The sequence below is a fragment of the Leucobacter chromiireducens genome, assembly GCF_051993095.1.
Lineage (GTDB): Bacteria > Actinomycetota > Actinomycetes > Actinomycetales > Microbacteriaceae > Leucobacter > Leucobacter chromiireducens.
In genome coordinates this window covers 1-55,931 of record NZ_CP197024.1, presented here as the reverse complement: position 1 = coordinate 55,931, position 55,931 = coordinate 1, and the positions used below count along the sequence as shown (strand labels likewise).

Annotated in this window: 54 protein-coding genes, 3 tRNA genes and 1 pseudogene (1 of these 58 running past the window's edge); 26 read left to right on the top strand and 32 right to left on the bottom strand. The window is 65.9% G+C overall.

The window, feature by feature from the left end:
* A protein-coding gene (locus ACR81A_RS00290; RefSeq protein ID WP_202380464.1) for a hypothetical protein crosses the window boundary here: on the bottom strand, positions 1 to 58 show its 5' portion. 356 nt of this gene lie to the left of the window's left edge; only the first 58 of its 414 coding nucleotides appear in the window; the start codon lies at positions 56 to 58; its stop codon lies off the left edge, out of view.
* A gap of 131 nt (positions 59 to 189) precedes the next feature.
* On the bottom strand, positions 190 to 1,143 hold the full coding sequence (locus ACR81A_RS00285) for an alpha/beta hydrolase (RefSeq protein ID WP_440312212.1): 954 nt from the start codon (positions 1,141 to 1,143) through the stop codon (positions 190 to 192).
* A gap of 3 nt (positions 1,144 to 1,146) precedes the next feature.
* Here ACR81A_RS00285 and ACR81A_RS00280 point away from each other — a divergent pair, with 3 nt between their 5' ends.
* The gene (locus ACR81A_RS00280) at positions 1,147 to 1,314 is read left to right on the top strand and encodes a hypothetical protein (protein WP_440312211.1); all 168 of its coding nucleotides are present in this window, start codon (positions 1,147 to 1,149) and stop codon (positions 1,312 to 1,314) included.
* Between the two features lie 644 nt (positions 1,315 to 1,958).
* Here ACR81A_RS00280 and ACR81A_RS00275 read toward each other — a convergent pair.
* Both ACR81A_RS00275 and ACR81A_RS00270 read right to left on the bottom strand, forming a co-directional pair.
* A complete protein-coding gene (locus ACR81A_RS00275) occupies positions 1,959 to 2,234 on the bottom strand; it encodes a hypothetical protein (protein WP_440312210.1) in 276 nt (91 codons plus the stop codon).
* Between the two features lie 72 nt (positions 2,235 to 2,306).
* A complete protein-coding gene (locus tag ACR81A_RS00270; RefSeq protein ID WP_202380467.1) occupies positions 2,307 to 2,603 on the bottom strand; it encodes a WXG100 family type VII secretion target in 297 nt (98 codons plus the stop codon).
* 158 nt (positions 2,604 to 2,761) lie between these two features.
* On the opposite strand from ACR81A_RS00270, the pseudogene ACR81A_RS00265 reads away from it, so the two are divergent.
* Positions 2,762 to 3,508 (top strand): annotated as a pseudogene (locus ACR81A_RS00265) (FHA domain-containing protein); the annotation flags it as partial.
* 711 nt (positions 3,509 to 4,219) lie between these two features.
* Entirely contained in the window at positions 4,220 to 7,495 is a 3,276-nt protein-coding gene (locus ACR81A_RS00260; protein WP_440313161.1) for an FtsK/SpoIIIE domain-containing protein, read from the top strand.
* Here ACR81A_RS00260 and ACR81A_RS00255 read toward each other — a convergent pair.
* Positions 7,438 to 8,427, bottom strand: a complete 990-nt coding sequence (locus tag ACR81A_RS00255) for a cytochrome c oxidase assembly protein (RefSeq protein WP_337248851.1) — start codon at positions 8,425 to 8,427, stop codon at positions 7,438 to 7,440. The two genes, ACR81A_RS00260 and ACR81A_RS00255, sit on opposite strands and share 58 nt — an antisense overlap.
* 188 nt (positions 8,428 to 8,615) lie before the next feature.
* Entirely contained in the window at positions 8,616 to 8,960 is a 345-nt protein-coding gene (locus ACR81A_RS00250) for a winged helix-turn-helix transcriptional regulator (RefSeq protein WP_202380469.1), read from the bottom strand.
* 63 nt (positions 8,961 to 9,023) lie between these two features.
* Between ACR81A_RS00250 and ACR81A_RS00245 the strand changes: the two genes are divergently transcribed.
* A complete protein-coding gene (locus ACR81A_RS00245) occupies positions 9,024 to 9,893 on the top strand; it encodes an SDR family oxidoreductase (protein ID WP_440312209.1) in 870 nt (289 codons plus the stop codon).
* A gap of 103 nt (positions 9,894 to 9,996) precedes the next feature.
* Here the strand turns inward: ACR81A_RS00245 and ACR81A_RS00240 are convergent, their stop codons facing one another.
* Complete coding sequence (locus ACR81A_RS00240) at positions 9,997 to 11,856, bottom strand: phosphoenolpyruvate carboxykinase (GTP) (RefSeq protein ID WP_440312208.1); 1,860 nt, start codon at positions 11,854 to 11,856, stop codon at positions 9,997 to 9,999.
* A 258-nt stretch (positions 11,857 to 12,114) separates the two neighbouring features.
* Between ACR81A_RS00240 and nrdI the strand changes: the two genes are divergently transcribed.
* The 9 genes from nrdI (at position 12,115) to ACR81A_RS00195 (ending at position 19,591) form a co-directional block, all read left to right on the top strand.
* A complete protein-coding gene (gene nrdI, locus ACR81A_RS00235; RefSeq protein ID WP_202380472.1) occupies positions 12,115 to 12,651 on the top strand; it encodes a class Ib ribonucleoside-diphosphate reductase assembly flavoprotein NrdI in 537 nt (178 codons plus the stop codon).
* Positions 12,648 to 13,664, top strand: a complete 1,017-nt coding sequence (gene nrdF / locus ACR81A_RS00230) for a class 1b ribonucleoside-diphosphate reductase subunit beta (RefSeq protein ID WP_237462160.1) — start codon at positions 12,648 to 12,650, stop codon at positions 13,662 to 13,664. The genes nrdI and nrdF overlap by 4 nt, the downstream gene beginning before the upstream one ends.
* 38 nt (positions 13,665 to 13,702) lie before the next feature.
* A complete protein-coding gene (locus tag ACR81A_RS00225; protein ID WP_440312207.1) occupies positions 13,703 to 14,365 on the top strand; it encodes an amino acid deaminase in 663 nt (220 codons plus the stop codon).
* Between the two features lie 83 nt (positions 14,366 to 14,448).
* Complete coding sequence (locus ACR81A_RS00220) at positions 14,449 to 15,150, top strand: HAD family hydrolase (RefSeq protein WP_440312206.1); 702 nt, start codon at positions 14,449 to 14,451, stop codon at positions 15,148 to 15,150.
* A gap of 8 nt (positions 15,151 to 15,158) precedes the next feature.
* Positions 15,159 to 16,175 (top strand): phosphate/phosphite/phosphonate ABC transporter substrate-binding protein, encoded by a 1,017-nt coding sequence (phnD, locus tag ACR81A_RS00215; RefSeq protein WP_440312205.1) that lies wholly within the window; start codon positions 15,159 to 15,161, stop codon positions 16,173 to 16,175.
* A 14-nt stretch (positions 16,176 to 16,189) separates the two neighbouring features.
* Positions 16,190 to 17,026, top strand: a complete 837-nt coding sequence (gene phnC / locus ACR81A_RS00210; RefSeq protein ID WP_440312204.1) for a phosphonate ABC transporter ATP-binding protein — start codon at positions 16,190 to 16,192, stop codon at positions 17,024 to 17,026.
* Positions 17,023 to 17,850, top strand: coding sequence for a phosphonate ABC transporter, permease protein PhnE (phnE, locus tag ACR81A_RS00205; RefSeq protein WP_440312203.1), 828 nt, complete (start codon positions 17,023 to 17,025; stop codon positions 17,848 to 17,850). The genes phnC and phnE (ACR81A_RS00205) overlap by 4 nt, the downstream gene beginning before the upstream one ends.
* Positions 17,847 to 18,716, top strand: a complete 870-nt coding sequence (gene phnE / locus ACR81A_RS00200; protein WP_202380479.1) for a phosphonate ABC transporter, permease protein PhnE — start codon at positions 17,847 to 17,849, stop codon at positions 18,714 to 18,716. The genes phnE (ACR81A_RS00205) and phnE (ACR81A_RS00200) overlap by 4 nt, the downstream gene beginning before the upstream one ends.
* Positions 18,713 to 19,591, top strand: coding sequence for a MurR/RpiR family transcriptional regulator (locus ACR81A_RS00195; RefSeq protein WP_440312202.1), 879 nt, complete (start codon positions 18,713 to 18,715; stop codon positions 19,589 to 19,591). The genes phnE (ACR81A_RS00200) and ACR81A_RS00195 overlap by 4 nt, the downstream gene beginning before the upstream one ends.
* Positions 19,592 to 19,597: 6 nt before the next feature.
* On the opposite strand, the gene ACR81A_RS00190 is transcribed toward ACR81A_RS00195, so the two are convergent.
* The 3 genes from ACR81A_RS00190 to ACR81A_RS00180 form a co-directional block, all read right to left on the bottom strand.
* Positions 19,598 to 21,103 (bottom strand): aminotransferase class I/II-fold pyridoxal phosphate-dependent enzyme, encoded by a 1,506-nt coding sequence (locus ACR81A_RS00190; protein ID WP_440312201.1) that lies wholly within the window; start codon positions 21,101 to 21,103, stop codon positions 19,598 to 19,600.
* Positions 21,104 to 21,184: 81 nt separating this feature from the next.
* A complete protein-coding gene (locus ACR81A_RS00185) occupies positions 21,185 to 22,402 on the bottom strand; it encodes a GNAT family N-acetyltransferase (protein WP_440312200.1) in 1,218 nt (405 codons plus the stop codon).
* Between the two features lie 98 nt (positions 22,403 to 22,500).
* Positions 22,501 to 23,124 carry a TetR/AcrR family transcriptional regulator gene (locus ACR81A_RS00180; protein ID WP_440312199.1) on the bottom strand — a complete coding sequence of 208 codons (624 nt, stop codon included), beginning with the start codon at positions 23,122 to 23,124 and terminating at the stop codon, positions 22,501 to 22,503.
* A 36-nt stretch (positions 23,125 to 23,160) separates the two neighbouring features.
* On the opposite strand from ACR81A_RS00180, the gene ACR81A_RS00175 reads away from it, so the two are divergent.
* From ACR81A_RS00175 to ACR81A_RS00165, 3 genes are read left to right on the top strand one after another with little or no spacing between them, the layout of a single operon-like run.
* Positions 23,161 to 23,757: a GNAT family N-acetyltransferase gene (locus tag ACR81A_RS00175; RefSeq protein ID WP_440312198.1), complete on the top strand. Its 597-nt coding sequence runs from the start codon at positions 23,161 to 23,163 to the stop codon at positions 23,755 to 23,757.
* Entirely contained in the window at positions 23,754 to 24,587 is an 834-nt protein-coding gene (locus tag ACR81A_RS00170) for an SDR family NAD(P)-dependent oxidoreductase (protein WP_202380483.1), read from the top strand. Before ACR81A_RS00175 ends, ACR81A_RS00170 begins: the two co-directional genes overlap by 4 nt.
* 4 nt (positions 24,588 to 24,591) lie before the next feature.
* The gene (locus ACR81A_RS00165; RefSeq protein WP_440312197.1) at positions 24,592 to 25,038 is read left to right on the top strand and encodes an ankyrin repeat domain-containing protein; all 447 of its coding nucleotides are present in this window, start codon (positions 24,592 to 24,594) and stop codon (positions 25,036 to 25,038) included.
* A gap of 36 nt (positions 25,039 to 25,074) precedes the next feature.
* Here ACR81A_RS00165 and ACR81A_RS00160 read toward each other — a convergent pair whose 3' ends face one another.
* Both ACR81A_RS00160 and ACR81A_RS00155 read right to left on the bottom strand, forming a co-directional pair.
* Positions 25,075 to 25,359: a type II toxin-antitoxin system RelE/ParE family toxin gene (locus tag ACR81A_RS00160; RefSeq protein WP_440312196.1), complete on the bottom strand. Its 285-nt coding sequence runs from the start codon at positions 25,357 to 25,359 to the stop codon at positions 25,075 to 25,077.
* 26 nt (positions 25,360 to 25,385) lie between these two features.
* On the bottom strand, positions 25,386 to 25,670 hold the full coding sequence (locus ACR81A_RS00155) for a ribbon-helix-helix domain-containing protein (RefSeq protein ID WP_202380485.1): 285 nt from the start codon (positions 25,668 to 25,670) through the stop codon (positions 25,386 to 25,388).
* Between the two features lie 167 nt (positions 25,671 to 25,837).
* On the opposite strand from ACR81A_RS00155, the gene ACR81A_RS00150 reads away from it, so the two are divergent.
* A complete protein-coding gene (locus ACR81A_RS00150) occupies positions 25,838 to 26,893 on the top strand; it encodes an NAD(P)-dependent alcohol dehydrogenase (RefSeq protein ID WP_440312195.1) in 1,056 nt (351 codons plus the stop codon).
* A 61-nt stretch (positions 26,894 to 26,954) separates the two neighbouring features.
* On the opposite strand, the gene ACR81A_RS00145 is transcribed toward ACR81A_RS00150, so the two are convergent.
* Positions 26,955 to 27,038 (bottom strand) — tRNA-Leu (locus ACR81A_RS00145).
* A gap of 138 nt (positions 27,039 to 27,176) precedes the next feature.
* Here ACR81A_RS00145 and ACR81A_RS00140 point away from each other — a divergent pair.
* From ACR81A_RS00140 to pknB, 7 genes are read left to right on the top strand one after another with little or no spacing between them, the layout of a single operon-like run.
* The gene (locus ACR81A_RS00140; RefSeq protein ID WP_202380487.1) at positions 27,177 to 28,097 is read left to right on the top strand and encodes an FhaA domain-containing protein; all 921 of its coding nucleotides are present in this window, start codon (positions 27,177 to 27,179) and stop codon (positions 28,095 to 28,097) included.
* Positions 28,094 to 28,708, top strand: a complete 615-nt coding sequence (locus ACR81A_RS00135) for an FHA domain-containing protein FhaB/FipA (protein ID WP_440312194.1) — start codon at positions 28,094 to 28,096, stop codon at positions 28,706 to 28,708. Before ACR81A_RS00140 ends, ACR81A_RS00135 begins: the two co-directional genes overlap by 4 nt.
* Positions 28,709 to 28,710: 2 nt before the next feature.
* Entirely contained in the window at positions 28,711 to 29,979 is a 1,269-nt protein-coding gene (locus ACR81A_RS00130) for a Stp1/IreP family PP2C-type Ser/Thr phosphatase (protein ID WP_202380489.1), read from the top strand.
* Positions 29,972 to 31,384, top strand: a complete 1,413-nt coding sequence (locus ACR81A_RS00125) for an FtsW/RodA/SpoVE family cell cycle protein (RefSeq protein WP_202380490.1) — start codon at positions 29,972 to 29,974, stop codon at positions 31,382 to 31,384. Before ACR81A_RS00130 ends, ACR81A_RS00125 begins: the two co-directional genes overlap by 8 nt.
* On the top strand, positions 31,381 to 32,868 hold the full coding sequence (locus tag ACR81A_RS00120) for a peptidoglycan D,D-transpeptidase FtsI family protein (protein WP_440312193.1): 1,488 nt from the start codon (positions 31,381 to 31,383) through the stop codon (positions 32,866 to 32,868). Before ACR81A_RS00125 ends, ACR81A_RS00120 begins: the two co-directional genes overlap by 4 nt.
* The gene (locus tag ACR81A_RS00115; RefSeq protein ID WP_440312192.1) at positions 32,865 to 34,664 is read left to right on the top strand and encodes a protein kinase domain-containing protein; all 1,800 of its coding nucleotides are present in this window, start codon (positions 32,865 to 32,867) and stop codon (positions 34,662 to 34,664) included. Before ACR81A_RS00120 ends, ACR81A_RS00115 begins: the two co-directional genes overlap by 4 nt.
* A gap of 57 nt (positions 34,665 to 34,721) precedes the next feature.
* Positions 34,722 to 36,437, top strand: coding sequence for a Stk1 family PASTA domain-containing Ser/Thr kinase (gene pknB / locus ACR81A_RS00110; protein WP_202380493.1), 1,716 nt, complete (start codon positions 34,722 to 34,724; stop codon positions 36,435 to 36,437).
* A gap of 113 nt (positions 36,438 to 36,550) precedes the next feature.
* Here pknB and ACR81A_RS00105 read toward each other — a convergent pair whose 3' ends face one another.
* Genes ACR81A_RS00105 through ACR81A_RS00095 form a run of 3 tightly spaced genes read right to left on the bottom strand, consistent with a single transcriptional unit; the run spans position 36,551 to position 38,096 of the window.
* Entirely contained in the window at positions 36,551 to 37,183 is a 633-nt protein-coding gene (locus ACR81A_RS00105; RefSeq protein WP_202380494.1) for an anthranilate synthase component II, read from the bottom strand.
* Positions 37,180 to 37,338, bottom strand: coding sequence for a hypothetical protein (locus tag ACR81A_RS00100; RefSeq protein WP_202380495.1), 159 nt, complete (start codon positions 37,336 to 37,338; stop codon positions 37,180 to 37,182). Before ACR81A_RS00100 ends, ACR81A_RS00105 begins: the two co-directional genes overlap by 4 nt.
* Positions 37,338 to 38,096, bottom strand: coding sequence for a class E sortase (locus ACR81A_RS00095; protein ID WP_202380496.1), 759 nt, complete (start codon positions 38,094 to 38,096; stop codon positions 37,338 to 37,340). Before ACR81A_RS00095 ends, ACR81A_RS00100 begins: the two co-directional genes overlap by 1 nt.
* 59 nt (positions 38,097 to 38,155) lie before the next feature.
* On the opposite strand from ACR81A_RS00095, the gene ACR81A_RS00090 reads away from it, so the two are divergent.
* Positions 38,156 to 38,431 (top strand): cell division protein CrgA, encoded by a 276-nt coding sequence (locus tag ACR81A_RS00090; RefSeq protein ID WP_202380497.1) that lies wholly within the window; start codon positions 38,156 to 38,158, stop codon positions 38,429 to 38,431.
* Positions 38,432 to 38,609: 178 nt separating this feature from the next.
* Here the strand turns inward: ACR81A_RS00090 and ACR81A_RS00085 are convergent, their stop codons facing one another.
* On the bottom strand, positions 38,610 to 39,551 hold the full coding sequence (locus tag ACR81A_RS00085; protein ID WP_440312191.1) for a rhomboid family intramembrane serine protease: 942 nt from the start codon (positions 39,549 to 39,551) through the stop codon (positions 38,610 to 38,612).
* A gap of 9 nt (positions 39,552 to 39,560) precedes the next feature.
* On the bottom strand, positions 39,561 to 40,070 hold the full coding sequence (locus tag ACR81A_RS00080; protein WP_202380499.1) for a peptidylprolyl isomerase: 510 nt from the start codon (positions 40,068 to 40,070) through the stop codon (positions 39,561 to 39,563).
* 177 nt (positions 40,071 to 40,247) lie between these two features.
* On the opposite strand from ACR81A_RS00080, the gene ACR81A_RS00075 reads away from it, so the two are divergent.
* Positions 40,248 to 40,760 (top strand): DNA/RNA helicase, encoded by a 513-nt coding sequence (locus ACR81A_RS00075; RefSeq protein WP_202380500.1) that lies wholly within the window; start codon positions 40,248 to 40,250, stop codon positions 40,758 to 40,760.
* Between the two features lie 79 nt (positions 40,761 to 40,839).
* On the opposite strand, the gene ACR81A_RS00070 is transcribed toward ACR81A_RS00075, so the two are convergent.
* The 14 genes from ACR81A_RS00070 to dnaA form a co-directional block, all read right to left on the bottom strand.
* Positions 40,840 to 41,538, bottom strand: a complete 699-nt coding sequence (locus tag ACR81A_RS00070) for an NUDIX hydrolase (RefSeq protein ID WP_440312190.1) — start codon at positions 41,536 to 41,538, stop codon at positions 40,840 to 40,842.
* Positions 41,539 to 41,548: 10 nt separating this feature from the next.
* Positions 41,549 to 42,601 (bottom strand): alpha/beta hydrolase, encoded by a 1,053-nt coding sequence (locus tag ACR81A_RS00065; RefSeq protein ID WP_440312189.1) that lies wholly within the window; start codon positions 42,599 to 42,601, stop codon positions 41,549 to 41,551.
* Positions 42,602 to 42,610: 9 nt separating this feature from the next.
* Complete coding sequence (locus ACR81A_RS00060; protein ID WP_440312188.1) at positions 42,611 to 43,522, bottom strand: hypothetical protein; 912 nt, start codon at positions 43,520 to 43,522, stop codon at positions 42,611 to 42,613.
* Positions 43,519 to 44,217 (bottom strand): response regulator transcription factor, encoded by a 699-nt coding sequence (locus ACR81A_RS00055; RefSeq protein ID WP_202380503.1) that lies wholly within the window; start codon positions 44,215 to 44,217, stop codon positions 43,519 to 43,521. Before ACR81A_RS00055 ends, ACR81A_RS00060 begins: the two co-directional genes overlap by 4 nt.
* Positions 44,205 to 45,530 (bottom strand): histidine kinase, encoded by a 1,326-nt coding sequence (locus ACR81A_RS00050; RefSeq protein WP_440312187.1) that lies wholly within the window; start codon positions 45,528 to 45,530, stop codon positions 44,205 to 44,207. The genes ACR81A_RS00055 and ACR81A_RS00050 overlap by 13 nt, the downstream gene beginning before the upstream one ends.
* Before the next feature lie 146 nt (positions 45,531 to 45,676).
* Positions 45,677 to 45,749: transfer RNA gene (locus ACR81A_RS00045), tRNA-Ala, on the bottom strand.
* A 29-nt stretch (positions 45,750 to 45,778) separates the two neighbouring features.
* A tRNA-Ile gene (locus ACR81A_RS00040) sits at positions 45,779 to 45,852 on the bottom strand.
* A gap of 198 nt (positions 45,853 to 46,050) precedes the next feature.
* The gene (locus ACR81A_RS00035) at positions 46,051 to 46,458 is read right to left on the bottom strand and encodes a DUF3566 domain-containing protein (protein ID WP_202380505.1); all 408 of its coding nucleotides are present in this window, start codon (positions 46,456 to 46,458) and stop codon (positions 46,051 to 46,053) included.
* Positions 46,451 to 49,036: a DNA gyrase subunit A gene (gene gyrA / locus ACR81A_RS00030; protein ID WP_237462161.1), complete on the bottom strand. Its 2,586-nt coding sequence runs from the start codon at positions 49,034 to 49,036 to the stop codon at positions 46,451 to 46,453. Before gyrA ends, ACR81A_RS00035 begins: the two co-directional genes overlap by 8 nt.
* The gene (gene gyrB, locus ACR81A_RS00025; RefSeq protein WP_202380506.1) at positions 49,014 to 51,008 is read right to left on the bottom strand and encodes a DNA topoisomerase (ATP-hydrolyzing) subunit B; all 1,995 of its coding nucleotides are present in this window, start codon (positions 51,006 to 51,008) and stop codon (positions 49,014 to 49,016) included. The genes gyrA and gyrB overlap by 23 nt, the downstream gene beginning before the upstream one ends.
* A 173-nt stretch (positions 51,009 to 51,181) precedes the next feature.
* Complete coding sequence (locus ACR81A_RS00020; RefSeq protein WP_202380507.1) at positions 51,182 to 51,670, bottom strand: DUF721 domain-containing protein; 489 nt, start codon at positions 51,668 to 51,670, stop codon at positions 51,182 to 51,184.
* Positions 51,670 to 52,845 carry a DNA replication/repair protein RecF gene (gene recF / locus ACR81A_RS00015; protein ID WP_202380508.1) on the bottom strand — a complete coding sequence of 392 codons (1,176 nt, stop codon included), beginning with the start codon at positions 52,843 to 52,845 and terminating at the stop codon, positions 51,670 to 51,672. Before recF ends, ACR81A_RS00020 begins: the two co-directional genes overlap by 1 nt.
* 14 nt (positions 52,846 to 52,859) lie before the next feature.
* Complete coding sequence (gene dnaN / locus ACR81A_RS00010) at positions 52,860 to 54,002, bottom strand: DNA polymerase III subunit beta (protein ID WP_440312186.1); 1,143 nt, start codon at positions 54,000 to 54,002, stop codon at positions 52,860 to 52,862.
* A 386-nt stretch (positions 54,003 to 54,388) separates the two neighbouring features.
* Complete coding sequence (dnaA, locus tag ACR81A_RS00005) at positions 54,389 to 55,780, bottom strand: chromosomal replication initiator protein DnaA (RefSeq protein ID WP_237462275.1); 1,392 nt, start codon at positions 55,778 to 55,780, stop codon at positions 54,389 to 54,391.
* Positions 55,781 to 55,931 lie beyond the last annotated feature (151 nt).

The window sequence follows — 55,931 nt, the reverse complement described above, 5'->3', positions numbered from 1 at the left end:
CCCCCGGGACCTGACTCAACAGGTCCTCACCCCACTGTTCGGCTTGCCGGGCAAGCACGCTGAGCTCCTCAGCTTGTTCACGAGCGCGCTCGGCCCGACGGTCTTCTATTCCCGCACAGGCTGGCGCCCCAACGAACGCCCCCACTAATAGCCCGCACAGCATTGCCCGCCGCCAGGCACGGACGAGCGTCACGGTGTTACTCCCCCGCTACGCGATGACACGAGTTCCCCGGACAACACCGGCACTCGGGCCCACCGCTGGCCCCCAGGAGCGCGATCCATCGCCCGTTCCCACCCGGGATCAACTTCCTCGAAGCGGTTCACTTCCCGCCCCTCGACTACCGCGACCAGATTACGCATCGCGGTGCTCCCGGCAGTGAATGGATTCGAGTGCGCGGCCACTGGTCCTTGAGTTTCAAGCAGGCCTGAACTGGGATCACCGTCCACAAGGTAGCCCGTCTCCAACCGAGTGATCCCCGCTGTACGCAAGGGGTGGAGGCGGCCGTGGCCAAGGCCGAGGCCTGCCGCGACTGGGTTCCCCTGGTTCCAGCCGACGATGCCGTCGTTTCGCGTCTGCAGCACGAAGTGTGGCCGCTGTCCCGTCGCGGGGAAGTCACCGAGCCCACGCACGCCCCGGCCGAGACCCGCTGGCGCAACGTAGACCACGCGGTCTGCCCGAAGCCCCCGCTGTTCTGCCCCGCCCAACACCACAGCCCCATAGCTATGAGCGATTGGAGTGAGCTCGGCGCCCGGGGGAAGCGGCAGGGCATTCACAAACGTGGCAAGTCGAGGGCTCCCAACTTCCGCAAAACCCCGCGACGCTGGCTCGACAAGAGATCCATGGGAAGTGAATTCCGGCATCGGCGATCCCCGCCAGACAAAGTATGCCGCTCCTCGGCTCGAACCCTCCGCAAGATCTCGCACACGTCGTAGTTCGTTGGTGTAGTTCCCAAGGGTGGCATTCGTTCCCGGAATCACTACCCCGATCCGGCGCACCGACGACGCGATGTCGCCCGACACCGGATCAAGCGCGCCGTGGTAGGTGACGATGCTGTCCCGCACCGGATCAAATGCCACCAGCGTTATACGTCGATTTCTCGCGGTCTCGGCGCTTGGGACGACCTCGCCGAGAATCACGTTCATGCCGTGAATCTCAGCGATCAATTGCTTCTGTTCACGCTCGCCTACCCCAGCACCTGGCTCACCTCGAGACAGCCACTGGAGCATTTCCAGATGCTGGGCGAGTTCTGCTCGGTGTTCGCGCATGCGCACACGGTTTGCCCGGTCGCGGTCGCGCAGGGGGATTCCTTCTAAGTTGCCGATCAACAACAGCTGTTGTTCGATCAACCGCCCGCGTTGATGGCCTGAGAGCTCGCGCCACCTGCGCGCAATCACCTTGGGGTCTCGGGCAGCCGCGAGTTGCTCGGCCTGAGTCTTGAGCGCGAGTGAACCGGAGGCAGGCCTCGCCGGCCTACTCCACGTCGTGGCGGTCGGGCCGCTGAGTTGTACCCGGGGGAGCTTCCCACCCACAGCCGCATACTGACTGCATGCAGCGTCCGCATCTGCCACCGCTCCTTCGTCCATGGCCGAGCGCTCATGGTTGAGCTGGTCCAGTGCCATTCGCGCCGGAGAGGCCGGGCCCACCGCGGTGAACGGGCGACGCGCCTCGAGCTGCCGTACCGCTGCCTCGCGTATTTCATCGATTCGGCACCCATAAATACGGACCGCTGCGCCCCACTCACCATCAACCTGCTGGACGGCAAGCGCGATACCCGCAGTCGCTTGCACCACCTGCTGCAAACGACGGACAGACACCGCCGCACCGGCTCGCCGTGTCAGCCCGAGAGCTACCCCGCTGAGGCAGCGCGCAACCTCGCCTCCGACTGCCCGCCCCTGCAGTCTCGCGCCTACGCCATGCGTAGCGCCCGGGCGGCCGCTCAAGGCGAGCTCATTGCTCGTCACGGATCGAACCGCTCGGTCGCCCACGCGACCTGCGCATCGAGTAGTTGAAAGCTCTGCACCATCTCCTCGCAGAGCTGAGCCTGGTCCCGAGCCAGCTGTGCGAGGTGAGTGACCACACGAGCACGTTCCGCAGTCGCATCGTGGGCCTCCCTCTCGACCCGCAAGCTCCCCGATTCGAACGCCGGGACCACCCCGCCCTCCGCAACGATGATGCTTGCCGCGGCGCGCAGCCCGCGCGCCAGCCCGTTCAGTGCACCGTAGTCGACCTCCATACGAGTCCTCCGTCTGTTCCTTCACGATTGCGGGATGCAGGACACAGCCCTGTCAGTTCCCGCCGACGAACTTCAATACTGGATACGAGCAGCAATTTGAGCGTCGGCGTCATGAAGAACCTGCGCGGTTGCAGATAGGAAGAACCCCATCTCCTGTAGTTCGTCGTTGATGACGTTCGCCGCCGAAGTGAAGCGCAGATAGGCTTCGTGAAACTTTCCTGACGCCTGGTCCGTCACAAACCCAGCGCTGAGCAGTTGATCAATCCGCGCTTTCATGTGCGCCAGCAGTCGTGCAATTTCCGCATGCCCGGCACGCAATTCAGCTGCGGCCTGGTTCATCTCCTCATAGCTGACCGTGATGTTTGCCATGCGTGTCTCCTCACGTGCGTTGGGCCCCTGAGGCGGGTGCCGAGGGCGAGCCGTGCGGCAACTGTACGCAGCCGCGACGCGACACAGGACCGTCGCATGGTTTCTGTGGATAACTCACGTCCCAGGTGTCCAAGCGCTCCCTTGGACGTTGGCAATAGGTGACGAGTCGCTCACATCGCCCGCGCGACCGTCGGCCCCCACAGTTGCGACGGAGCTCTTGCGCCGTCAGTGCGCTGCGCAGCTATGGTCGAGCATCCGCACGCTCCGACCACAGAGCTACCGAACGAAAGGCGGGCTCCTTGGAACTCCGCGTCCGGCTGCGGGTGCCTCACGCAGGAGAGCGCACAGCCACCCGCGATCTCAGAGTGACCGCTGATCCGGCGACCCCCGTATGCGATCTCGCGTTGGCGCTTGCCCATCACGTCTCCAGCCCGTCACCAACTCGCCAGCTGTCAGGCAGACTCGATGACCGGTCCGTGCTGAGCCCTAGCGCACGTGACGACGCTCGCAGCCCTCGAGACCCGCTGAGTCTTCGCGTCACACTTCCCGGCCGCGCACCCCGGGTCTGCGCACCCGAGTCACGGCTCGACGAGTCAGGTATTCAGTCAGGCGCATGTCTCGAGGTGGTCACCCCACACCCTCGGCGCAACGTTCTGCCTCCACCTGCCGGGCAGCTCATCGTGCTTGCTGGGCCACAGCGGGGTCACGTTTTCTCGCTCCGACTGGGCGAGCATGTCATAGGGCGCGATCCGAGCTGTGACATTCAGCTGACGCATCCCAGCGTGTCCCGCCGACACGGCCTCCTGCGCGTGCGGCGCGGCGAGATGTTCCTTTCTGATCTCCGCGTGACAGACACGAGCACGGCCGACAGCGCCGATGCGCTGCGGCTTCCCTTGCCAGGCGTGGTGCGACTCGGGGCGCTCCCGGTCCGCGTGGTCGCCTCAGCTCCGCCCGAGCAAGCTCCCCGCCTCACAAATACGTATGCGCACCTCCCGCCTGTCCGCGTCGTTCCGCATTTCACCCCGTCCACAATTCGCCTCCCCCGACTCCCGCCTCAGCGAGCCACGACGCGATTCCCCGCGCTCGCCGTCGCTGCGCCCTTGCTCATGGCCACGGTGTGGTTCCTTTCTGCGCGTTCGCCCCTCAGCCTGATGATGCTGGGAGCATCGCCCGCTGTTGCACTCGCGGCATGGCTCGGCGCCGTCCTCGTCGCGCAGCGCGCACACCGGCGCGCACACCGAGAATTCGAAGCCGAGGTTGCAAAAGCGGAGCAGATGGTGGCGGAGGCGCACCAGCGAGAACGACGTGCGCGGGAGGAGCAACACCCGGCGACAGCGCAGTTACTCGACGACGCGATGCGTCGAGGACCACGTCTGTGGGGCGGCAACGCGGAGGCGGCCCATCCTCTGACTTTCAGGATTGGCCGCGGGACCTCTCCCAGCGCGGTCCGCACAACGGCACACCGCAGTGCTGACCAGCCCGATGCGGCTGGGCAGAACGCACTTGTCGCTCTCCAGCACCGCGCGGAGGAGCTCCACAATGCCCCAGTCTCTGCCGAGCTGAAATGCGCCGGCGCATTCGCGATCGTGGGGTCGCTTCCACTCAGGGCTGCAGTATTGAACTCTGCGCTCGCACAGCTCTGCACGCAGTATTCCCCCGCCAATCTGATCGTCGCAGGGTTCTTCTCACCCGAGCGCCAAGACGCTTCTGGCTGGGTCGCGTGGCTCCCTCACGTCGACTCACCGCAGAGTCCACTCACCGTGTCGCATCTCAGCGCCACTGCGGCGAGCGCGGCGGCCCTGATCACCGCGCTTGAAGACCTCACGCAGCTGTGGCACACCGCAGACTCACGCACCACCACCGCAGCCAAGCGCCCTGCAGTCTTGGTCATCGTCGCCCACACGGGTCTGGTGGACCGACGCCGCCTGGTCGCGCTTGCTGATTCGGGCTCGGCTGTCGGTGTGCACGTGGTGTGGTGCGCCGCTGCGCTCACCGAGGTTCCCGCGAACTGCTCAACCGTGCTCGAGCTTGGCGCGGTCAAGAGCTCACTGCACCGCATCTCGGACGAGAACTCCGTCAACCTCGATTCGGTGGAATCACTCGCCGCACACGACGCCGAGCGGTTTGCGCGGTCACTCGCTTCTGTCGTCGACGCTGGCGCCCACCCGATGGGCTCCGAGCACGCTCTTCCGAGCCGGGTGTCTCTCGCGAGTCTCCTCCCCCCGGATCTCTTGGAAAGCGCCCACTCGGTTGCTGCGAACTGGCGTCTCCGCGACAGCGTGAGCCGCACCTGGCAACGTGGGTCGACACGCTCCTCTACCTCACTCACGGTGCCTGTCGGACGCGACGTGGCAGGACCGGTCTCGCTCGACCTGGTCGGGGACGGCCCCCACGCGCTGATCGGCGGCACCACAGGGTCAGGGAAGTCCGAGTTCCTCGTGAGCTGGATCCTGTCTCTTGCAGCACACGTGGCACCGGATCGACTGACGTTCCTCTTTATTGATTACAAAGGCGGAGCATCGTTCCTCGATTGCGCGTCGCTGCCGCACAGCGTTGGCCTTGCCACGGACCTCGACCCACACCTCGCCGAGCGGGTGCTCATTTCACTCCGCGCAGAGATTCGTTCACGAGAACGCGCACTCGCGAACGCCGGAGCGCCCGACCTCGACACGATGGAACGTAACTCCAACCCCAAAGCACCGCCCCGCCTGCTCGTCGTGATCGACGAGTTCGCAGCGCTCCGCCAGGACGCCCCGGAGTTTCTCGCCGGTGTTACAGACCTCGCTCAGCGAGGACGCTCGCTCGGGATCCATCTCATCCTGGCAACCCAACGCCCGGCTGGCGCGATCTCGGACGACCTCCGAGCCAACGCAAACCTCCGCGTCTCACTCCGCACCGCAGACGACGCGGACAGCCGCGACCTCCTGGGTGATAGTTCGGCCGCAACGTTTTCGCCCAGGCTTCCCGGTCGAGCGGCGTGGGTGCTCGGTGCGGGATCGGTCCACCCGTTCCAGTCCGCGACCACCGGCGTTCCACCGGCCGCCGGCACGCGGGGGCGGGTTGTGATCGCGCCGCTGTGGCCCGAGTCGTCGCCCAGCTCGCCGAGCGCAGACGCCCCAGCCCCACCCCAGAGTGGGCCGCGTGACTCCACCCGCCTCATCGCGACGATCACGCGCGCGGCCCACCTTGAACAGTGCGCGGCCCCGCCACGCCCCTGGGTGGAACCACTCGCGCCGAGCTACTCGCTCGATGAAGCAGCGCAGCTCACCGCCAGTCTTGCCTGGCCCCGGCTCGTCGTCGGTGTGCGCGATGAGCCGGACCAGCAGCGTCACGCGGCTTTCTCGATCCGGCTTCCCGAGTCTGGAAACGTGGCCGTGTTTGGTGGGCCCGGGAGCGGGAAGACGACTGCGCTTTTCACAATTGCCGCAGCGACCATACGGGCGCGCCCCGGCACCACTGTCTACGGCATTAATGGCGGGGATGGCACACTCACCGCGATCGCCGGGCTCCCGGGGGTGGGAAGCATTGCCCGGGCAGACGCGCACGAACAAGTCACCAGACTCTGCGAAAAGCTCGCCGCGCTGAGCGACGAACGACGGCATCGAGAGGCCGCCACCTCCAGCCCCGTACTCCTGCTCATCGATGGCTTCGCCCGCCTTCGCGAGGCTGACGATCGCGCCCGCACACCGGGCACCGTGCTGTCACTCCTCATGGACATCGCACGAACGGCACGAAGTTCCAGAGTGCATCTTCTCCTGAGCGCCGAACGCGCTGGCGGCCTGCCCCCAGATCTAGAGGCCAGCTTCCCCGAGCGCCTTGCGCTGCGCCCCGCGCTCCCCGACGACCTGCACCTGATGGGGCTCTCGCGTGGCGCGCTGCACTCCGCGCCACCCGGCAGGGCCATTCGGGTGACGGACGGCACCGAGATCCAGTTTGCGCTCCCTGGGCTGCGCAGCGAAAACGCCGTCGAAGGCTTCACTCGCGCTGCCCGAGTCCGGCCCACAGAAGCCCCGAGTGCGTTCTTGGTGCCGGAGATTCCCCGGACAGTGCAGCGGGCAGCACTCCCGCCCGCCCCTGGCGAGGGTGCTCCCTTCGCACTGAACACCGCAACGTTCCGTGGCATCTCCGCGCCGGACGCGGGGCTTGCCCTCGTGAGTGGCCCGGCCGGGTCCGGCCGCACAACAGCGATCCACGCGTTGCTCGAGGCATTGACGGCGACCAGGTCGGAGGCCAGAAGCGACGGCGTCACGGCGCTGCTCTCCCCGCATCGGAATAGCGGTCTCGCAACAACCCACCCCTGGCACACCGCCGCGCTGACGCCCGCAGCGCAACGCACCCTGCTCGCCCGGCTCACCGCTGCGGTGGATGCCGAGATGGGCGTCCCGGTCTCTCGTGCACCCGCGCTCTCCATTCCGGGGCCCGACGGCCTTCCAGTAGACCGGCATTTGTCCTCCCCAGCGTCGTGGCCGGGCGCTGGGGAGCGAGGAGTACTCGTGATCGAAGACATCGGCGCGTTCGCAGGCTCTGGGTTTGAACGCGAACTCGGTGCACTGCTGCAGCGACTCCGCCACAGCGAACTGCTCACCATTGTTGAGGGCGAGAACGCAACACTGAGTTCGGTGTGGGAACTCGCCACACCACTCCGCGGCCTGCGCTGGGCACTCGCGCTTCGACCGGACGAACACGATACGCCCTCCGTATTTTCAGCCCCGTTTCTCCGGATGACCCGCGCGGACACTCCGCCAGGACGCGGCGTGCTCGTGCGGGGCGCGGACACTCATGGCGTACAGGTGGGATTGCCGGACCTGGCTTCGCCTGCCCGCGCCGCTCCGGCTCACAGCCGCGAAGCAGACGAATCGTCAGTCTCAACGTTTTCCGTCCGAGTACCGTAGCGCGCCGCGAGATAAGCGTTGTACTCGTCGAGCTCCGCGTCTTCCTCCGCCCGCCTGCGGCGAGCGCGTCGCTCATCCGAAGTGCGCCACTTCGACAGCGTCACGATCAACACAATCAAGAGCGGGAGTTCTCCGTACGACCAGATCAGCCCACCCGCGATCGCCTGATCGAGCGCCCGAGTCATGCCCCAACCGGGCGGATCCTCCGCATACCAGGCAAAGAGCGACCGAGTGCTGAGGAGCAAGATCAGCCCAAAAATCGCGTGGATCTGAATCTCCAGGACCACATCAACCAACCGAACCACGTACGACGGCGTACGCGGAAGCGGATCCAGTGCCCACAGGGGCGCACCCGCGATGACACCGGCCAGCAGAAACACGAGGAGCGCGAGGGTGTGCCCCCCAGGAGTAGCCATCACCACGCTCACCCCATCGCTGAAGTAGAAGCCAGGGAACGCAAGCAGCGCGATGACAATCGCCGCAGCCGGGTGGAGGAGCAGCTGCGCCGCACGCGAGCGGTAGCCACCCAATGCGGCGCGTAAAATCCAGCGGCCAGGACCACCGTGCGGAACCGAGCTGAGCAGGAGGCGCCCCGGGCTGCCCATCAGCAGGAAGGGTGGGACCACCACCATGAGCGTGATCTGCTGAAACAGCAGCGCAGACACGAGCACGTTGGCGTGCGCGTTCAGCGAGAGGCCACACACGAGAAACCAGAGCACACATCCGAGGGTGAAGAGCAGCGTTCGTCCCAGACTCCACCCGCGTCCCACCTGCCACAGCCTGATCGCACCAGCCCAATACGCCAGCAGCGTTGGCACCGCCAACCAGGCGAGCGGCGACGCCTCCGCCGGCGAAAACGCGACAAGGTCCGAGATACCAAGCTCGCCGGACTGGGCATGAAGAACAGAAACGAGTGAAAGAGGTGTCAGCACAGCGGCACTCCAGAGCAGTCGAGATGTCACGCAGCGCCGGGTGAGCTGCGCACACGCAGCCCTCCCCCGGGTCTTCGCACACGCGCCGATACTCCGGGCTCCGTTCTCCCTACGCTAACAGCCGTGGGCTGCGCACCACCGGAGAGTCACGGCGTCAGCGCCGCAGGACCTCCGGACTGGAACTGCCGTCAAGCTGGCGTGTCTTCGGCGACAAACGCTCCAACCGGAGCTGCCTGCCCCCACACATTCATCGCATCGAGCACGGGTTGAAGCTGCCACCCCAACGGGGTCAGCTCGTACACCACACGCGGCGGGATCTCCGGGTAGGCCGTGCGCGTCACAATGCCGCGCGCCGCGAACAGGCGAAGTCGGTTGGTCAGCGTGTGCGCGCTGATTCCGGGGAGCGCATCGCGCAGCTCACCGAAACGCTGCGGTCCGCGCATCAGCTCTCGAATGATGAGCGTGGCCCACGGGCCGTCGAACAGCAGCAGAAACCGGGCTACTCCGCACTCCGGGAGATCGTTCTCCTGCATATCTTCACAGCCTTCCATTAGTGCACTTGATGTAACCCGTGCAGTGTGTGCACTAATAGAAGCATGACATACATCGTGCACGGCGCAACCGGCGCCCAAGGATCCCCAGTTCTCGCGTCCCTTCTCGCTGCTGGCCATGCGGCAACCGCCGCCGTTCGCAACCCGGACAGCATTCCCGCAGGGGCCACTCCCGCCGCGGTCGACCTCACCGACGCCGCCGCGCTGACCGCGCTCTACACGGGCGCCGATGGCGTTTTCGTGCACCTGCCCATGGGTGCGCCCGGCGTTGACTCGGCGCAGGCTGACGCTGTCGCCACGGCGATTGCAGCCGCACGCCCCGCACGCGTCGTGATCTCAACGAGCGGACTGATCGTCGACCAGCCCGAGTCGCCGCTCCAGGCCACCGAGAGCGGCCCCCTTCGCACGCTCATCCGGCGCGTTGTCGAGAGCGGGGTGTCGACCGCCGTCGTCTCCCCTCGCCTCTACCTTGAGAACCTCCTGCTGCCCGTTATCGCGGGGCCCGCGCAGGAAGACGGTGTGCTCCGGTACCCGCTGCCCGCTGACTATTCGGTGTCCTGGAGCTCACACTTGGATGTCGCGGAGGTTGTCGTGCGACTGCTCACCGAGGATGCCGGCTCCCGCACCGAAGGTGTGATCTCGATCGGACATCTCCCCGGCCTGACCGGAGATGAGCTCGCTGCAGAGTTCTCCGCGGCACTCGGACACACCGTGCGCTTTGAGGGGATCACTCCCGCAGCGTTCGGTGAACTCATCACTCCGCTGTTCGGCCCGGGTGCCGCAGCCGTAGTGGGACTCTACGAAGCACTGAACGCGCAGACCGGTTACGAAATCTCCCCCGAGAACAGTGCGCAGCAGGAGCTCTCGCTGACACCGCGCCCCGTCGCAGACTGGCTCCGCGGCATTCTCGCCTGAGAAAGGGCCTGCCGGCGCATCGCCCGCGCCCCTGGGGACGGGAGCGGCCCTGCGACTCGACAATGTCGGGTCGCAGGGCCGCTTTGCCGGCGCGGAAGAGCTTCTAGACTTCAGGCGAAGACTCACCTGCGGCTGCGTTCAGAGCGACCTCGACGCGACGATGAGCGATCCAAATCTCCTCGGGCACTCGTTCAAACTGAGCAAGGTGCTCGGCCCGGAAGCTCATTTCCTGCTGCCAGCGCGGCACGTCGACCGCGAGCAGCTGCGCGAGGATCTCGGAGTCGATGTCGAGTCCACTGAGATCCAGCTCTTCGAGTCGTGGCACCGTGCCGACGGGCGTCGGGGTGCCGACCGCAGTCCCATCGTGGTGCTGCAGCAACCAGAGCAGCGCACGCAGGTTCTCTCGGTATCCCGGCCAGAGGTAGGCGCCCGTCTCGGGATCGCGCTGGAACCAGTTCACGTGCGCGAAGGCGGGCGCGTGCGACGCTCCGCCCAAGACGTTGAGCCAGTGCTGCGCATAGTCGCCCTCGCCGTACGACATGAATGGCCGCATCGACATCGGGTCGTAGCGGAGCTGCCCGGCGACGCCCTCCGCGGCAAAAGTTGCCTCAGCGCCCAGGGTGAGCCCGTCGTACACACCCTCCGCCAAATCGTCGATGGCGCGAACGAGCGGCTCGCGGTCGCGCGTTCGCCCGCCGAAAATGACGGCATCAATCACGACCCCCTCAGGCGCGTTGACGTCACCCGCAATGTTGGGGATCCTGTCGAGGGGAATCGTGAAGCGGCTGTTCGGGTGCGCCCACGGCTCATTCACCTGGTCCGGCCTGCGAGCCGCGATGGGCTCGCCGCGCCAGTCGAGCCACCCATCGAGCTCGGTGGGAGGCTCGGGCGTACGCCCCTCCCACCACACTTCCTGCGTGCGCTCGTTGTAGGCCACGTTCGTGAAGATCGTGCCCGAACCCTCTGCAATCGCCGCCATCGCGGTCGGGTTCGTCTCCTCATTCGTGTCTTTCGCGACGCCGAACGCACCGTTCTCAGGGTTGATGCCACGCACGCGCCCTTCGTCGTCGACCCACAGCCACGCAATATCGTCGCCGTAGAACTCAACGCGGTAGCGATCGGTGAGCGCCTCGGGGGGCAGCGTCATCGCCAGGTTGGTCTTGCCTGACGCGCTCGGGAAGCCACCGCAGATGTGCCGCTTGGCGCCGGTCTCCAGGTCCACGATTCCGAGCAGCAGGAACTGTTCCGCGAGGAACTTCCCGGACACCTTGCCATCGTAGGAGGCGAGCCGTAGGCCGTGCGCAATCTTGCCCAACAGCGCATTGCCGCCGTACGCAGAGCCGAAGTGGAGAATGGTGCGCTCGTGGGCGATCGTCGCGAACAGTCGCTGATCCTCCGCGGTACCCTGCCCGAGCGCGTCAAGATCACCGGTCACGTGCACACCGCGAACGAAGAATGCGGGATCGGCGAGGCCGTCAATGTGGGCCATGCCGACCCGCGCCATGCGGATCATCTGCAGCACGACGTTCCGATCGTCGGTGAGCTCGACGCCAGCGGCGAACGCCTCGAGCGGTGTGCCCGGGGGCGCCATCAAGTACGGGACGACGTACATCGTCTTCCCGCGGGAGGCGCCGCGCATGCGCTCGATGAGCACCGGCTTCACCTCGCCGGAGTGACGCCAGTTGTTGTATGCGCCCTTGTCTTCGGGGTCCGACGTGGCCACGACGGTGCGCTCTTCGGAACGAGCGGTGTCCTTCTCGTGCGACCGAGAGAAGTAGCGTCCGCGGCCCGCAGGGAAGAGCGTGCCGGCGGCGAGCGACTCGGCGATGAGCCTCTCGTCGTCCTCCGTGCCCACCACCTCGATCCGTTCCGGCTCAGTGATTGCGGCCCACTCGGCAATGAAGGCGCGGACGTGTTCGTTCTGCACCCCTGCCGGGATGACGGGCAGCTCGGAATCGCTCATGGCAGACGCCTTTCTCGGGATCGACTCGATGACCCCAGTCTCGCAGGGCCGCGGCATTTGCACGAGTGGCTTCCGTGCGCGTCACGGCGTCCGCCCACTACGCCTCGGCCCTGCGTCCACCCTATTGTTCGACGCGTCTAACTTTCAAATTGGGCGTGTCGTAGAAATTCGCCGTGAAGTCGTGTTAGGACTAGATCTAGTGGCAATTGACGCAAGCAAGCACCAGATATAGTCCAAACTCAAGCGAGAGGAAACTCGATGCGCCCTCCGAGCCCACCCCGTTTTGGCGGCACAGCGCCACCGCCGCTGCAGGAATTCGCACCCGCAGAGTCGCCCGATCTCGTGTACTTCTCAAGCGTCTCGGAGAACACTCGTCGCTTCGTGGAACAGCTCGACCGCCCCGCCGCGCGCATCCCACTCCGGCCGCGGATCGAGGGTGGGATCCGAGTGAGCCGGCCATTCACGCTGGTGCTCCCTACCTACGGCGGCGGCGCACTCAATGGCGCAGTGCCCAAGCAAGTCATCGCCTTCCTCAACGACCCCGCAAATCGCGGCATGCTCCGCGGCGTGATCACCGCGGGCAACACGAACTTCGGTGAGCACTACTGCCTTGCAGGTCCGATCATCGCAACGAAGTGCGGAGTGCCCGAGCTGTATCGCTTCGAGTTGCTCGGCACACCGCTCGATGTCGAACGCGTCACCGCGGGCCTCGCCGAGTTCTGGCGACGGGCAGAGCGCGATCCCAATCAAGCCACCACAGCATCCACCCATCCGTCACCTGAAAGGTCCGCATGATGCCCGATTTCCCCCCTCTCCCATCGGTCACGCCGCCCGGGTTCCGCCACGACCCCACTGCCCGCATCCGGCCGATCAATTGGAACCGGGTGAGCGACGAGAAGGATCTCGAAGTGTGGAATCGCCTCACCGCAAACTTCTGGCTTCCCGAGAAGGTGCCCCTCTCAAATGATTTGCCCGCCTGGCAGGGCCAGCTCACCGCGGAGGCGCGCACGCTCACCATGCGCGTGTTCACCGGGCTCACCATGCTCGACACCGTGCAGGCGACAGTCGGCGAGATCGCGCAGATCCAAGATGCGCGCACGGAGCACGAAGAGGCGGTGTACACGAACATCGCGTTCATGCAGGCGGTGCACGCGCGCTCCTACTCCTCGGTGTTCTCCACCCTGACGAGCACGCCCGAGATCGACGACGCGTACCAATGGGCCGTCGCAAACGACCTCCTGCAGGAGCGATGCAAGAAGGTTCTCGTGCACTACTACGGCGACGATCCGCTCAAAAGAAAGGTGTCGTCCACCCTGCTCTCGTCACTCCTGCTCTACGCGGGGTTCTACCTCCCCCTCCACTTCTCTGTGCGCGCGACGCTCACCAACACCGCAGACATGATTCGGCTCATCCTGCGTGACAAGGCCGTGCACGGCTACTACTCCGGCTACAAGTACCAGCGCGGCCTGGAGACGAAGAGCCCCGAGCGGCAGGAAGAGATGCGCAAGTTCACCTTCTCGCTGCTCGAGGAGCTCTACGAGCTTGAGCTCGCGTACTCGGGCGAACTCTATGAACCGCTCGGCCTCATGCCGGATGTGGCGGCATTCGTGCGCTACAACGCCAACAAGTCGCTGATGAACCTGGGATACCCCGCCCGCTTCGCGGCAGCGGAGACCGCGGTGAGCCCGGAAATCCTTGCTGCGCTCGCTCCCGGGGCTGACGAAAACCACGATTTCTTCTCGGGATCGGGGTCGTCGTACGTGATCGGCCGCGCCGAGGAGACAAGCGACGCCGACTGGGACTTTTAGTCCGCGAGCTGTTCACCCCGCCGTGCAATAGTGGCGGGGTGAACAGCTCACCACTCTCGGCCCCACCCGCGCTGCCCGATCTCGAAGCCGTGCTCGCACAGATCCGCACGGACGCGACGGCGGGCCAGTTCTTAGCCTGGGGCGGGTCAACACTCATCGACGAGTTCACCGGGGTCCCATCGATCTCTCGTGAGCTTTTCGACGAGCTTCACGCGGCCGCAGGCCTTCACGCCGACTTCCCGGTGGGCAACGCGGGCCTCCTGCACGTCTACGGCTACTGGTTCTCGCAGGTGCCCACCCCCTTTGGGTACAAGCGCGATCGCTGGGTCACGGGCGAGCTGGCCCGCGCACTCGGACGACCGACAGACGAATTTCTGCTCCGCACGGACGCGACGGCCACCACGCTCGCGCGAGTGACGAGCGCAGCGCTGCCTGTCCTGCTCACCCCGCCGGCCGGCGCGCGGGTGGCCGACGCTGAGTTCTCCTCCCCGGTGGGGCTGCGCCGCGCACGCGTAGTGCTGCACGCGGCTGAATCGGGCGGGCCAACCGCTCTCGTCTACGGCATCAGCGACGCTGGCACGCACGCGGGGTCGCCCCTGCGGCTCATCACTGCGTTTCCCGTTTCGGGCGATCCCGAGCTGCTTCTCGCCGATTTTGAGCGCGATCCGGGATCGCGTTGGAATGCTGTTGCCGACTGGTAACCGAGCGTTCACCGCCCCATAGACATTTCGTCCATTTGCGTCCCTAAGTTTGGATTCATCGTCCAAACCGAAAGGGAGTGCGCATGGCGCCGAGTATCGTCTTCGACTTTGATGGCACGCTAGCCATCGGCCACGGGCCCGTCCGTGCCTACGCGCAGCAGATCGCGCCGGCAGCCGGGCCAGGGTTCGCAGAGCGCGTCGAGGCCGAGCTCGCCCGCTTCGACGCGGGTGAGGCAGCGTTCCGCGATGGCTACGACGTGGTGGGATCGCTCGCCCGCTCAGCGGGCGTCGACGACGAGACCCTGCAGGCCGCCTACATGGCAAGCCGCGCACAGCTCGGCACCGACCTCGCTCCCGTCGACACCATTCCCGAGCTCGACGCGTTCCTCGAGACGCTCGGGCGCTCGGCCCGCCTCGTGCTCGCCACGAACGCCCCTGAGCAGGGCATCGATCGCGTGCTCGCAGCCTGGGGGGTGCGGGATCGCTTCGCCGAGCTCCACTTCGCGATCGGCAAGCCCGCGGGCCTCACCCGCCTCATCACCGCGCTCCGCGCGCGCGGCCCCGTGCTCAGCATCGGCGACATCGCCGAATTTGATCTTGCGCCGGCGCGCGCCCTCGGCGCCGACACGGCGCTCGTGGGTGCCACGGCGGCGCTTTCCCCTGCTTCGGTGACGCTGCGCGGGCCCTCGCTCGCCGCGCTGCGCACCGACATCGAAACCTGGGCCGCGACCGCGGCGTCCAGCACACACGAGCCGCTCGGCTCGGCAACCGGCATTGAAAGGTAACTCCCCTCATGCGCAAGTCACTCATTGCAGCTGGCGCCCTCACGGTCGCAGCACTCGGCCTCGCAGGCTGCAGCACCGGCGGGGCGGGCGATTCCGCGTCGACCGAAGAGGCGCAGGCCTGGCCCGAGTCGATCACGCTCTCCCTCGTCCCCTCGGTTGAAGGCGAAGACCTCGCCGAGGCGCTCGACCCGCTCACCACCTACCTCTCCGAGGGGCTCGGCATCGAGGTGGAAGGGGTCGTGGCAAGCGACTACGCCGCGACCGTCGAAGCGCTCGGCGCAGACCAGGCTCAGGTGATCATCGCCGACGCCGGCTCGCTCTACAACGCGACGAAGCAGTACGACGCTGAACTGGTGCTGCGCGACGTGCGCTTCGGCGCAACGTCGTACGCGGCCGTCGGCTTCACGAACAACCCCGACAAGTACTGCGCCGAGGCGCCGGTGAAGGCGCGCTACGCGGCGAGCGACATCGAGCTGCTCTACTGCAACGGAATCGAGCAGGCGGGCGCCGACGCGACCGGCCAGGGCCCCGCGGGGATCGACGCACTGAAGAAGATCTCAAAGGGCACGAAGGTTGCGCTTCAGGCGGCCACGTCGCCCGCCGGCTACCAGTACCCCGTGGTCGCCATGCGTGATGCGGGCATCGACACCGACGCGGACATCACACAGGTGCCGGTCGAGGGCAACAACAACGCGGTGCTGGCCGTCGCCAACGGCGATGCTGAGGTGAGCTTCGGCTACTGGGACGCGCGCACCACCGTCACCGCGGAGGCACCCGAGGTGGCCGACAAGGTCGTCGCGTTCTCGTACTCTGAGATGATCCCGAACGGCGGCGTTGCGGTCTCCTCGGCCCTCCCCGCTGACTTGGTGACCAAGCTCACGAAGCTCATGGACGACTACGCCGACTCCTCCGAGGACGCGAAGACCGTGATGTTCGACCTCGTGGGGCTCTCCGACTGGACGAACGAGACGGCTGAGGACGAGATCACGCGCTACGGCGAGATCCTCAGCCAGTTCACGAACTAGGTTCTGCTCGCTCCATGTCACACACACCCGATGCGCGCCGCGAGGCGGAGGTCCGGCACACGCCGGACGCCGCCTCGTGGCGCATCGCCCTCGACCACGCCTCCGTCACCTACCCCAACGGCACTCGCGCACTGCGCGATGTCTCCCTCACCATTGAGCCCGGCGAGATGGTATCGATCGTGGGGCTCTCCGGATCAGGCAAGTCCACGCTCATCCGCACGATCAACGGACTCGTGCCCGTCACTTCGGGTGCCGTCACCGTCGGCCCGCACCGGATCTCCGAGCTGCGCGGTCGCCCCCTGCGGGAGGCACGCGGCCACATCGGCATGATCTTCCAGGCCTTCAACCTTGCCGAGCGCGCGAGCGTCTACCGCAATACGCTCGTGGGCCGCTTCGCGCACTCGCCCGCGTACCGCACCCTGCTTGGGATCCCGAGCGCGCAGGACCGCGAGATCGCGCTGCGCGCCCTCGACTCCGTGGGCATCCTCGACAAAGTGTGGACTCGCGCCGGTTCACTCTCGGGCGGACAGAAGCAGCGCGTGGCGATCGCCCGCGCCCTGTCCCAGGAGCCGAGCGTCATGCTCGCCGACGAGCCCGTGGCGAGCCTCGACCCGCCCACCGCGCACTCCGTGATGGCGGATCTCGCTCGCATCAACGCGGAGCGCGGCCTCACTGTGCTGATCAACATCCACCTCATGGACCTCGCACGCCAGTACACCACCCGCATGATCGGGCTGCGCGACGGAGCGGTGGTCTACGACGGCCCCGCGGCCGACGCGCGCGATGCAGACTTCGAGGGGATCTACGGCCGCCCGATCCAGCCTCGCGACCGGCTCGGGACGCGCGCATGACCGTGTCCGCGCCGAACGCAGCCTCCCCCGAAGCCCTCGCGCTGCCCTCGCGGCCGCGCGACTGGCTGCGAATCGTCCTGATCGTCGCCGCGGTGGCCGCGTTCACCGCGGCGACCTGCCTCCCCGCGATCGGTGGGATCGAACTCGATCTCGCCGCCATCGCGAAGAACTGGCGCAACGGCGCGGAGAAGATCGCGCAGCTCCTGCAGCCGAACCTCGCGTTCCTCCCCCGCACCTGGGCGCCCATGCTCGAGACGCTGCAGATGGCGCTCGTGGGCGCCGTGCTCGCCGCGATCCTCTCCGTGCCGCTCACGCTGTGGGCCGCGTCCCCCACGAACCCGAACGGGATCACGCGCGGCATCGTGCGCACCGCGGTCAACATCATCCGCGCGGTGCCCGACCTGGTGTACGCCACCGTACTTGTCGCGATGCTCGGGGTGGGCGCGCTCCCCGGCGTGGTCACCCTCGTGCTCTTCAACCTCGGCGTGGTGGTGAAACTCGTCTCCGAGGCCATCGACGCATCCGACCACAGCTACATGGAGGCGGGCCGGGCGGCCGGCGGCACACAGTTCCAGATCAACCGAGCCACGGCGCTGCCGCAGGTGTGGCCGCTCTTCACGAACCAGTGGCTCTACGCGCTCGAACTCAATGTGCGCATCTCCGCCATCCTCGGCATCGTGGGCGCCGGCGGCATCGGGCGCCTGCTCGACGAGCGACGCGGCTTTTACGCCTACTCCGATGTCTCCGTGATCATCCTCGAGATCCTGGTCGTCGTCATCGCGATCGAGATCCTCTCGAACCTGCTGCGCAGGAGGCTTGTATGACCCAGACCGCCCTCACCCCACCGCCCGCCACCCGAGGCACCTCCGCGCCAAGCAGTTCCCGGCACCGCGGCGCTGAACTCCAGCTGCCCGAGCGACCCTCGCGTCTCGCCGCGACGCTGTGGTCGATCCTCGCCGCGCTCGTCATCCTCATCGCCGCTGGCGGGCTACAGATCTCCTGGGCTGACCTTCCCGAACTGCCGGGCCGCATCGCGAACTACCTGTGGCTCATGTTTGAGTCGCCGAACTGGGAGAAGCTCCCCCGCGCGCTCTTTGAGACGTGGCGCTCTATCTCGATGGCGTGGCTCGGCGCGCTCCTGTGCGTCGTCATCTCGATCCCACTCGGCATGCTCGCCGCGACCGGAGTGGGCCCGCTCTGGCTGCGCGGGATCCTGCGCGGCCTCTTCGCCGTGATCCGGGCCGTGCCCGAGGTCATCATTGCGCTCGTACTGCTGACCGTCACTGGGCTCACCCCGCTCACCGGCGCGCTCGCGCTCGGGATCGCGGGCATCGGCACGCAGGGCAAGTGGGTGTACGAGACCGTCGAGTCGGTGCGCGATGGCGCCCCGGAGGCGGTGCGCGCGGCGGGCGGCACGACGGCCGAGGTCACCCGGTGGGCGCTCTGGCCCGCCGTGGCCCCCGCGCTCCTCTCGTTTGCGCTCTATCGATTCGAGATCAACATCCGCACCTCGGCCGTGCTCGGCCTCGTGGGGGCCGGCGGCATCGGCAGTATGCTCTCGAACTACACGAACTACCGACAGTGGGACACCGTCGGCATGCTGCTGATCGTCGTGATCGTGGCCACCATGATTATGGACACCATCTCCGGGGCGATCCGCCGCCGGCTCATGAGCGGAGGACGGGCATGACCTGGACCGGATCCCCCGAGGCGCGACCGAGCGTGCGGATTGCCGCCCTCGCGACGGGCCTGCAGAAAACCGAACGCAAAGTCGCAGAGGCAATCGCGCAGGATCGCGGGCGCGCGGTCGAACTCACCGCGCAGGAGCTCGCCGAGTGGGTGGGCGTGGGGCGCACCACCGTCATTCGTGCGGCGCAGTCCCTCGGCTACGAGGGCTACCCGCAGCTGCGCGTCGCGCTCGTGCAGGAGCTGGCGTTGGAGTCTGCCGCGCAGCGCAGCGACGCCACCGTGCCCGCCGCCGACGGGAGCGCGATCGGGGCGCTGCGCAGCCGCATCGCGCAAGTGGGCGCCCGGCTCGGAGACACGCTCGCCGCGCTCACCCCCGAAGCCGTCGATGGGTTTCTCGACGCGCTCGAGCACTCTGACCGCGTGCTGGTGGTTGCCAACGGGCTGTCCGGGCCGCTCGGGCTCGCGCTCGTGATGCGTCTCAACGCGGCCGGCCGCTCGGTGGAGCACTTCGCGGACCCGATTGCGCAGCAGATCGCGGCGCGGCAGCTCGGCGCCGGGTCCGCGTGCATCGTGTTTTCCGGCTCCGGCGCGAACCGCCCCACCCTCGAGGCAATGGCCGCGGCCCGCGAGGGCGGTGCGCAGGTCATCGCGATCACCTCGTTCGCACGCTCCGCAATCGTCGCGCAGGCCGACACGGCGCTCGTCGTGCCGCCCATCAACGACAGCTTCCACGACGAGTTGATCCACACCTCGCGCGCGGCCCTCATGCTCCTCACGGAAGAGCTGGTCGACCTGTTCGTGGAGCGCAGCGGCGAGCGCGGACGTGCCGCACGCGCCGCCGCCCTCACCGTTCTCGCCGGAGCAATCGCCGAGTAGCTCGCCCTACTCGGCGGCGAGCACGCGCAGCTGGGCCACCGCCGGATCGAGCGCACCACGCACGTACCCGATGGGCGCAGCCGCGACCGCGCGCAGAAACTCGACCGTCTCACGTGTGATCTCCTCGCCCGGCAGCACGTTCGGGATCCCGGGCGGGTACGCGGAAAGCGCGTCAACGCTGACCCGTCCGATCGCATCCTGCGCGTCAACGGTACGGTGCGTACCGAAGTACGCCTCGCGGGGCCGCACTCGGAGCGCGCCGGGGCGGGGCAGCGGCGGGATCGCGTCAAGCCCCATGAGCCCTCCACCGCCGTGCTCCGCGTGCAGGGTGTTGAGCGCAGCGAACAGGCGATCCAAATCGGGGAGCTTCCCGGGGCCCACAAACGCGACCACCGCGCTCACTGTAGCGATCTCGAGGTACACGGCGAAGCGCTCCCCGAGCAGGCTGCGCACCGCGTGCCCCGTGAGCCCGGTGCTCGTCACGTCGATGGAGACGCGCATCGGGTCGTCGGCAACAATGTCGCTGAACTCGCCAAAGCTGTCGGACACGATCGGGAAGCGGCCGTCCTGTCGCAGCCGCTCGCGGAACGCCGCGACCGCCGCGACCGACTCGGCGAACCCCTCGCCGTCCTCGAGCGTGGCGCGTGCAATGTCGAGCGAGCCGAGCAACAGCGCGCTCTCGCTCGTGCTCTGCGTCAGCATGAAAGCGCGCTCGAGCAGCGGCGCGAACTCATCCGCGAACGGCCCTTCGCCCAGGTGGATCATGGCCGACTGCGTGAAGCTACCGCCCAGCTTGTGCGTACTCGAAATCACGATGTCGGCGCCCAGGCGAGTGGGTGACTCGGGGAAGGACTCGTGGAATCCGAAGTGCGCGCCCCACGCGCCATCGACGATCAGTGGCACCCCTGCGGCACGGGTGACGCGCGAGATCGCGGCCACATCGGCCACCGCGCCAAAGTAGCTGGGGCTCACGATGTACACGGCTCCCACGTCCTCGCCTGCGGCCCGCGCCTCGGCGAGGTGCTCCTCAACCTGCGCAGCGGTGACGCCGTGGTGGATACCGCGCGCAGTGTCCACGCTCGGCATCATGAAGAAGGGGAACAGGTCTGCCACGAGCACACCATCGGTGAAGCTGGAGTGGGCGGAGCGCTGCATGAGCACCGCGGATCCTCGCCCGCGGCTACCGACCGCAATCGCGGCCATCCGGTTCGCCTGTGACGCGCCGTTCGTGAGGAACCAGGTGCTTCGCGCACTCCATGCTTCGGCCGCGAGCTCCTGCGCCCGCGCGAGCGGCGATCGCGGGCCCACGTCAATGCCCTCGATGAGTCGCGGAATGTCCATCGCGACCGCGCGCTCCCCCGCGAACTCGGCAAGTCGCCGACTCGGCCCCGCCGCCGTCGCACCGTGCCCGGGCACCATCAGCATGGTCGGCTGCCGCTGCATGTGCCGCTCAAGCGCGGACGCGTACGGGGTGCGATCCCCAGCGAAGGGGTACTCTGCGGGCTGTGTCACTGCGCATCCTTCCGGGTGGGTGCCCGCCGGTCTTCTGCGCCCGGTCGGCTCACCCACCCCACGCTAGTTGACCCCGTCGTTTCAAAACACCTTCACCAGGCTCACCGAGCGCGCGAGCTCGTGGAAACCGGCGCGCGCGTACAGCCCGTCCGCTCCCGTGGGGCTCTCGCTGTCGACATCGAGAACGGCTCGCTCGAAGCCCTCCGCGCGGAGCGCTGCGAAGGTGCGGGCCAGGAGCGCCTGCGCGATTCCACGACCCCGCCAGGTACGCGCGACTCCCAGCACCTCGATGTATCCGAAGGTGAAGCCGTTCGGCTCCCACTCCTCCTCATTCACCTCAACGGTGAGCACGCCGGCAACCTCCTCGCTCCCGTCGGGCAGCGTGGCCACCACGACCGTACCCAGGTCTGGCCGGAACGCGGCAAGTCGCTCGGACGCCTGCCAGTCCTCGCGCGACGTGGGCTGACTGCCCCAGTGATCACGGAACGCCGCGTTGATCACCAACCGCGAAGGCTCCGACCAGGCCGGGCCGTACGGCTCGAACCGCAGCTCCGGCCCGAGCGGCACCTCGGCAATCGGCGCGGCAAGATCCCGATCCATGGTCATCCACCAGCGCACGCGAGCGTATCCGGCCCCCTCGAGCAGCGCGCGCGGTGCGGCGGCGTCCTCCTCAGCACCCGCGCTCAACCACCCGGGCAGCCGCAGTTCGGAGGCCGCGAGCTGCTGCAGTCCGCGCGCCTCCTGCCACGCAAGGATGGCGCTGCCGATGCCCTCGCGCCGCCGCTCTGGGTGCACGACGCCGTTCACGTGCACGGTCACCACGGTCTCGGCTTCCTCGTCTTGGTAGGCCTCGCCGTACGCGACCGCTCTCCCCTGCGCGTCGAACGCGATGACACTATCTCGATCGGGATCGAACCCAGCGCTGTCGAAGTCTTCCTCCAGCCCGTCAAGCCGTGGCACGAAACGCGGGTTGTCGACCGCGTTTGCCGCGCGCTGCAGCTCAAGCAGTGCGGGCAAGTCGGTGCGGCGCAGCGGGCGCCACTCGAGCCCCGCTCCCACCGCAGGAATCACGACCTCCGTGGGCGCGGTCACCCGCTGCGAGAGCGGCGGGAGCTCTTCCCCGTTTCGTTCGGGTTGACCCGCAATGGCGGTGACCTGCGCGGTGTCTACCCCCTGGGTGCGAGATTCCGACCCGTGCGGTCCAGCGAACATCTCACGCCGCACATCGCCAGTGGCGTGCGCCGCATCCGTACTCTGCGATGCGTCGCGAACCGTGTCGCGATCGGGAGTATTCGTCACGGGTGGCCTCCAGCCTGTGCGGCGCCGGAACTTCCCGGGCGCGTCGGATTCTTAGAGTAACGAGGTCTGCGCTGGGCATTCACATAGATCTCACGGCTTCAGGCCCGGAATCCGTCCAGCAGCACCGCAAGCCCTCGCGCGAATACGGTCTCCGGCCCCCGAATGGGATCCCCTCCCGCGGCGTGGGCGAGCGCGTAGCTTGGCGCAGCTTCCGGGTCGACTGACGTCGAGGCTTCGTGCTCCGCGACGCCCGCGGTGAGGGCGCTCCCAATCACAAAATTGGAGAGCGCGTACGACGCTGCGAGCGGCTCTTCAACCCCTGCGCGCTTGAGCCCAACGATGAGCCGTTCAGAGAGGCGGAGGTAGTGAGGGCCGCGCGGCGTACGCGCTGCAATGATTCGGCACGCCCAGGGGTGATGTCGTAAGTGCTGAAAGAGTGCGTGCAGCACCTGTTCCGGGGCACTATCTGTCGATTCGCACAGCGCACGCAGCGTTGGATCTGCACCCAGCGCGCGATCCAACGCAAGATCAGCGAGGTCATCGACCGACCGAACACGTGAATACAGGCTTGGCGCGGTCACGCCGACGCTGGCTGCCACCGCACGCATGGTGAGTGCCGCATTGCCTCCCTCGTTGAGCAAGGCAAGAGCTGCCTCCGAGATCTGCTCGATTGCCACGGCACGCTCACGCTGCACGGGCTTGGGTTGTGTCCAGTAACTCACAGCACGAGCTTATCTAAACACTGTTAGTTTAGGCGAATGCTGAATTCTCGATTCCTTCCCGTTGAGGCCGGTACCACCCGGCTCCGCCCACTCGACGCTTCAGATGCTGCCACCTACGCCGAAGGGACTGCCGACCCAACCGTGCGGCAGTTCGCTCACCTCCCAGAACCCGAGTACACCTCCGCGTCAGTCCGCGCCATGATCGCCGCGACCGTCATGCCAGCACTTATCCGCGGAGATCTTGCCGTCCTCACGATCGCTGACGCAACGAGTGACGCTTTCGCAGGGAGTCTCGTACTGTTCGATGTGTCTGCAGAGTCCGCAGAAGTGGGGTTCTGGTTGCACCCTCGTCACCGTGGCCAAGGTCACGCCCAGCGCGCGCTCACTGCCGCGCGACAGTTCGCCACAGCGAGCGGTCTCCACACCCTCACCGCACAGACCGCGCGCGACAATGCCGCATCGCAGCGCACACTCGAAAACGCGGGGTTTGTGCGCGCCGCCACAACAACAGGCCGCACTCCCGCCGGCGCAGAAATCGAACTCGTACAGTACGGCCTCGAACTGTGCCCTGACGAAAGACCAGAGGCTGATGCCTTTCGCGAGCAACACCCGACTGCCACACTGAAGGCATGACCTACTCTGCGCTCATCACCGGCGCCTCCGCAGGGCTTGGCGCCGAGTTCGCCAGGCAGCTCACCGCGCTCGGCGTCCACGTGATTCTTGTGGCGCGCGACGAGCAGCGTCTCACGCAGCTCGCCCACGAGCTCGATGCGAAGCGCACAACTGGCGATCCCAATCGAGACACTCCTCAGGCACCCACAGCCGAGGTCCTTGCGGCCGATCTCACCACCGAGGTGGGGCTCGAGCGCGTCGCCGCACGGCTCGCAGATGCTTCGCGGCCAGTCAACATCCTCATCAACAACGCCGGCTTCGGCGTCTATGCGAGCTTCGAGACGAGTGACATCGCCGACGAGCGCCGCATGCACGAGCTCCTATCGTGGGCCCCGCTGCGTCTCGCGCACGCCGCGCTACCGGGCATGCTGGCCCGTGGCGAAGGGTGGATTCTCAACGTTGCGAGCGTGGCCGCGTTCACACCCACCGGCACCTACGGCGCCGCGAAGGCCGCCGTGGTGTCGCTCTCCCGCTCGCTGAATGCGCGGTACCGTCGCCGCGGAGTACGCGTCACCGCGCTCTGCCCCGGCCTCCTCGCTACCGAGTTCCACGAGCGCATGGGCGAGGAACACCTGCCGCAGCTGCCCCGCATCGCGTGGGCCGACACCCGGCGCGTGGCCCGCGAGGGTCTTCGCGCCCTGCACGCCGGGCGCTCCGTGCGAGTTTCCGACTGGCGCTACCGGCTCACAGCACCGCTCACGCGCCTGCTCCCCGACCGGCTGCTCGAGCGCATGACCACGACCAGCGCGCAGGCATCGGGCCGCCCCGCACACGACGATCACGGAGAATAGACGCATGACTGATTCGACGGCCGACGCGCTCCCCGATGACGTGCTGCAGTTCGCGCACGCGCTCTTCGACCTCGCACGCGCGGGCGATACGGCGCAACTGATCGCCGCGATCGAGCAGGGTGTGCCAGTCGATCTCACCGACCCGAAGGGCAACACGCTCCTCATGCTTGCCGCCTATCACGGGCACGCGGCGCTCGTCGTCGCGCTGGCAGAACGCGGCGCCGACCTCGACCGCGCCAACGATCGCGGGCAGACCCCGCTTGCGGGCGCCGTGTTCAAGCGCGACACCGCGGTGATCGAGGCGCTCATGTCGCGCGGCGCTGACCCAGATGCGGGCACCCCGACGGCGCGCGCCACTGCCGCCATGTTTGAGGTCGAGCTCCCCTTCGATGGCGCTGCTGCACCAGACACCGCACCGGACACACCCGCCGGCCCCACCTCGACGCGCTAGCCAGCAGCGCACCCCTAGCAACGGGGCTTGTGTTCCTTACGTCTCCTCGGCAGCGAGGAGATCCTCGTAGTCACGTCCCCCGGAGTAGATGCCCAGCACATCGACAGACTCTTGCGTCACAGCGAACGCGATCACTACGCGCTTGCGAAAGCCAAGCGTGCGCAACCCGGGACGCAGATCATCTCGCACAGTGCCAACGAACGGAAATATCGCGAGGTTCTCGCAATAGTCGAGGATCGATGTGACGTATTCCTCTGCGCGATCTGGAAAGCCTGACTCGTTTGCTATCCAGGTATACAGATCGGTCAGCTGCTCCCGCACGTGGGGTGAGTAGCCGACCCGGCGAGTCATGCGCTGTTCGCGGCGGTCCGTCTTGCATGGGCGCCCGCGAGCTGCGCACGCATGTCCTCCGCACTGATCACCTGCGACGGCTCAGCGAGCAACTCATCGTAGGCCGTCGCGACCTCGGTCTGCAGCCAGGACTCGACGGCCTCATCACGGGCGAACAAGGCCCGCAGACCATCGCGTACAACTTCGCTCTCACTCGCGTAAGCGCCGGACGAGACACGCTCCTTCAAAGCTTCAGCCATGGCTGTGGGAAGGGTAATGCTGAGCTGTTTGGTCGTGCGCATCGCGATTCCTGTCTACGAAGTAGGACTTAATCCTACTTGGCTTCTCTCACCTTGCCCAGGAGCTCCGCATAGGGTGAGGGAACCCGCCTCCTCACGAGTGGGTCGGCGGGAAACCAAGATGCCCGGCGGGATCCCGACCGGGCTGCTGCTGAGCAAGGAGGCACCGCATGACCATTCCGTCGACGATGCAGGCGTACCGAATTCCGGCCTGGGGAGAACCCGCCCGTTTCATGGAGGTGGAGGTGCCGACGCCGGGAGCCGGGGAGGTTCTTGTGCAGGTTGCGGGGGCCGGGCTCTGCCACTCGGACTTCGGCATGCAGCAGATGCCCGCCGAGTACGGCGCTGCCCTCGGCTGGCAGATGCCCTTTACTCTCGGGCACGAAACCGGTGGCACCGTCGCAGCGATCGGTTCGGGCGTCACAAAGGTCGAGGTTGGCCAGGCCGTTGCACTCGTCTCGCCTTCCTCGTGCGGCGCCTGCGAGTTCTGCCTCACCGGGCACGACAACAACTGCCCCTTCGGCGCGAGCGGCCGCGGGTACGGGCGCGACGGTGGCCTCGCGCCCTACGTGCTCGTTGATTCCGAGCGGGCGCTCATCCCCCTCGACACACTCGACCCGGCAACGGTTGGCCCGCTCACTGACGCGGGGAACACCGCGATGCACGCAGTGAAGCGCGTGCTTCCAAAACTCGGCGCGGGATCGAGCGCGGTCGTCATCGGTGCGGGCGGCCTCGGCGCCTTCGCGATCCAAATCATTCGGGCGCTCTCGGGCGCCACCGTGATTGCGGTCGACACCAATCCGCAGCGCCTCGAGATCGCGCTGGAGCTCGGCGCGCACCACACCCTCACTGGCGTGAGCGACACCACAGTCAGCGAAATCCAGGCGCTCACCGGCGGCATCGGCGCGAACGCAATCCTCGACTTCGCCGGTTTTGACGCAACAATCGCCGCTGGGCTCGCCGCGACACGCCCCGGCGGCTCGTACGGTCTCGTTGGCGCCGGCGGCGGCAAGCTCGACGCCCAGTGGTTTGGTGCGCTCCCGCGCGACGGCGAGGTGTTCGCGTTCCAAGGCGGCACAATTGCGGACACCCACGACGTCATTTCCCTCGCCGAGAGCGGTGCGATCCGCAACGACGTCGACACCTACCCGTTCGAGCGTGTCGCGGAGGCTTACGAGGACCTCCACGCCGGACGCCTTCGCGGCCGCGCGGTGATCCTGCTGTAGTTCGGGCGCCTCACCGGAAACACAAAAACGGCGGGATCCGAAAGGATCCCGCCGTTACTCGTGCGCGAGGGGGGACTTGAACCCCCACGCCCTTGCGGGCACTGGCACCTGAAGCCAGCGCGTCTGCCAATTCCGCCACTCGCGCGAGTTGTTGTTCTGAGCGTTTCTGCTCAGGCAACTCCACTACCTTAGCAGCTCAAGCCCCTTCACACCAAAGCGGGCTAAACTGGGGAAAGACGACACCGTCGACCGGCGGTGCCAAGCGAAAGGGCGATACCAACACGTGGGCATTCTCGACAGCGTAGAGCGTGGGCTCGAACGTGCCGTCAACGGCGCATTCGCCCGCACCTTCCGCTCAGGTGTGCAGCCGGTTGAGATCGCTTCGGCGCTCAAACGCGAGCTGGATATCGGAGCTGTGGTCGTGGATCGCGACCGCATTCTGGCCCCCAACCGCTTTATTGTGCGCCTCGCACCGAAGGACGCCGATCGACTGATCGGCATGGGCTCGTCCCTGCAACAGGAGCTCGTCGGCGTAGTGCTGAAGCACGCGCGCCGCCAGAATTACCAGTTGATGAGCGATCCGTACATCGAGCTGCAGGCAGATGAGTCACTCACCACCGGTGTGCTTGAGATCACCGCGACGCAGGTGGAGGGCTCCGTGAACTGGGTCGCCGCCATCGACGTCGATGGGCAGCGCCACGAATTGCCGCGCGGCACCACCACAGTGGGTCGCGGTTCGGACTGCGGCATTCGCATTACCGACACTGCAGCCTCACGCAAACACCTTGAGATCATCTGGGATGGCTCCGCGGGCATCGCGCGCGACCTCGGCTCGACCAATGGCTCGAAGATTAACGGCCAGCGCTTCCGCGAGGCGGCACTGCAGCCCGGCATCACCTTCACGATCGGGCAGACGGCGCTCACCTTCCAACTGGTGCCCGCGCACGATCCTGCCGCTCAGCGGCAGACGCCCCCGGCCGCCAGCCCGACCGTGCCGTTCTCGGCTCCGGATCCGGCCCAGCCCGCACCGGCAGCACCGCGCCCGTCGGCGACGCCGCCCGCGGCACAGGTGCCCCCCGCGGCCGATCCCGGGAATTTTCCGCCGCGAACGCGGCAGGGCAGCCCGCCACAAGCGCCACGCGCCAAGCGCGCAGTGGACGGCGAGGCGCCCGGTGTCGATGAGGACTTCTGGAGAGGCCTATGAGTGAGCTCACGCTCCTGATCCTGCGGATCGGTTTCCTGCTGCTGCTGTGGCTATTCATCTTCGCGATCGTGTACGCGCTGCGCAGCGATTTGTTCGGCGCCCCGGTGCGCCGCATGCGCGGTGACGCGGCCGCGAGCGGGAACAACGCCGGCGGCTCTCCCGTTATCGCCGCGGCGGCCCCGGTAGCCGCAGCCCCGGCAGCGCCCGCACCAGCGGCACCTGCACCCGCGCCGCACTCTGGCCCCGCGATCACTCCTTCGGGCGGCGCACTGCCCACCGCCGGCGGAGCGCAACCCGCACCCAGCTTCACCCCCGCGGGCGCGCCAGGCACGCTCGCCATCACGTCCGGTGTCGCCACCGGAACGACAATCACGCTCGACGAAGACACCGTGACGATCGGTCGCAGCGGCGACTCCACGCTGGTCATCGTCGACGAGTACACGTCCACATACCACGCACGTCTCGTCCGCTCGGGCGAACAGTGGATCCTCACTGACCTCGACTCAACGAACGGCACGAAGCTCGACGGCGTGCGCGTCACGAAGCCCGTGCAGGTGCCCCCGTACACGCCCGTCACGATCGGCACCACCACGTTCGAGTTGAGGCCCTGAGCGTGACGATCGCTTACGAAAGCGCCATCGGCTCCCATGTGGGGATGGTGCGGTCAAACAACCAGGACTCCGCGTTCGCGGGCGACCACCTGTTCCTGGTCGCCGATGGCATGGGCGGCCACGCGGGCGGCGACGTTGCCTCGGCAATTGCTGCAAAAGAGATGTCGGAGTTCGATCAGCCGCCGCTCGGCAGCCCCGAAGCGTCGACGAACACCCTGCGCACCGCGGTGCTCGAGACCAACGCGAAGCTCCGCGCAACGGTGCAGGATCGCCCCGAGCTCGCGGGCATGGGCACCACCTTTACGGGGTTCCTCACCGTCGGCTCGCAGCTCGCACTCGCCCACATCGGCGACTCGCGCCTCTACCTCCTGCGAAACAACGAGCTTCGTCAGATCACGAAGGATCACACCTTCGTGCAGCGACTCGTCGACAGCGGCAAGATCACCGAAGAGGAGGCAAAGACCCACCCGCGGCGCTCAGTGCTGATGCGCGTGCTCGGTGACGTTGACTCGTCACCGCAGGTGGACACCCAGGTGCTCGACACGCTGCCGGGTGATGTCTGGCTGCTCTGCTCCGACGGTCTCTGCGGCTACGTCGAGGACGTCGACATCGAGAAAATCCTCCGCCGCCGCAGTTCATTGCAGGGCGCGGTCGACGGACTCATTGACAAGAGCCTCTCGCACGGCGCACCCGACAACGTGACCGTGGTGCTCGTGGAGACCGTCGAGGAGCCGGATCGCGACCCCTCGGACACGCTCGAGTTCCCGAAATCGAACCGCCGCTTTGCGGGATCCGCCGCGACGGCGCCCGCACCGCGCGATGGCACGACCTCGACCGCGCGCACCCGCATCCTCAGCCGGCGCCCCGTTCGCCGCCCACCCGTCATCGCCGAGAGCCACTTCGAGCCCCGCGTCGACGAGTACCTTGCTGAGCTCATCGCCGAGACGAAGCGGCGCAATCGCCGCCGTCGCCTGCTGTGGGCGCTCGGCGGGCTCTGCATTCTGCTCGGGATCGCTGGCGTGCTGACCGTCGGCTACCAGTGGACGCAAACGCGCTACTTCGTGGGCACCGACGGCCAGACCGTAATCATCTACCAGGGTGTGCAGCAGAACATCGGTTCGATCTCGCTCCACTCCGTCGCCGAGGACACCGAGATCCCGGTGTCAAAGCTGGATGGGCTGGAGCAGCGCCAGGTGGAACGCACACTTCCCGCGGGCTCCATCGAGGAGGCACGTGAGATCGTGCTTCGTTTGGGGGTGCACGATGAGTGATTCCGCATCGCCTGCCGGCGAGCCTCGCACGTTCGAGAAGACCCGCACCAGCGAGACCGTGCTGCAGCGCATCACCGCGCTACGCGCCCCCCGCCTGCTGCTCGGGCTGGAGCTCTCGCTGCTGATCTTCGCGATCGCGATCGGCGTCGCCGCCGTGATCATCATCGATCTCACGGTGCAGGGCGAGGTCACCACGACGCTGCTGCCCGCTGGCGCGCTCTTCGTGGCGTCACTCTTCGCGCTGCACTTCACGATCCGCAAGATCGCGCCAGACGCCGACCCGCTCATCATGCCCATCGCGGCCATGCTGAACTTCGTGGGTGTCGCGATGATCTACCGCCTAGACCTCGCGAAGGATCTCTCCGGCTGGAGCTCCGACGCCATGCGCCAGCTCGTGTGGTCGACCGTGGCAGTTGTTGCCGCCATCGTCGTGCTCGCGGTGATTCGCAACCACATGGTGCTGTTCCGCTACACGTATCTCATGGGCCTCGGCGCGGTGATTCTGCTGCTGCTCCCCATGCTCCCGGGCATCGGCGCAACCATCAACGGCGCGCGTGTCTGGATTCGCATCGGCGAGAACTTCTCCTTCCAGCCCGGTGAGATCGCCAAGATCTTGCTCGCGATCTTCTTCGCGGGGTACCTCGTGCGCAATCGCGATTCGCTCGCGATGGTGGGCAAGAAGGTGCTGGGCATTCGCTTCCCCCGCGGGCGCGACCTCGGCCCGCTGCTCGTGTTCTGGCTCGCCGCGATGAGCGTGCTCGTGTTCCAGCGCGACCTCGGCACCTCGCTGCTCTACTTCGGCCTGTTCCTCTCGATGCTCTACATCGCGACCGGCAGAATCGGGTGGATCATTCTCGGGGTGGGGCTCTTCCTCGTGGGTGGCATCACCGCGAGCCAAACGCTCGAGTACGTCAACCGTCGCTTCGTGAACTGGCTCGACCCCTTCGCCGACCCGTTCAACGCGAGCCACCAGATGGTGCAGGGCCTCTTCGGCATGGCCAACGGCGGCATGACGGGCACGGGCCTCGGCCAGGGTTACCCCACCGACACCCCGCTCGCGCAGAGCGACTACATCATCCCGAGCCTCGGCGAAGAACTCGGCCTCATCGGGCTGTTTGTCATTCTCGCCGCGTACCTGTTGCTTGTGGGCCGTGGCCTGCGGATCGGCTTCGCCGGCCAGGATGACTTCGGCAAGCTGCTCGCCTCCGGGCTTGCGTTCACGCTCGCGCTGCAGGTCTTCATCGTGGTCGGCGGCGTGACCCGCCTGATCCCGCTCACCGGCCTCACCGCCCCGTTCCTCGCGGCGGGCGGCTCCTCCCTGGTGTCGAACTGGATCATCATCGCGTTGCTGATCCTGCTCTCGAACTCTGTCCGAAACCGCCCGAAGTTGGTGATCCGCGCATGAACAAACAGCTGAAGTTCCTCACGCGCACCGTGTTCATCATGTTCCTGGCGCTGTTCTTCTCGGTCACGATGATTCAGTTCGTGAACGCCGATGAGCTGCGCGCCAACGAGCTGAACATGCGCACCGTGAAGAACGGGTACAAGATCGAGCGCGGCTCGATCCTGGTCGATGGCGATCCGATCGCGTACTCGACGCCGACGAGCGACACCTACCGCTTCCTGCGGCAGTACTCCGACGGCGCGCTCTACTCGCCGATCACGGGCTACTTCTCGCACTCGCAAGGCATCACCGGCCTCGAGTCGGCGATGAATCAGGAGCTCTCGGGCAGCGGCGACTCGCTCTTCTTCACGCGCATCATGAACACGATCAACGGCGTCGCGCCGCAGGGCAGCTCCGTGCAGACCACGATTGACCCGAAGGTGCAGGCCGCGGCTGCCGCTGCCATGACCGAGCAGGGCTTCGAGGGCGCCGTCGTGGCCATCGAACCGAAGACCGGCCGAATTCTGGCGCTCGTCTCGACGCCGAGTTTCGATCCCAATCTGCTGTCGTCAAACAGCGATGCCGAGATTATTGCGAACTATTCGCAGCTCGATAAGGATCCGGGCCAGCCGCTGCAGAACCGCGCCATTGCGGGCGATCTCTACCATCCCGGGTCCGTGTACAAGCTGCTCGTCGCGGCCGCCGCGATTGAGAATGGTGAGGCGACGCCGAGCTCGCAGTTTGCGAACCCGGCCGAGCTGCCGCTGCCGCAGACAAGCAACGTGATGCAGAATGCGTCGCGCACCACGTGCGGCACAGGCGACAAGGCCACGCTCGAGCAGGCGATCGTGATGTCGTGCAACATTCCCATCGCCGAGCTCGCGATGAAGATGGACCCGGACACTGTGCCCGAGATGGCGCGCGCCTTTGGCTTCGAGCAGGAACTCAGTGTGCCGCTCACAGTTACGCCGAGCGTTTCGCCGACGCCCGAGGACAAGGCGCAGACCGCGCTCTCCTCGATCGGGCAGCTCGACGTGCGCGCCACGCCGCTGCAGATGGCCATGGTGTCGGCCGGCATCGCCAACGGCGGCACGGTCATGAAGCCGACCCTCGTTGATCAGGTCATCACCCCTGATCTGCGTGTGTCGACCCAGGTTACGCCCGAAGAATTCGCCAAGCCGATTTCGGAGAAGACGGCGAGCGCGGTTGCTGGGATGATGGAGAAGGGCGTCTCCGCACAGGAGGGGCTTGCGCGCCAGTCAGGAATCCCTGGAGTGCGCGTGGCCGGCAAGACGGGCACCGCGGAGAACGGCACCACCGCCGAGGGGAATGCACTTCCCTTTACGCTGTGGTACACGGGATTCGCTCCGGTGGACGATCCAAAGGTTGCCGTCGCAGTCGTGGTGGAGGACGGCGGCGGAGAAGCATACGGTTACGAGGGGGGCTCGTACGACCTCCCGACAGCCGTCGGAAAACGAGTAATGGAAGCGGTGTTGAGCGAATGAGACCAGCTGCAGGGATCACATTCGGCGGACGCTACGAGCTGAGCTCGCGGATCGCCGTCGGCGGCATGGGCGAGGTATGGAACGCCACCGACAGCATCATCGGGCGCACCGTGGCGATCAAGATCCTCAAGGACGAGTACATGGGGGACCCCGGGTTCCTCGAGCGGTTCCGCGCCGAGGCGCGTCACGCTGCCCTCGTGAACCATGAGGGCATCGCGAACGTCTTTGACTATGGCGAGGAGCAGGGCTCCGCGTACATCGTCATGGAGCTCGTGCCCGGCGAACCGCTCTCCGCGATCATCGACCGCGAGGGTCGCCTGCCGGCCAACCGCGTGCTCGGCATTGTCGCGCAGACCGCGACGTCGCTGCAGGCCGCACACGACGCCGGCCTCGTGCACCGCGACATCAAGCCCGGCAACCTGCTGATCACGCCCGAGGGACGCGTCAAGATCACCGACTTCGGGATCGCGCGCATTGCCGACCAGGTGCCGCTCACCGCGACCGGTCAGGTGATGGGCACGGTGCAGTACCTCGCGCCCGAGCAGGCCAGCGGCCACACCGCGACCCCCGCGACCGACATCTACTCGCTGGGCGTTGTTGCCTACGAGTGCTTGGCGGGCAAGCGCCCCTTCACGGGCGAGTCGCAGGTGGCCATCGCGATGGCGCAGATCAACGACACCCCGCCGGATCTTCCCGCGGATGTGCCGGAGCCCGTGCGCAACCTTGTGTATGCGTGCCTCGCAAAGGATGCAGCCGGACGCCCGGAGACCGCTGCGAAGCTCGCTCAGGCCGCGACCGCGCTGCACCGCGGTGATGTGCGCCTGGCGGCGAGCTACGTGCCGCAGGTGCTCGGCGAGACCGCGCCCGCAACGACCGTGCTCGAAGGACAGACCACGGTGATGGATGCGGCGACCACGGCACTGCCGCGCACCACCGCGCTGCCCGGCCAGACTGCCACGACCGCCGCCCTCGGCGCCGACGGCGAAGAGCTGGAGGCCGCGGAAGGCGACCTGAAGAAAAAGAAGAAGAGCCCCTGGACGTGGCCACTCATCACCCTGCTCGCGCTGCTGCTCCTGATCGGTGGCGGTACCGTTTACGCGCTGATCAGCGGCAACAACGCTGAGAAGAAGCCCACGTCGCCCAGCACATCTAAGACCACTACCTCGAAGAAGCCCACGACGCCGGCGCCCGAGACCACCGGTGTGGTCGACGAAGGCCAGCTCCTCGGCATGAAGGTGGACGAGGCGAAAGCTTTCCTCGAGGGCCAGGGCTTCACGAACGTGCGCACGGCGCCCGGCAACCAGGCACCCGACGAGCAGGTGAACAATGTAACCGACGTGAACCCCGTTGGTGACAAGGTGCCCTTCGATCAGGCGATCACGCTGACGTTCAACGTCGCCTTCGGTGATGTGAACGCCCCGAGCGCTCCCACCGCAAGCCCCGCGACCGTCGACGCCGGCGCGGTGAGCAACGTGAGCTGGGGCGTCGCGAGCTGCCCCACCGGCCTTACCCTCCAGGCATACAACGTGCAGATCTCCGGTGACGGCTCCGGCCCAGGCTCGGCGCAGTCGCCGAACGTTGCGATCACCGCGAACACGCTCGATGCTGGTGCAAGCGATGGCCAGATCTCGGTGACGTACTCGGTGACCTGCGGCAACGGCTCGTCCGTCACGCGCGAGTCGGCGAAGTCGGACCCGGTGACGATCACGGTGAAGGCCCCGCCGAAGCCGACCACGCCGCCCACCACGCCGCCAACCACGAGCCCTGATCCCGATGGCGAGGATTCGGGGAACTAACTCGCGCGCGGGCTCCGGGAACGGGGCCCGCTTCCCGATAAACTTGGAGGCATTCCCATGAGCACGGAAGAGGTGACCATGCCCGATACGGCAGAGAACGGCGAGCAGCGCATCCTCGCCGGGCGCTACGCAATCGGGGAGTTCGTCGGACAGGGTGGCATGGCCACGGTGTACCGAGGGACCGACACGAAGCTGGGCCGCCAGGTTGCCATCAAAGTGATGAAGGCCGAGCTGTCGAGCGACGACCAGTTTCGCGCCCGTTTCCGCCAGGAGGCCCAGTCCGCCTCACGCATGGCACACCCCACCGTGGTGCGTGTGTTTGATGCGGGCGACGACCTGATTCAAACAGCTGACGGCGCGAAGCGCCTGCCCTTCATCGTGATGGAGTACGTCGAGGGCACGAACCTACGCCAGCTCGCGGCCGAGCACAAGCTCTCGCAGGCAGAGGCGTGCCGCATCGTCGACTCCGTGCTCACCGCACTTGAGTACTCGCACCGCGCCGGCATTGTGCACCGCGACATCAAGCCCGCCAACATCATGATCACGAAGAGTGGTCAGGTGAAGGTGATGGACTTCGGTATCGCGCGCGCGGTGTCGGAGACCTCGTCGACGCTGCAGCAGACGACCGCGATCCTCGGCACGGCGGCATACTTCTCACCAGAGCAGGCGAAGGGCGAGGCCATTGATGCCCGCACCGACCTGTACTCCACCGCGGTGCTGCTCTACGAACTTCTCACGGGCGACGTACCGTTCCGCGGCGACAGCGCCGTGGCGGTCGCGTACCAGCACGTCAGCGAGCGGCCGAAGCCCCCGAGTGAGCAGGACCCCGAGATCACGCCCGCGCTCGACCGCGTGGTGCTCTTTGGGCTCGCGAAGGATCGCGCCAAGCGCTTCCAGTCGGCGTCCGAGTTCCGCGAGGCGCTCCGCCTCGCGGCCGACGGGACGATGCCGAAGCTCGATCTCCAGCAGCAGGATGCGGTGCTCTTCTCTGGCGGCGAGGAAGTCTCGGAGTCCGATCTTGCGCTCCGCCAGCTCGCCGAGGGCGGGGGTTCCGCCCGCACCCAGAGCCGGCCTCCCGTCATGTGGACGTGGGCCGCGATCCTCACGGTGGGCGCCGTCATTGTCGCGGTGGTGTTCTGGCTTGTCACGCTCGCTCCGAAGCAGTTCCTGCCCGATGCGTCACGTGAGATTCCGGCGCTCGTCGACATGGAGCGCGGCGAGGCGATCAAGCTGCTCGAGAGCGAGGATCTCATCGCCTCGACCGTCGAGCAGACGGACGATGAGATCGCTGCGGGCAACGTCATCTCAAGCGATCCCGAGCCCGGCACTATGGTCGCCAAGGGCGAGACCGTCACGCTGCACATCTCGACCGGCCCCGAGGACGCGGAGGTGCCCGAGTTCTCGCGCATGTCCCTGGACGAGTATAAGAAGGCCATCACGGACCTCGGTCTCACGGTGGGCGTCGTCACCTCGGTCGATGATCCGGTCGAGGCTGAGAATCGTGTGCTCGGCGTCTCACCTGAGCCCGGCTCGAAGATCGAGTCAGGCAAGAGCGTCGATCTCAAGGTGGCAAGCGGAAAAGTCCTCGTACCCGAGGTCCAGGGCCAGCCGCTCGATGTTGCGAATTCGCAGATCGACGGCTTGGGCCTGAGCGTCACGCAGACGCCCATCAACAGCTGCCCCACGCAGCCCGGCTATCCGATCTTCGAGCAGTCGCTCGCGGGGCAGCAGCCGCAGGGCTCGGCGCTTGAGCTGAAGTACTGCACGGGCTAGCCACGCACCAAATACAGCTGAGGCCGGACACCACTCCAGTGGTGTCCGGCCTCAGCTGTATTCTCGGGCGTTCTCGCGCAGCAGGCCCGGGGCGCTGCGCGTGAAGGCTGTCGTCAGCGCATGAGCGGGGACAGCGAGCGCGCGATCTCCGCGGCGTTGCTCAGTCCGGCTACCGCGAGCCAGTTGCCGAGCTGCTGGTAGCCCCCCTCGGTGAGCACCGACTCCGGGTGGTACTGGACCCCGTAGATCGGCAGCTCGCGGTGGCGGAGCGCCATGATCACGCCGCCGGCCGTCTCCGCGGTGATGGTCAACGCCTCGGGCATCGTGTCGCGCACCACAGCGAGCGAGTGGTACCGCGTCGCGTCGAACTCTTCCGGCACCCCTGCGAAGAAGTGATCATCGCTGTGTCGCACGCGCGACACCTTGCCGTGCATGAGCTCCTCAGCGTGTGTGACGGTGGCGCCCAGCGCCTCAGCGATCGCCTGGTGGCCGAGGCAGACGCCGAGGAGGGGAATGCCCGTCCGCAGCGCGATGCCCACCATCGCGATCGAGACACCCGCCTCAGCCGGTGTCCCTGGCCCCGGGGAGATCAGCACGCCGTCGTACTCGGTAACGAGCTGCTCGAGCTCGCCCGGCGTCAGATCGTCGTTCCGCACCACGCGAGTGGTGGCACCCAGTTGTTGCAGGTAGCCGTTCAGCGTGTATACGAAGCTGTCGTAGTTGTCGATCACCAGGATGTTCGTCATGTGCCAACCGTCACTTCCTGTTCGGGGAGCTGCAAAGCTACCCAGGGGTACACATAGGTGATGAGCGCGTAGACCAGGGCCGCAAGCGCGAGCAGCAGCACGATGACGCGCAGCCACGCGGGGCCCGGGAAGAATCGCCACAGGATGGAGAACATCAGCTCGCGGCTCCCTTCAGTGCGGGGTTGAGTTCGAGGAGCTCGGCCGGTGGGCCGTCAGCGTGCGCCTGGAAGCCCTCAAACACGGAGTAGGCGATCGCGCGCTCGTCGCTGCCCGCCCACTTCGGGTGGCAGGTCGTCAGTGTCATGATCTGGTCGGTTCCGGGCACACCCTCGAGACGCGGGAAAGGACGCAGCACGTCAGTCTCGTTCGGCAGCACGTACTCGATGTCGCGGAAGCGGTAGGTGTACCAGCCGTCGGCGGTCTCGATGAAGAGCGGATCACCCACGCGCAGGTTCATCACCTCGCGGAAGGAGTTGATGAGCGGCCCCGAGCGATGGCCGGCGAGCGCAAAGTTGCCCGGTTCGCCTGGCAGCTGCGTGGTCTCGTAGTGCCCGATTCCCTTTTCATCGAGGTTCAGCACGGTCCACCAATCGGTGGTCTCACCAATTCGGTTCGCGTAGCTGGTACCGAATGCCGGTGCGTGCAGCACGGCGAACACTTCCGCCGCCTCGGGTTTTGCCGGGACGGGCACGCCCTCCGTTTGCAGCGGCCTCGCCTCGGTGCGCCACTTCTCAGAGTCGGCGGCGGAGAGCTGCTCTTGCTTCGCGGTGACCGTCACGCCCGTGTGCCACGGCTGCCACACGATGTACCCGAGCACGCCCAGGCCGGCAACCAGCAACAACTCGCCGATCACCGTGAGGGGGCTGAGCCGTGCCCTGCGGCGTCGGCCGCGCACGCGTCGGGTCTCCGTCATGAAGAACATTCTAGATTGCACACCTGAGACACACACGGGATCGGGATAGAATCGGACGTATGGCAGCAGCTGGCAAAAATGTAAGCAAGCGCGCGTCGGGCGAGCTCGACCGCGAACGTGCGGAGCGCGCTTCCGCACGCAAGGACGCTCCGAACCCGGTGTGGTTCAAGCCCGTGATGTTCGGCTTCATGCTGCTCGGGCTCGTGTGGATCGTGCTGTTCTACATCACGAGCGGCAGCCTGCAGCTGCCCATCCCCGCGCTCGGACAGGGAAACATCTTCGTCGGCTTCGGGCTCGTGCTCGTCGGCTTCCTCATGACGCCGTGGTGGAAGTAACCCGATCCCACTGATCGAATGACACATTTCTTGTCATTAATCACACCGGTGTAATTCGTCCCCAACTGGGGAGGAATCTGTGGATAACTTCCCTTCGATGCACTGACTGAAACACTTCAGGCCCGAATCCCTCGCTGGGGATCCGGGCCTGAAGTGTCTCTTCTCCGCGTTCGACGCTTTAGAAGATTGCGGGCATCACCACGAGGTAGGCGCACGACAGTGCCGCGAGCACGACGCCGAGGCCCACCAGGCCCCAGATCCGAGCCTGACGGCGGCGCGGGCCGCGCGTTGCGAGCAGGACACCCATCGTAGCCGCGCCGACAATCATGCCGCCGAGATGGGCCTGCCACGAGATCGCAGCGCCGGGGATGAGCCCGATGCCGAAGTTGATCGCGAGCAGAACGGCGAGCGAGGTCACGTTGACGCGTGCCGCGCGGAACGCGACGAGCGTCGCCGAGAGCACGCCAAAGATCGCGCCGGACGCTCCCACCGTAGGGATGTTGATGGTCTCGGGCGACAGGTACGCCCAGAACATCACGCCCAGCGAGCCACCGACCCCCGCGAACAGGTAGAGCGTCAGGTACGCCCCGCGCCCAATGGTCTGCTCGAGGTTTCGGCCGAACAACCAGAGCGCATACATGTTGAACAGGATGTGGAACAGGAACCCGGTCGAGTGCGTAAACATCGCCGTGAACATGCGCCAGGGCTCAAAGCCCATTCCCGTCGGCAGAACCGCGTCGGGCAGCGAGTACAGGGGCGCGTACCAGAGGGTACGCGTCACCTCGTCAGCACCGAAGTAGTGGCTGATGAGCTGCAGCACGAACACCACGGCGCACGCGATCATGATGCCGTAGGTCACCGGGGTGTCAGACCCCAAAATCCGCCGTCCCGTGACGCGTGACGCTCGCGCCGCCCGCTTCGCGGTGCTCGGCTGAGTCTGCTTCACGCATTCCGGGCACAGCACGCCCACGGCCGACACCACCTGACAGTCCGGGCAGATGGTGCGGCCGCAGCGCTGGCACAGCGTGAAGCTGTGCACGCGCGGGTGGCGATAGCAGACGTCGTCAGGCCCGTATTGGACGCGCTCGCCGTACGCGGGCCCCGATCCGTTGCTCGCCACTTCTGTGCCTTAGGCCGCGACGATGTCGACGCCGGAGATCACGACGTCCTCGACGGGGCGATCCATTGCGCCGGTCTGTACACCCGAGATCGCCTCGACCACGGCCTGCGACGCCTCGTCCGCAACCTCACCGAAGATGGTGTGCTTTCCGGTCAGCCACTCGGGTGCCGTGGTGGTGATGAAGAACTGCGAGCCGTTGGTGCCCGAGAGGCGGCCGGTCATGTCGGGGCGCTTGCCGGCGTTCGCCATTGCAAGCTGGTACTTCCGGTCGAACACGAGCTCGGGGTGGATCTCGTCGTCGAAGTTGTAGCCGGGGCCGCCGGTGCCGGTGCCCGTGGGGTCGCCGCCCTGAATCATGAAGTCGCGGATGATGCGGTGGAAGATGACGCCGTCGTAGAAGCCCTTCTCCGACAGGTCGACGAAGTTCTTCACCGTCTTCGGGGCGTGATCGCCAAAGAGGTTGACGACGATGTCGCCGTGGTTCGTGTGAATGGTCGCTACCGCAGTGTGAATGGTCATAAGCACTAGTGTAGGCGGGCCTCCCGCCAGGAACTGAGCGCGCACCGGGGTTCCTGTGAGGCACAGCTGAGAATCCCAGGCACTCCTGCGCCGGGGCCGCGTTTGACGGGAAGATCGGTGTAGCGTGGAGACAGCGAGCACCCTTGCTTCCCGCCTCGCCAAGCTAGGAGGACCGTAATGAAACTCTCACGCAAGCGCCGCCGCGAACTGCGCAGCCTGCGGGGTGACGCGCAGGAGCTGCTCGATCAGCAGCGCGTCGTACTGAGCCACGCCGGAGATGTACTCTCCCAGGCCGGCCAGCAGGCCAAGCTGCTCAGTGACGAGCACCTCGCACCGCGGATCGAAGGCGCGATCGACGCCGCCCGCCCGACGGTTGACCGCGGTGTTGCTTCGGCCCGCCGCGCAGCCGACAGCGTGCGCCGCGTCACGACCCCGCTCGTGGCGAATGCTCTTGCGCGCACCATTCGCACGCTCGACGAGCTCGACAGCGGCGAGGCTGCTGCCCAGGTGCGCGGCTTCGGCGAGCGCGCTGGTTACCTCGCGCCGCAGAAGAAGAAGCGCCGCGTGGGCGGCTTCGTCGCACTCGGCCTGGGCGTTGCCGCCGCGGCCGGCGTGGGGTACGCACTGTGGCAGGCGTTCCGCACGGACGATGAGCTGTGGGTGGCTCCCGAGCACGATTCAGCTCGCTGAGCCCACGTTCCACACGGAGCGCACGATGAGAGGTGTCGCGATCGGTTCGCCGATCCGGCACCTTTCGCGTTTGCGGTCGCTATTCAGCCGGTGCGCTGGGGGCAGTATCGGCCGGGCTCTGCTGACCGCTCTGCCCTCCGCGACCGCGGCCCCCGCGATTCTGCGGCGGCTTCCCGCCAGACTTGCGCTGACCAGACTTGCTCGGGGTCGAACGGCTCTGACCCGCTTTGCTCGGACTCGTCTTCCCTGCAGCGGCCTTCCCCTGCCCGGAACGGGCTTGCCCAGTCTTCGCCGGCGCAGCCTTCGCCTGCTTGGCCCCGGACTTCGCCTGGCCTTTCCCTGACCCGTTCGTGGGTCGTCGCCCGATTCCGGCCATCCGCAGCGCTGTCTGCACGAGCGAGAGCGTGCGCAGCTTCCCGAGTTCACGGATGGGCACCCACCGCGCCTCGTCGGAGGATCCATCCACCTCGTGCTGCAGCGGCCCGTCTTTCACCGTCGCTCGGTAGACGATGCGAATGGTGTGCAATTCGGGATCGGTCCCCTCGGGCACCTCTTCACGCACCATCACGCGCGAGTCCACACCGAGCAGCTTCCCGACCTTCGCTTCAAGCCCGGTCTCCTCGAGCACCTCACGCACCACCGCGTCGCGCGGATCCTCGCCGGCTTCCAGCCCGCCGCCCGGCAGCGTCCACCCGTGGAGATGGCCACGTCGCCAGTGGGTGAGCAGAATCTTCCCGCGCCGCTCTACCACCGCGTAGGCGGCCACTCGAAGATCCATGGCACCGAGCCTAGCCTGTCGCGCCGTGAGCGCCCCGGTGGCGCTCCGCAGCGCGGGCGATGGCGACGGTCTGTGCTCGCCACCCCACCAGCCACCGCTCGAGCCGGTCATACGCGTCGGCGCGTGGGGCCGGAGCTGAGAGAAACAGGTCGTGCAATCCACCACTCACACGATCAACGGTCACACTGGGCCCGAGCCGGAGCGCGGCACGCGCCACCGCCTCGACATCGAGCACTGTGTCCGCACGCGTGAGATCCTCGCTCCACCGAAGTGGCGCGATCGAGCGTTCAGAAAGCAGTACCTGGATCGGGATCGGGATCCCCAAGCCCTTGCTCACGCGCTCATGGCCCGCGAGGATTGCTCGCAGCCATCCCGCCGACATTGTGTGGCTACGTTCGGGCCGCCACTCGAGATTGAGGTGAGCAAGTTCGTCCGCCGGCCCAACCTCCCGCTGCGCACGCATGTAGTACCCGGCATCGATCTGTGGCGCCATCTCTTTCGGCGTCATCCGGGCACTCAGGCTGACAAGGGGCGCGATCGCTTGCCGCCCCGCGGTGGCCAGCTGAAACTCGAGCCAGGGGCTGTTCAACACAAGCGCCGCCGCTGCGCCGGGGTGACGCGCGGCCCAGAGGCTCAGAACCAAGCCGCCCGTGGAGTGGCCGAGGAGCACGAGCTCGCGCTCGGGGCCCTCCTCAGCGATGCACGCAACCGCCTGGTCGATCTCGGCGTCGTAGTCTTCGAGATGTTCGATGTAGCCCGGCGTCTGCCCGGGGCGGAGGCTTCGCCCATACTTGCGCAGGTCGAGCGCGTAGAAGCGGGCGCCGCGGCTCGTCCAGAAGTGTGCCAGCTCGGTCTGGAAGAAGTAGTCCGACCAACCGTGGACGTAGAGCACGTCCACGCCGTCGAGCTGGGGCGCGTGCCCGCGAATCCGTTCCCAGAGACTCAGTGGCTCAGGCAGGCACCGCACGAGCGTTGCGCAGAGCGGACCTTCTTCGTCCGCACCGAGATCGAGCTCGGTGCAAGAAAACCCTGCACCGAGCACATCCCCGCACCATTCCGTCATGCTCGTAGTCTAGGACGCGCTCCGCAGTGTGAGGTCGCCAGCCGAGATGTTCGCCGTAATTGTGTGCGGCGAGGTTGGCGAGGTGCGCAGGCGATTGGTGATGTCGCCCAGTGTCACCGTCGTGTCCACGTGGTACTCGGCGTCCGGCAGTGTCATCGTCACGGATCCAAGGCTGGTTTCGACGTTCACGGCATCGGGTGCGGCCCCGCGGAGCGTCGCGTCAGCATCCCCCATCGACACCTCGAAGTCCGCGGTGCGCACGCCGCTCAGTTCGCCCACGAACTCGCCAACGCCGACGGTCACGTCGAGTGAGCGCGCAGCACCGTTGAGCTCCGCGCGGCCCGCCCCGATCTCGACCTCCACGTCGCCGAAGCTGCCCTCCGCGGTGACCTGGCCTGCCGCGAGCTGAATATCGGCATCGAGAGGCTGGGTGCGGTACGCCTCAGGCAATGTGAGGGTAATCGAGCTCGAGCCGATACGGCGTTCCGGCGGGCAGAAGCCAAACCAGCAGCTGCCCGCTCCGACACGGTCTGGGGTGTCGAGCACGAGGGCTCCCCCATCGCGACGCAGCTTCACGCGGTCAGCCTGCGCCCCGCGGACAGTGAGCTCCGCGTCCACAACGTCGCCGTAGGCGAGCGTAAAGTCCGCGGCACCGATGTGCAGCTCAAGCTCGGTGATCCCGCGCGCAGAGGCCGCTGTAGCGCCCTGCTGATCGCTTCCGCGGTTCCACACGACCGCGGACGCCGCTGAGGCGCCGACTGCGAGAAGCGCCGCGCCGCCCAGCACGGCCGTGACGATCGCTACAGGGCCCGTGCCGCGGCGACGAGGCCCCCTGGGGCCCTGAGGCGGGAGATCACCCGCCGGAGCGGTGTACGGTGCGGCTCCGGGCTGCGTGGGCTGAGGGTTCGGCATGGTGGTCATCGGGTGGCTCCCGTCTGGGGCGGTGTGTTGGGCTGCGGTGGCACCGCGCCCGTGCTTTCAAGGTGCGCAATCGCGGCGAGCACTCGGCGGTTGCCGAACTCGTCCGGCTCGAGGCCGAGCTTCTGGAAGATTGCGGTGATGTGTTTCTCGACGCTTGCCTCCGAAAGGAAGAGCAACGCCGCAATGGCCTGATTCGAGCGTCCTTCGGCGAGGGCGGCGAGCACCGTGCGCTCGCGGTCAGTGAGCGCGCTCATGCGGTCATCTCGTCCTCGCCGCGTGAGCAGCTGCGCGACCACTTCCGGGTCGAGCACCGTCGCCCCGTGCGCGATTCGATCGACCGCGTCGATGAACTCAGCCACATCGGCCACGCGGTCTTTCAGGAGGTACCCGAAGGCACCGCCCTGCGCAGCAATGAGTTCGCTCGCGTAGCGCTCTTCGACGTACTGCGAGAGCACGAGCACTGGGAGCTGGGGGTGCTCCGCGCGGAGCGCGCGCGCCAGCCGGATCCCCTCGTCGGTGAAGGTCGGGGGCAACCGCACATCGAGGATGCAGAGCTCGGGATCCTCGGTGCGCACCGCTTCGGGGACCCCCTCCGTGGTGGGGTGTGCCGCGACGACAGTGTGTCCGGAGTGCTCGAGCAATCGCACGAGCCCCTCACGCAGCAGAACGGAGTCTTCGCAGATCAGGATGCGCATGGGACGCTCACCTCCAGTGCCGTGGGCCCGCCCTGCGGGCTGTCGAGTCGAATGGTGCCGCCGGCCGCGACCACGCGGTTCGAGATCCCGTCGAGTCCCCCACCGGGCAGCACGCGTGCGCCGCCAATGCCGTTATCCTCGACTCGAGCCCAAAGCGTGCCGCCGTCGCGCAGGCGCACCGTCACGCGGCACTCGCTCGCCCGCGAGTGCTTCGCCGCGTTCGTGAGCGATTCGGCGATCACGAAGTACACGGCGGTCTCAGCCTCCTTCGTGCAGCGCCCGTCCAGACGCACGTCGAGCAGTACGGGGATGTGCGATCGGCCGGCGAGCGCGGAGAGTGCCGCGTCGAGCCCACGATCGTCGAGCACGGAGGCGTGGATACCGCGTGCCAGTTGCCGCAGTTCTGTGATCGCCGCCTTCGTCGAGGTGTGCGCCTCTGCGATGAGCGCCTTTGCCTCATCCGGGTTCGCATCGATCTGCTGCTGGGCAAGCCCGAGCGTCATGCCGACCGACACGAGCCGCGGCTGAACGCCGTCGTGCAGATCCCGCTCAATGCGTGTCCGCTCCACCTCTGCGGCGCGCACTGCGCCCGCCCGCTGTCTGGCCGAGGTCTGCGCATCTGAGGTGAGCTGCTGGGTGCGCGCGCCGGAACGAATAATCGCCACCGTGATGGCACGGTGCAGCAGCGCAAGGCCGAAGATTCCCGCAGCGCCAAAGAGCACCACCAGCAGTGCCCAGAAGGGCGATGTCTGCTCGTCGAAGAGCCCGAACAGTGTGCCCAGCGCGGGATCCGGGGCGCCGATTCCCCCGAAGAGCCCCGAGGCAGCGTTGATCCCGGCCCAAATGGTGCTCTGCGCGAGCACGAGCGCCACGGTACCGAGCACTGTCGCGCTCATGAAGCTGCCGAGCGCCTGCCACATGCGGCCGTCGCAAAACTGCGCCCACAGCCCGCGCAGGTACCCACCAAAGCCGGGACCCCGTGCCGAGACGGGGCGAAGTGCTGGGACATCGAGTGCGTACAATCCTGCCACTCGCTCGATCTCGAACCAACCAACGCCGTACATTGCGTAGACCAGGGCGACGAGCATTACGAGGCCGATGCCCAAGACGATCGCGGTCGCAACGCCCACACTGGCAAGTCCCAGCAGGATCGTGAAGACGATCCACCCCCCGATGCCGAGCGCGGCGAGGTGGAGAATCGTGAGGGCGAGGCGCAACGGAGGACGTGATGCCGATGCGGGCGTGGCGGGCTGTGCGCTTGCTGCTTGTGCACCTGCCGCGGTGTGGGCCGCTGGGGCCGAAGAACTGCTCATGCTTCTCAGTTTGGCCCCTCGGGCGGCGTCTGCCCACCCGGCCGACCAGACAGCTCGGTTCGGGGTTTCCCTACCCGGGTCCGTGGTTCGGAGACCCCGGAAACGCAAATCACCCCCGGGCATTGCCCGGGGGTGATTTCTGGCCGTGGATCCTGGGAGAATCGAACTCCCGACATCCTGCTTGCAAAGCAGGCACTCTACCAACTGAGTTAAGGACCCGTTTCGATCAACATTATCATGCAAATCGGTGGGGCTACCAGGACTTGAACCTGGGACCTCTTCATTATCAGTGAAGCGCTCTAACCACCTGAGCTATAGCCCCTCGACCAGAAAGTAACTTTACCGGAAGAGAAACGAAAGTTGAAATCCAGTTCGCATTTCGGGCGCGTTGCGCGGAATTTCGCGGCATTTGGGCCCCGGTCTCCCGGGCGACACACCCGGGAAACGGGAAGGGCACCGGTCCCCCAACCGAGTCTTATCCTCGGTAGGCCGGTGCCCCGTTTCTGCTTCTGAAGCGCGTTTAGTTGCTCGTGAAACCGAGCTGGAAACCACCCAGTACGCGCACCAGCAGGTTGTAGACCAGCGAGGCGATCGCGCCAAGCGCGGTGCCGACGATCACGTTCAGAATCCCGACAACCACCGAGAGTCCCAGCACCTGCGGGAACCCAATGATCTTCATGAGGCTCTTGTCCTCACCCACGATGTCCATGAAGAGCGAATCAACCTGGCTGAACACACCCGTCTGCAGCAGGACCGTGTACACGAGGATCGTCGCGACGATGCCCACGATGGCGAAGCAGATGGACACCAGGAAGGAGAACTTCACCGCAGACCAGAAGTCGACGTAGACGAGCTTCAGTCGGACCTGCTTTGCAGGAGCCTTCTTGCGGGTCTTCTTGGCCAGCTTGTCGGCAACAGTATTACTCATTCAGGTCTTCCTCGTTTTCCGCGGTCTCGGCGCCCGGTGCTTCGGACTCAGCGTCGTCGAGCCCGCGTTCCGAATTTCGCGCGATGCCAATAATACGGTCCGCCTCTGGGAATCGTGCAAACACGACGCCCATTGTGTTCCGACCCTTTGCGGGAACCTCGGACACGTTCGACCGCACGACCTTGCCGCTTGCAAGCACGACCAAGACCTCGTCCGCCTCGTCCACGATCAGCGCACCCACGAGATCGCCACGGTTCTCATCAAGCTTTGCAACCTTGATGCCGAAGCCGCCGCGCTGCTGCACGCGGTACTCGTTCGCGGCGGTGCGCTTCGCGTAGCCGCCCTCAGTCACGACGAACACGAACCCGCCCTCGTCGCTCACGCGGGAGGCAGAGAGCAGCGCGTCATCATCGCGGAAGTTCATGCCGCGAACGCCGCTCGTCGAGCGACCCATGGGACGAAGAGCCTGATCAGAGGCAGTAAATCGAACGGACATGCCGTGTCGTGAGACCAGCAGCACATCATCATCCGCCTCAGCGATCAGCGCAGAAACAAGTTCATCGCCGTCGCGAAGCTTGATCGCGATGATGCCGCCCGTACGATTCGTGTCGTACTCCCCGAGCGCAGTCTTCTTGACGAGCCCGTCACGGGTTGCAAGAAGGAGGTAACCACTCTCGAAGTCACGCACATCGAGAATCTGCGTGACGGTCTCATCGGGAGCCAGGGCGAGCAGGTTCGCCAGGTGCTGGCCCTTTGCGTCGCGCCCGCCCTCAGGAATTTCGTACGTCTTCGCGCGGTACACCCGCCCCGTGTTCGTGAAGAACAGCAGCCAGTGGTGGGTGGTCGTCACGAAGAAGTGCTCGACAATGTCGTCTGCGCGCAGCTGCGCACCCTTGACACCCTTGCCGCCGCGGTGCTGCGAGCGGTAGTTGTCGATCCGCGTACGCTTCACGTAGCCACCGCGGGTGACCGTCACCACCATCTCCTCTTCGGGGATGAGGTCTTCCATCGACATGTCGCCATCAAACCCGTGCAGGATCGTCGAGCGCCGCTCATCGCCGAACTTGTCAACGAGCTCACTGAGCTCCGTGACAATGATGCTGCGCTGCTCAGTCGGCGATGCCAGGATCCCCTGGTACTCCGCAATCTGGGCCTCGAGCTTCGCAGCGAGGTCCAGGATCTTCTGCCGTTCCATTGCCGCGAGGCGGCGAAGCTGCAGTCCGAGGATCGCGTCGGCCTGGATCTGGTCGACATCGAGGAGCTGCATGAGCCCTTCGCGTGCTTCCTCCACGGTCGGCGAACGCCGGATCAGCGCGATGACCTCGTCGAGCGCGTCGAGCGCTTTCAGGTAGCCGCGCTGGATGTGTGCCTCGGCTTCGGCCTTCCGCAGGCGGTACTCCGTGCGGCGAACAATAACCTCAACCTGGTGCTTTGCCCAGGCGGTGATGAACCCGTCAAGCGACAGCGTGCGCGGCACACCATCGACAATCGCGAGCATGTTCGCGCCGAAGTTTTCCTGCAGCTGCGTGTGCTTGTAGAGGTTGTTCAACACAACCTTCGGAATGGCATCGCGCTTGAGCACGATCACCAGACGCTGACCCGTACGACCACTCGTCTCATCGCGGATATCCGCGATGCCCTGCACCTTGTTTTCCTTGACGAGGTCGGCGATCTTGACCGCGAGGTTGTCCGGGTTCACCTGGTACGGGAGCTCCGTCACCACGAGGCAGGTACGGCCCTGGATTTCCTCAATGTTGACCACTGCTCGCATTGTGATCGAGCCGCGGCCGGTCCGGTAGGCCTCGCGAATACCCTTCGTACCCAGGATCTGTGCCCCGGTCGGGAAGTCTGGTCCGTGCACGCGCTCCATGAGCGCTTCAAGCAACTCCTCGCGCGTTGCGTCGGGGTGCTCAAGGTGCCAGATCGCTCCCTCAGAAACCTCACGAAGGTTGTGGGGAGGGATGTTCGTGGCCATGCCCACTGCAATACCCACGGAGCCGTTGACAAGCAAGTTTGGGAAACGGCTCGTGAGAACCGTCGGTTCCTGCGTTCGCCCATCGTAGTTGTCCTGGAAATTGACGGTGTCCTCGTCGATATCGCGCACCATCTCCATGGCGAGCGGGGACATCTTGGTCTCGGTGTATCGGTGAGCTGCGGCACCGTCGTTGCCGGGTGAGCCGAAGTTTCCCTGTCCCAATGCAAGCGGGTATCGAAGCGACCACGGCTGCACGAGGCGCACCAACGAGTCGTAGACCGCGCTGTCGCCATGCGGATGGAACTGGCCCATCACGTCTCCGATGACACGCGTGCACTTCGAGAACGCCTTGTCCGGGCGGTATCCCCCGTCGTACATCGTGTAGATGACGCGGCGGTGCACGGGCTTGAGGCCGTCACGCACATCGGGCAGCGCACGGCCCACGATCACGCTCATGGCGTAGTCGAGGTACGAGCGCTGCATCTCGAGCTGCAGATCGACCTGATCGATCCGTCCGTGAACGGCGTGCTCTTCCGGCTGGGTCTCGTCGGTCACGGGATCGGTCTCCGGGGTCTGATTCTCAGATGTCAAGGAATCGCACATCCTTCGCGTTCTGCTGGATAAACGAGCGGCGTGCTTCGACGTCTTCCCCCATCAGGGTGGCAAAGATCTCGTCAGCAGCGGCCGCGTCTTCCATGGTGACCTGCAGCAGTGTGCGGGTCTCGGGGTTCATCGTGGTGTCCCACAGCTCTTCGTGGTTCATCTCGCCCAGGCCCTTGTAGCGCTGCACGCCACTCTCCTTCATGAGGCGTCGACCGTTCTCGGCGCCTGCTGCGAGTCGTTCGTCGCGCTCATCATCGCTGTACACGTACTCGTGATCGGCGTTTGTCCACTTGATCCGGTACAGCGGTGGCTGAGCGAGGTACACGTAGCCAAGATCAATGAGCGGACGCATGTAGCGGAAGAGCAGCGTGAGGAGCAGCGTCGTGATGTGCTGTCCATCAACGTCAGCATCGGCCATGAGCACGATCTTGTGGTACCGAACTTTTTCGGGATCGAACTCTTCGCCGATGCCGGCACCAAATGCCGTGATCATTGCCTGCACTTCGGCGTTGTTGAGCGCACGATCGAGACGAGCCTTCTCAACGTTCAGGATCTTTCCGCGCAGCGGCAGGATCGCCTGGGTGTGAGGATTACGGCCGGTTTTCGCGGAACCACCTGCGGAGTCGCCCTCCACGATGAAGATCTCGGAGATCGTGGGATCCTTGCTGGTGCAATCGGAAAGCTTGCCGGGCATGCCCCCGGACTCCAGCACGCTCTTGCGTCGTGCGGTCTCGCGAGCCTTCCGCGCGGCGAGTCGAGCGGTGGCCGCCTGAATCGCCTTCCGGATAATGTCCTTGGCCGGACCAGGGTTCCGCTCGAGCCAGTCCCCCAGCTGATCACCCACTACCTTCTGCACAAAGGCCTTCGCCTCGGTGTTTCCGAGCTTCGTCTTCGTCTGGCCCTCGAACTGCGGTTCTCCCAGCTTTACTGAGATGACTGCGGTGAGGCCCTCACGCACGTCGTCGCCCGAGAGGTTGTCGTCCTTCTCGCGAAGAATGTTCTTGTCGCGCGCGTAGCGGTTCACCAGCGTGGTGAGCGCCGCACGGAAACCCTCTTCGTGGGTGCCGCCCTCGTGGGTGTTGATCGTGTTGGCGTAGGTGTGCACGCTCTCGGTGTACGCATCCGTCCACTGCATCGCGATCTCTACCGCGATCTTGCGCTCTGTGTCTTCCGAGTCGAACGAAATGATCTCTTCGTGGACCAGGGTGGCGCGCTTCGCTGAGTTCAGATGCTCGACGTAGTCCTCGATGCCCTTTTCATACAGGAACTCATCGTGGGGAGCGGCCGGAATCACGAGCTCGCCGTCGGCGTTCTCGACCGCTTCCTGCGGGCGCTCGTCAGTCAGTGTGATTTTGAGGCCCTTGTTCAGGAAGGCCATCTGCTGGAAACGAGTACGCAGCGTCTGGTAGTCGAAGTCGACCGTCTCGAAGATCTCGGCGCTCGGCCAGAAACTAATCGTGGTGCCGGTTTCCTCGGTGGGTTCGCCCTGCGCCAACGGCGCGTCGGGAACGCTCCCCGTAAACGACATGTTCCACGTGAAACCTTGACGCTTCACCGCGACAGCAAATCGCGTTGAGAGGGCGTTCACTACCGAGGATCCGACGCCGTGGAGGCCGCCCGAAACCGCGTACCCGCCGCCGCCAAACTTTCCGCCGGCGTGCAGCACCGTGAGTACGACCTCGACGGTCGAGCGCCCCTCGGTGGGGTGAGGGTCGACAGGAATACCGCGACCATTGTCGATGACCCGGACACCACCGTCCGGGAGAATCGTCACGTTGATCGTGTCGCAGTATCCTGCGAGCGCCTCATCAACGGAGTTGTCAACGATCTCGTACACCAGGTGGTGCAGGCCCCGGGGGCCAGTCGAGCCGATGTACATGCCAGGACGCTTGCGAACCGCTTCGAGGCCCTCAAGCACCTGAATTGCGCCGGCGCCGTACTCTTCCGCGGCTGCGGCCTGTTCTGAACTCATGCCTGTGAATGATCCTTTTCTTGGCGTCTCAGAGCGTCGTTTGACCCCAGATACTTCCGCACACCAGTCTATCAAGAATCCCGCGTCGGAGCCGGGATTCTGGGCCGGTGGGGTGGGGTTTTCCTGCGGGATCGCCCCTTTGCTAGTTGTGCCTCGCAGAGGAAGGTGGTCGCCTAGCCGTACGTGTCCCTCGGGCCACGGCCCGGGACGGTCCGCGGTCCGTGACGCCAGCTCGGAGCGCCTGGAGCAAGGAAACGAATATCGCGAACTTCTGCACCGGGGTACTCCCGGAGGAGCCGCGTAAGCATCTCCGCGCGAAGGCGGCGAAGCTCAGTTGCCCAGGTGGTCGAATCGCACTGAATCTGAAGGACGCCGTGAGAGATTCCCATCACCGTCGTGTGCTCAGCGGTTGCCGCCCCGGCAAACTCCGGCCACTCCCCCATAATCCGAGCCTGCTCGAGCTCAAGACTCCACCCCATCTCGCCGGCCATGGTGGAGAGTACATCCCCGAGTGCCCGTGGGTCTCGGCCAATTCCGAAGGCCTGCCCCCCGGGACCATCTGCAGCAATCCGCTGGCGCCGGCGGACTGGCCGCCCGCGCCAGACTGACTTGGCGCGGAGGTATGCCTCGCTCGCGAAACCGAGCTCTGAGCCCTGCTGCATCAGGCACCTCCCGCGGGGCCGGCCTCGACAATCTCGCCGGCCTTGATATGAATCCGGTGCCAGGATACGTCGTCTGGGACGTCACTTTCCACCGCCGCGGTCACAATTACTTGCTCGTAGTCCTGGACAGCGCTCATCAGCCTCTCCCGGCGGCGCGCGTCAAGCTCGGCGAAGACATCATCCAGAATGATGACCGGATCCCCCGCAGGCGATTCTTCGCGGAGGAGTCCTGCGAGGGCGAGCTTGAGCGAGAGAGCAAAAGACCAGGATTCGCCATGGCTGGCGTACCCCTTGACTGGAAGATCGTTGAGGCCGAGAAGCAGGTCGTCGCGGTGCGGTCCGACAAGTGTGACTCCGCGCTCAATCTCTTTGGAGTGCACCTTCTCGAGCGCGGTGCGGATCTCGGCCGTGAGTGTTTCACGTGAAACGGTAGCGAGTTCAGCCATCGAGGGTGTTTCACGTGAAACACCCTCCTGCACCACGTCTCGGACAGATTCGCTCAGCTGCAAGCTTGGTCGATGATCCTGCTCGACGAGCGATGCGTAGCTGGTGTCAAGAATGGGCTGTAGATCTCGCGCGAGTTCGCGTCTCGCCAGCATGATCTGCGCGCCGAAGTTCGCGAGCTGTTCGTCCCACACTTCAAGCGCCGCGCTCGGTGGGCCACTTCGCCCGCGCGACGACTTCAGCAGCGCGGTGCGCTGGCGCACCACTCGTTCATAGTCAGAAAGAGCGCCCGCAGCCACCGGGTGGCGGAGAACGAGAGATTCATCGAGGAAGCGGCGCCGTAAGGATGGCTCTCCACGAACGATTGTGAGGTCTTCCGGTGCAAACAACACGGCTGCGAACCAGCGAGTTACCTCTCGCGGGCGACTCACATTTCGATTGACCTGTGCGCGGTTCGGCCGGTCGCGATTGATCTGGAGCTCAAGCAACACTTCCCGATCGACAGCGATGACGCGGAGTCGCGCGATCGCCGATTCTGCCCCCGCACGAACAAGTGCGGCATCCCCCGTGACACGATGAGAACGCAGCGAGGCAAAGTAACCGATCGCCTCGACGAGGTTGGTCTTGCCCTGACCATTGCGGCCAACGATCAAGTTCGGGCCGGGTTCGAGCGCGAGCTCAGCGGTGCGGTAGTTTCGAAAATCGCCGAGCGAGAGATGTGCAACCCGCACCGCTCCCCCGTTTCCTAGCGCAACAGCAGGTTGGGCTGGAGGAGATACTTGAAGCTCTCCTCGTCTACCTCGTCCTTGCTGCGCTGACTCGTGATCAGCACGGGACCCGGCTTGCCCGGGTTGTCCGTGCGCGTGAATGCAATTCGCGCATACTCGGAATGAGTTGAACGCAGACCATCAAGCAGGAACTGGGGCTTCAGCGACACCACCATTTCCTCTCCGACCAGGTGAGCGTCCACGGTCTCGACCGCCTGAGCGGACTCGGTTCCGGCCGCCTCAAGCGTCACCGTTCCCTCAGCAAAAGAGAATCGAAGCGCTGCCTCGCGCTCGAGCACTAGACCCACACGACCCACTGCTTCAACGAGCTCGGCGGTGTTCACCACTGCGTAGTTGTCAACGCTCTCCGGGAAAAGCCGTCCGACCGGCGGATAGTTGCCCTTGATGAGCAGCGACGTGACCGTCTTGGTGCCCCCGGTGAAGGCGATGAGCTCGCGTTCGCCGTCCTTGATGATGGAAACGTTGACCTGGCCGTCACCCGAGAAGGTCTTGCCGACTTCGGTGACGATCTTCGAGGGAACCAGAGCGGAGAGCGCGTCTTGATCACCCGCGTGTTCCCAGTCGATTCCACGGGTAGCCACGCGGTACCGGTCGGTCGCGGTCAGTGTCAACGAGTTCTCGCTGATTTCGAACTGTACGCCCGTGATCACGGGGGTGACGTCGTCCTTCGAAGCTGCAAGAGAGACCTGCGCAATAGCGTCCGAAAAAACGTCAGCAGGTACGGCGCCCGAGACTGCGTCGACGCGGGGAATCTGCGGGTACTCCTCAACCGGCATTGCCGGGAGGCTGAATGACGCCGAGCCACACCGAACTTCGACGCGGCTCTCGAGGAGAGTGACCTCGACGTCGGCGTGCGGAAGTCGCTGCGCGATCTCGCTCAGCAACCGACCAGAAACAAGTGCTCGACCGGCCTCAGTGACCTGCGCAAGAACGCTCGTGCGAGCAGAAACTTCGTAGTCAAAAGAAGAGACGGTGAGGCTTTCACCTTCAGCCTCGATGAGTGCACCACTGAGCAGTGGCTGCGTCGGACGCTGCGGAAGCAATTTCACCGCAAACGAAACGGCCTCACTAAAGACATCACGGTTAACGGTGAATCGCATGGGGATGCTCCTTCCGCCCGTGAGCGTGGCTGAGTCGATGGGCTTCACAATCTTTGCACACTCCGCGAGGAGGAGCATCCAAAGGGCGTGTCACGCCACTTTGAGTCCCGCTCGATCGCGTGATCGAGTTTGTGACAAAAAATAAGAGAAATTGTTAACAGTGTTAACGGCTGTGGATTGTGTGGATAAGTCACAACTTCTTTGTCGACCACAGGGAACTACAGCTGTGTCACTTGTTGGCAGGCTTGGGATAGATCCACTTCCGCGGAGTGACAAGAAAGTTGTGAGACGGAGTCCCACTCACAGGCCTGTGGATTTCTTCCACAGAAACGCGCGAGTTCTCCCCAGCTATCCACAGATCTTGTCACAGTTGTGGATAACTCGTCTCACCGCGTGCCCTGTTTGATGCGCGTGGTGAGCTCGGTCACCTGGTTGTAGATTGAACGACGTTCAGCAATGAGCTGCGAGATCTTCTTGTGCGCGTACATGACCGTTGTGTGATCGCGCCCTCCGAAGAGCTGACCGATCTTCGGAAGCGACAGCGGGGTGAGCTCGCGGCACAGGTACATCGCGATCTGGCGCGCGGTGGCGATCTGCTGGGCACGCGTGGGTCCGTACAGATCATCAACCGAGAGATCGAAGTACTCCGCCGTGCGGCTAATGATGTCCGAGGGCTGTACCTCGTTGTCGGCGTCAAGGGTGATGAGATCCTTGAGCACGGTGTGGACCAGCGCCATGTCGATCCGCTGCTGATTCAGGCTCGCGTACGCGGTGACCCGGATGAGGGTGCCCTCGAGCTCGCGAATGTTCGAGGAGAACTTGCTCGCGATGAACTCAAGGATGTTGTGGTCGATTTCGAGGTTCTCGCGCTGCGCCTTCTTCCGAAGGATCGCGATACGTGTTTCGAGGTCAGGCGCCTGGATATCGGTGAGCAGACCCCACTCGAAGCGAGAGAGCATGCGCTCCTCGAAGCCCCGCAGTTGCTTTGGCTGCACATCGCTGGTGATGACCACCTGCTTGTTGTGGTCGTGCAGGGTATTGAACGTGTGGAAGAAGGCTTCCTGAGTCTCCACCTTGTCTTCGAGGAACTGGATGTCGTCCACGAGCAAGATGTCCACGCTGCGGTACCGCGCGTGGAAAGCGGCACCCTGGTTGTTCGCGATCGAGTTGATGAAGTCGTTCGTGAAGTCCTCGGAGCTCACATAGCGCACGCGCACCTCGGGGAAGAGCTCCCGGGCGTAGTGCCCGATTGCGTGCAGCAGGTGAGTCTTACCGAGCCCCGAATCACCGTAGATGAAGAGCGGGTTGTACGCGCGTGCGGGTGCCTCGGCAACGGCAACCGCAGCAGCGTGTGCAAAGCGGTTTGACTGGCCGATCACAAAGCTGTCGAAGCGGTACTTCTCGTTGAGTCGACTATCCCCGGGATCATCCCCGCCGTGCCGCCCACGCGGCTCGTGTACGGGGCGAGTCGGTTCGGGGCGAGCGCTCGGCTCGTCGAACGGGGCGACCGGCGCGGCAGCCGCAGGCGCCTCCGCAACCGGCTCAGGGTCAAGAGAGGGGTGTGCGTCCTCATCGACGATTACCACGAAATTCTGGATCTCCTGTGCGTCGGGGATCGCGGCAATCGCCGTCATGATCGCCGGGCGCAGTCGGTTTTCAAGGAGCTTGAGGGTGAACTCGAGCTGCACCGCGAGGTAGAGGGTGCCGGCCGCAATACCGCGGGGCAGGGCGAGCGCCAGCTGTGCGCCGACAGCGGGACCGACAGCAGGGTCGGCCATCACAGCCTGGGTCACGCGGTCCCAGACCTCTTGTACTTCGTCCTCAGTCACGCAAATACCCGGCTCGTTCGTAGTGGTGGTTGAACGATGTTATACCCAGGCTTATCCACAGAAGGTGAACCAAAACTCGGGGGAATTTCGGCGATCTTGT

Bases quoted from the DNA above. Each gene is read 5' to 3' on its own strand.
- ACR81A_RS00285 (WP_440312212.1), bottom strand. From the start codon at position 1,143: ATGAACGTGATTCTCGGCGAGGTCGTCCCAAGCGCCGAGACCGCGAGA.
- ACR81A_RS00275 (WP_440312210.1), bottom strand. From the start codon at position 2,234: ATGGAGGTCGACTACGGTGCACTGAACGGGCTGGCGCGCGGGCTGCGC.
- ACR81A_RS00270 (WP_202380467.1), bottom strand. From the start codon at position 2,603: ATGGCAAACATCACGGTCAGCTATGAGGAGATGAACCAGGCCGCAGCT.
- ACR81A_RS00250 (WP_202380469.1), bottom strand. From the start codon at position 8,960: ATGCAGGAGAACGATCTCCCGGAGTGCGGAGTAGCCCGGTTTCTGCTG.
- ACR81A_RS00245 (WP_440312209.1), top strand. From the start codon at position 9,024: ATGACATACATCGTGCACGGCGCAACCGGCGCCCAAGGATCCCCAGTT.
- ACR81A_RS00240 (WP_440312208.1), bottom strand. From the start codon at position 11,856: ATGAGCGATTCCGAGCTGCCCGTCATCCCGGCAGGGGTGCAGAACGAA.
- nrdI (WP_202380472.1), top strand. From the start codon at position 12,115: ATGCGCCCTCCGAGCCCACCCCGTTTTGGCGGCACAGCGCCACCGCCG.
- nrdF (WP_237462160.1), top strand. From the start codon at position 12,648: ATGATGCCCGATTTCCCCCCTCTCCCATCGGTCACGCCGCCCGGGTTC.
- ACR81A_RS00220 (WP_440312206.1), top strand. From the start codon at position 14,449: ATGGCGCCGAGTATCGTCTTCGACTTTGATGGCACGCTAGCCATCGGC.
- phnD (WP_440312205.1), top strand. From the start codon at position 15,159: ATGCGCAAGTCACTCATTGCAGCTGGCGCCCTCACGGTCGCAGCACTC.
- phnC (WP_440312204.1), top strand. From the start codon at position 16,190: ATGTCACACACACCCGATGCGCGCCGCGAGGCGGAGGTCCGGCACACG.
- phnE (WP_440312203.1), top strand. From the start codon at position 17,023: ATGACCGTGTCCGCGCCGAACGCAGCCTCCCCCGAAGCCCTCGCGCTG.
- phnE (WP_202380479.1), top strand. From the start codon at position 17,847: ATGACCCAGACCGCCCTCACCCCACCGCCCGCCACCCGAGGCACCTCC.
- ACR81A_RS00195 (WP_440312202.1), top strand. From the start codon at position 18,713: ATGACCTGGACCGGATCCCCCGAGGCGCGACCGAGCGTGCGGATTGCC.
- ACR81A_RS00175 (WP_440312198.1), top strand. From the start codon at position 23,161: ATGCTGAATTCTCGATTCCTTCCCGTTGAGGCCGGTACCACCCGGCTC.
- ACR81A_RS00170 (WP_202380483.1), top strand. From the start codon at position 23,754: ATGACCTACTCTGCGCTCATCACCGGCGCCTCCGCAGGGCTTGGCGCC.
- ACR81A_RS00165 (WP_440312197.1), top strand. From the start codon at position 24,592: ATGACTGATTCGACGGCCGACGCGCTCCCCGATGACGTGCTGCAGTTC.
- ACR81A_RS00155 (WP_202380485.1), bottom strand. From the start codon at position 25,670: ATGCGCACGACCAAACAGCTCAGCATTACCCTTCCCACAGCCATGGCT.
- ACR81A_RS00150 (WP_440312195.1), top strand. From the start codon at position 25,838: ATGACCATTCCGTCGACGATGCAGGCGTACCGAATTCCGGCCTGGGGA.
- ACR81A_RS00135 (WP_440312194.1), top strand. From the start codon at position 28,094: ATGAGTGAGCTCACGCTCCTGATCCTGCGGATCGGTTTCCTGCTGCTG.
- ACR81A_RS00125 (WP_202380490.1), top strand. From the start codon at position 29,972: ATGAGTGATTCCGCATCGCCTGCCGGCGAGCCTCGCACGTTCGAGAAG.
- ACR81A_RS00120 (WP_440312193.1), top strand. From the start codon at position 31,381: ATGAACAAACAGCTGAAGTTCCTCACGCGCACCGTGTTCATCATGTTC.
- ACR81A_RS00115 (WP_440312192.1), top strand. From the start codon at position 32,865: ATGAGACCAGCTGCAGGGATCACATTCGGCGGACGCTACGAGCTGAGC.
- pknB (WP_202380493.1), top strand. From the start codon at position 34,722: ATGAGCACGGAAGAGGTGACCATGCCCGATACGGCAGAGAACGGCGAG.
- ACR81A_RS00105 (WP_202380494.1), bottom strand. From the start codon at position 37,183: ATGACGAACATCCTGGTGATCGACAACTACGACAGCTTCGTATACACG.
- ACR81A_RS00100 (WP_202380495.1), bottom strand. From the start codon at position 37,338: ATGTTCTCCATCCTGTGGCGATTCTTCCCGGGCCCCGCGTGGCTGCGC.
- ACR81A_RS00095 (WP_202380496.1), bottom strand. From the start codon at position 38,096: ATGACGGAGACCCGACGCGTGCGCGGCCGACGCCGCAGGGCACGGCTC.
- ACR81A_RS00090 (WP_202380497.1), top strand. From the start codon at position 38,156: ATGGCAGCAGCTGGCAAAAATGTAAGCAAGCGCGCGTCGGGCGAGCTC.
- ACR81A_RS00080 (WP_202380499.1), bottom strand. From the start codon at position 40,070: ATGACCATTCACACTGCGGTAGCGACCATTCACACGAACCACGGCGAC.
- ACR81A_RS00075 (WP_202380500.1), top strand. From the start codon at position 40,248: ATGAAACTCTCACGCAAGCGCCGCCGCGAACTGCGCAGCCTGCGGGGT.
- ACR81A_RS00070 (WP_440312190.1), bottom strand. From the start codon at position 41,538: ATGGATCTTCGAGTGGCCGCCTACGCGGTGGTAGAGCGGCGCGGGAAG.
- ACR81A_RS00065 (WP_440312189.1), bottom strand. From the start codon at position 42,601: ATGACGGAATGGTGCGGGGATGTGCTCGGTGCAGGGTTTTCTTGCACC.
- ACR81A_RS00060 (WP_440312188.1), bottom strand. From the start codon at position 43,522: ATGACCACCATGCCGAACCCTCAGCCCACGCAGCCCGGAGCCGCACCG.
- ACR81A_RS00055 (WP_202380503.1), bottom strand. From the start codon at position 44,217: ATGCGCATCCTGATCTGCGAAGACTCCGTTCTGCTGCGTGAGGGGCTC.
- ACR81A_RS00050 (WP_440312187.1), bottom strand. From the start codon at position 45,530: ATGAGCAGTTCTTCGGCCCCAGCGGCCCACACCGCGGCAGGTGCACAA.
- ACR81A_RS00035 (WP_202380505.1), bottom strand. From the start codon at position 46,458: ATGAGTAATACTGTTGCCGACAAGCTGGCCAAGAAGACCCGCAAGAAG.
- gyrA (WP_237462161.1), bottom strand. From the start codon at position 49,036: ATGTGCGATTCCTTGACATCTGAGAATCAGACCCCGGAGACCGATCCC.
- gyrB (WP_202380506.1), bottom strand. From the start codon at position 51,008: ATGAGTTCAGAACAGGCCGCAGCCGCGGAAGAGTACGGCGCCGGCGCA.
- ACR81A_RS00020 (WP_202380507.1), bottom strand. From the start codon at position 51,670: ATGCAGCAGGGCTCAGAGCTCGGTTTCGCGAGCGAGGCATACCTCCGC.
- dnaN (WP_440312186.1), bottom strand. From the start codon at position 54,002: ATGCGATTCACCGTTAACCGTGATGTCTTTAGTGAGGCCGTTTCGTTT.
- dnaA (WP_237462275.1), bottom strand. From the start codon at position 55,780: ATGGCCGACCCTGCTGTCGGTCCCGCTGTCGGCGCACAGCTGGCGCTC.